Genomic DNA, 57,671 nt, shown 5'->3' with positions numbered 1-57,671 from the left:
CCGAACGCCGCACCGGCCGGCCCTCGCCGCCTGCCCTCGACCGAGCCCACCCACGCCCCGCCGGAGGCGGTCACCGGCCCGCTTCCGCCGGGCCGTGCCGATCCCAGCCGCGTCCACGACGGACGGGCCGGGCGTTTCGCCGGGCCGGGCCGTCCCCGGGTGGCCGACGCTCCGGTAGGACCACCGGCACCCGGTGCGCCGGACCCGACGCCACCGCGCGGCGGCCGACGTCTCCCACCCGACCAGGTCGCCGACCCGGCCGGCCTGCGGGGTCCCGAGCGGCCTGGACCGGACACCACCCCCGGCTCGGCGGCGCCGGGCATGACGCCCACCGCCGGTCGGCCGGGCGGCGCTCCGGCCGGCGGTCGGCGTGCGGGCCGTCGACGGGCCGCCGAGCCGGCGGAGGAGCGGCCGGTGGTGCCGCTGTCCGGCAACGCGCCACCGATCCCCGGTGTGCCGTCCGGCCAACCGGCTGCTGGGCCCGCGCACACCACACCCGTTCGCCGTGGCGAGTCGGGCGCACCGACCGGCGCCGACCGGGAACGTCGGACCGCACCCGGCCCGGTCGGGCCGGAGGGAGCCGCCGACGCCGCGTCGGGTCGTCGGACGCCACCCGAGCCGCAGCCGCCGTTCGGTCACCGCCCTGCCGACGGGCCGGCCGAGTCACTGCGGGGACGCCGCCCGGCCGACGCGGACGACAGTCCCACCCGGGGCCAGCGCACGGCGGACGACAATCCGACCCGGGGCCGGCGCGCCGCGGCCGAGGAGCCGTCCGGACGGCACGCGGTAGCGGGTGCCGGCACCGAGACGCCACCCGGCGGTGGGCGGCCGGTCGAGGGCCGACCTGGCCGGCCGGAACGGCCGTCCGACTGGCTCCGGCAGGCCGGGCGACCGCACCACACCGACCCGGCGTTGCCCACGATCAGCAAGCGACCCAGCGCACCGTCCGGCCGCGTGATCGGCACGCCCTCCGGCGGTACGCCGACGGTCGGCGATCGCCGTGGCACGGACGTCGGCGGCCCGCCCGGTCGGCCGAACGCGGGCGCCGCGCCGGCCGATGGACGCGGGGTCGAGTCGAGAGCGGAACGTCCGGGGGCCGGGCCCGCCCGCCGCGCCGACGGGCCACCGGCCGGGCCTGGCCGCCCCATTCCGCCGGCCGGCCCTGCCCCCGATGGACCTGAGCCAACCGGTCGGGCCGGCACCCTGCCCCGGATCGGTGCCACCGGCCCGGTCGCCCGGACCGACGGCCCGCCCCGTGGTGCGGCGCGTCCGGACGGCCCGCCTGAGCTTCCCCCGCGTGGTGCGGCGCGACCCGACGGGCCACCTGGAGTTCCGCCGCGTGGTGCGGCCCGACCGGACGGACCGCCGGTAGGCACGCCGCGTGGTGCGGCGCGGCCCGGTGGCGGGCCGGGAGTTCCGCCGCGTGGTGCGGCCCGACCCGACGGTCCGCCCGTGGGACCGCCGCGTGGTGCGGCCCGGCCCGACGCGACGGCCGGTCGCCCGAGCGTCCCGCCGCCGGGCCCCGCCCGTGGCGCGGTCCGGCCCGACGCCGGCCCGGTCCGGCCCGACGCCAGCCCGCACCGGCCCGACGCCGGCGCCGTCGGCGGTCGCCCCGCTGACCCCGTCCGAGGTGTCGGCGCGGGTCCGACCGGTTCGCCGGTCGCGGCTCGAGCCGGTGCCCCGGTGCGACCGGAGGACCGACTCGCCGGCCGGGCCACGCCACCGCACCGGCACCCGGCGCGCCCCGAACCCTCCGGGGTGCCACCGGTGCCCCCCGGGCGGGGTGGTGAGGCTCCGGCGGTGGCCCGCGCCGCGGCTGCCGTGGCACCGGTCGATCCGGCCGGGCATCCCGGCGCGGAGCCGATGGTCCGACGTGCCGAGGTGCCGGAGGTCGCCGACGTCGACCGGCCCGAGGGCGGCCAGGCGGGCGACGGTGAGCCGCGCCGGTCGGCGCCAGGCTCGCCGCGGCTGCGCGCCGCCGTCCTGGTGCTGGCCAGTGTCATCCTGCTCGGTGTTCTCCCCGCGTTCTTCGGGGTGCAGACCATGAACCGGGATCCGGTCTTCGCCTCGCTGGACGAACTGGAGGTGCCGTCCTGGGCCTCGGTCGAACCGGTCGATGACGTCAGCGGCAGCCAGTGGTGCCTGCTCGACTGCCGGTTGCGGGAACGCACTGCCACCTCCGATCGGTCAACGGACGAGACGGCTCAGGCGTACGAGGCTGCGCTTACCCGTGACGGTTGGCAGCGGTGGACGCCCAACTACTGCCCGGAGCAGGAGGAGAAGGGCAGCTACACCTGCTGGCGACGGGACGAACTCACGCTCGACCTCTGGGTACGGGATCGGACCTGCGTGCCGCCACCGGTGGACGGTGAACCCGCGGTGGTGCCGGCTCCCGACCCGTCCACCGCCGCGCAGGAGTGCCCCGGGTCGTTGGTGTCGGTGAAGGTGCGTAACGCGATCGACGACGAGCGGACGCGGCCACAGCCGAGCACCGATCCCTCGCTGACCGGTGAGGATCCCTTCCCGACAGTGACCGACGACCCGTTGAGTGACCTGACGCCGTCACCACCGTCCTGAGCCGATCGTCATCACGGACGGTAGGGTCAGGTGCTGGTGGTGACCGGTTGTCGGCCGGGCACTCGACGTTGACGTGGGCGAGACGGTCGTGCGGCTCGGGGCGCTGCGCCCCGACGGCACAGTTTGAGGAGGACTGGCGTGGGCTTTTTGGAGGTCGCGGCGCTGATCGCGGCGATCGCGTTCGCGATGCTGGTGCTGATCCTGACGCTGCCCATCCTGCGGTTGCGGCACACCGTGGACGCCACCACCCGTATGATCAACGACCTCAACGACCGGACGGGGCCCCTGCTCGGTGACGTCAACACCACGGTACGCAACGTCAACGTGACGTTGGAGCAGGTCCAGACCTCGCTCGACGGGGTGAACCTCCAACTGGCCAAGGTCGACACCATGACCAGCCACGCGCAGAACATCAGCGCCAACGTCGCCAACCTGGTCACCGTGGTCTCCGCAGCCGCGGCAAACCCGCTGGTCAAGGTGGCCGCCTTCGGGTACGGCGTGCGCAAGGCCGCCGCCACCCGCCGGCACGCCGAGACCGAACGTGAGGTGCGGGACACCATCAAGGCTCAGCGACGCGCCGCCCGGCGCGGGAACCGCTGACCCCGACGGCACCGGGAGGTACGAGCATGAGGCGCCTTTTCTGGCTGGGTATCGGGCTGGCCGTCGGTGTGGTGGTGGTGCGCAAGGCGACCCGCGCCGCGCACGCGTACACCCCGGCCGGCATCGCCGACAACCTCTCGCAATCCGCTGGCGGACTGGTCGAGGAACTGCGTAGCTTCGTGGCGGACGTACGCGCCGGGATGGCCGAGCGGGAGCACGAGATCCACGAGGCGTTCGCCCAGGGCGAGGCGTTCGACGACCAGTTCGCCGAGCTGCGGGAGGACCCGCGTGTCGGCGACCGAGAGATCTTTCCGGAGGAACACCAGCGATGAAGACGGCGGAGATCAAGCGGCGGTATCTCGCCCACTTCGAGGCGAACGGTCATACCGTGGTGCCGTCCGCTCCGCTGCCCGCCATCAGCGACCCGAACCTGCTGTTCGTCAACGCCGGCATGGTGCAGTTCGTCCCCTACTTCCTGGGCCAGCAGACGCCGCCGTACCGGCGCGCGGTGAGTGTGCAGAAGTGCATCCGTACGCCGGACATCGACGAGGTCGGCAAGACCAGCCGGCACGGGACGTTCTTCCAGATGAACGGGAACTTCTCCTTCGGCGACTACTTCAAGGACGGGGCGATCCCGCTCGCCTGGGACCTGGCCACGAAGTCGGTCGAGGCCGGTGGGTTCGGGCTGGATCCGGAGCGGATCTGGGCGACGGTGTACCTCGACGACGACGAGGCGTACGACATCTGGCGCCGTACCGGGGTGCCCGACGAGCGCATCGTGCGTCGGGGCAAGAAGGACAACTTCTGGTCCATGGGCATTCCCGGTCCGTGCGGCCCGTGTTCCGAGCTGTACTACGACCGGGGTCCGGCCTACGGCGCCGAGGGCGGTCCGGAGGTCGACGAGGACCGGTACCTGGAGTTCTGGAACCTCGTGTTCATGCAGTTCGAGCGGGGTCCGGGCACCGACAAGGAGAACTTCCCGATCCTGGGTGACCTGCCGGCGAAGAACATCGACACCGGCATGGGCCTGGAGCGGATGGCGTCGCTTCTTCAGGGTGTCGACAACCTCTACGAGATCGACGAGGTCCGCCCGATCCTGGACCGGGCGGCCGAGCTGACCGGCAAGCGGTACGGCGCGCACTCGGGTCACGCCGCCAACCAGTCACACCCGGACGACGTGCGGCTGCGGGTGATCGCCGACCACGTGCGTACCGCGCTGATGCTCATCGGTGACGGGGTGACCCCCTCCAACGAGGGCCGGGGCTACGTGCTGCGGCGGATCATGCGCCGGGCGATCCGGTCGGTGCGGCTGCTCGGCTGGCAGGAGCGGGCCCTGCCGGAGCTGCTGCCGGTGGCGCGGGACTGCATGGCCCCGTCGTACCCGGAGCTGGCGGCGGACTTCGACCGGATCTCGGCGTACGCGTACGCCGAGGAGGACGCGTTCCTGGCCACGTTGCGGGCCGGGACGACGATCCTGGACACCGCGATCACCGAGACGAGGTCGGCGGGCCGGCCGGCGCTCTCCGGAGACAAGGCGTTCCAGCTGCACGACACCTACGGCTTCCCGATCGACCTGACCCTGGAGATCGCCGCCGAGCAGGGGCTCACCGTCGACCAGGAGGGCTTCCGTCGGCTGATGGCCGACCAGCGGGCCCGCGCCAAGGCCGACGCGCAGGCGCGCAAGACCGGACACACCGACCTGTCGGCGTACCGGTCGGTGCTCGACGCCGGTGGGCCGGTGACCTTCACCGGCTACACGGAGGTGGCCCGCGAGTCGACGGTCCGGGCGGTGCTCGGCACCGAGGGTCCGCGCGCGGCGGCCGTCGAGGGCGACACCATCGAGCTGGTGCTCGACACCACCCCGTTCTACGCCGAGGGCGGTGGTCAACAGCCCGACCTCGGCATGATCACGGTGGGCGGCGGCCAGGTCGAGGTCCTCGACGTGCAGCAGCCGGTGCCGGGGCTGATCGTGCACCGGGCCCGGGTGCTGCGGGGCGAGGTGCGTGCCGGGGAGACCGGCTACGCGGAGATCGACACCAGCCGGCGGCGGGCGATCTCCCGGTCGCACACCGCCACCCACCTGGTGCACCAGACCATGCGCAACTTCCTCGGCGAGTCCGCCACCCAGGCCGGTTCACTGAACGCCCCGGGCCGACTGCGCTTCGACTTCAACACCGCCACCGGGGTGGCGCCGAGCGTGCTGCGCGACGTGGAGCAGCAGGTCAACGAGGTGCTCCTGGCCGACCTGGAGGTGCACGCGTTCGTCACCTCGCTGGAGGAGGCGCGGCGCATCGGTGCCATGGCGCTCTTCGGCGAGAAGTACGGCGAGCACGTCCGGGTGGTCGAGGTCGGTGACTACGCCCGCGAGCTGTGCGGCGGTACCCATGTGGCCCGCTCCGGCCAGCTCGGTCTGGTCAAGATCCTCTCCGAATCGTCAATCGGTTCCGGCGTACGTCGGGTCGAGGCGCTCGTCGGGATGGACGCGTTCAACTTCCTGGCCCGCGAGCACCTGCTGGTGTCCCGCCTCGCCGAGCTGTACCGCGTCCCCTCCGAGCAGGTCGCCGACCGGGTCGAGCAGACGGTCACCCAGCTGCGCGACGCGGAGAAGGAGCTGGAGAAGCTGCGCGCGCAGCTGGTGCTCGGTGGCGCGGCGGCGCTCGCCGCCCAGGCCAAGGACGTGCACGGGGTCGCCTACGTGGGCACCGAGGCGCCCGAGGGGGCGGCCGGCAACGACGTCCGCACCCTCGCCCAGGAGATCCGGGGCCGGATCGACGCGTCCCGGCCGGGAGTGGTCGCGGTGGCGGCTCGGGCCAACGGCAAGGCGTCGCTGGTGGTGGCGGTGAACCCGGCCGCCCGCAGTCGGGGCATCGCGGCGAACGAGTTGGTCAAGGCGGCGTTCTCCGGCCGGGGCGGCGGCAGCCCCGAGCTGGCGCAGGGCGGCGGGCTGCCCGAGTCGGAGGTGCCTCGACTGTTGCTCACGGTCGAGCGGGCGCTCGCCGACGCGTGAGTCGTCAGCGCAGATATTCAGGGCGGACCGGGTCGGTCCGCCCTGACGCGTTTGTCGGGGGAGGTGACGCGGCGTGAGCGACTCGCCCCGCGGGGTACGCCTGGGAGTGGACGTCGGGCAGGTCCGGATCGGGGTCTCCCGGTCCGATCCGCACGGAGTCCTGGCCACCCCGCTGGTTACCCTGGCACGGGAGCAGAATCCCAGGTCAGATGCGGTGCCGTCGGATGTCGCCGAACTCGCCGCGCTGGTCGCCGAGCACGAGGCCGTCGAGGTGGTGGTGGGCCTTCCGGTCAACCTCGCCGGCAAACATGGCCCGGCGGCGGAGCACGTGAAGGCGTACGCTCGTCAACTGGCCGGTGTGATAAATCCTGTCCCGGTGACGCTCACCGACGAGAGGATGTCCACGGTCGTGGCGAGCCGTAGGCTTGCCGAGCGCGGTGTCCGAGGAAAGCGACAACGGGCGGTGGTCGACCAGGCCGCCGCGGTGGAAATTCTGCAGAGCTGGCTGGATGCGCAGCGGAGGCGGACGCAATGATGGACGATCTGGACCTCGGGTTCGACGAGCAGGAGCGGGGGGAGAAGGGCAAGCACCGCCGGGGCCGCCGCAAGGGCGGCAAATCCGGTGGCGGGCGGGGCAAGACCGTCCTGGCCCTGCTGCTGGCCGTGGTGCTGCTCGGCACCATCGGCGGGGGTGCCTTCTACGGCTTCGACCGGATCCAGAGCCGCTTCGTCACCCCGGACTATGACGGTGGCGGCACCGAGGAAGTCACCGTCCAGATCCCGCAGGGCGCGTTCCTCGCGGACATGGCCGTGGCGCTCTACGACGCCGGTGTGATCAAGAGCACCAAGGCGTTCATCGAGGCGGCCGACGAGAACTCCCGCAGCCGCAACATCCAGCCCGGCACGTACAAGCTGCGCAAGCAGATGAGCGGCGAGCTGGCCCTGACCGCCATGCTCGACCCGAAGAACCGGGTGGTCAACGGGCTCACCATCCCCGAGGGGCGCACCGCGAAGAGCATCTTCAAGCTGCTCAGCGACCACACCGAGATCCCGGTCAAGGAGTTCGAGGCCGCCGCGAAGGACCCGGAGAAGCTCGGTGTACCGGACTGGTGGTTCAAGCGGGAGGACGGCAAGAAGCCCAAGAAGTCGATCGAGGGCTTCCTCTTCCCCGACACCTACGAGATCCCGCCGGACTCCACCGCCGAGACCATCCTCGGGCAGATGGTCGACCATTTCCTCACCGTCACCGGTGAGATGGAGTTCGCCGACCGGGTGCAGAAGGAGCGCGGCGGGATCAGCCCGTACGAGGCGCTGATCGTGGCGTCGCTCGCCCAGGCCGAGGCCGGCACCAAGAAGGATCTCGGGAAGGTCGCCCGGGTCGCCTACAACCGGGTCTACTCACAGACCTTCGACTGCGGCTGCCTGGAGATGGACGTCACGGTCAACTACTACCTGGAGCTGACCGGCCAGAAGACGAAGACGTCCGGCCAGATGACCCAGAGCGATCTGAACAACCCGGACAACCCGTACAACCGCAAGCTGCGGGGCATGATCCCCACGCCGATCAACAACCCCGGCAAGGATGCCCTTGAGGGGGCGATGGATCCGCCGAACGGGGACTGGCTCTTCTTCGTGGCCGTCGACAAGGAGGGCAACTCCGCCTTCGCGGAGACCTACGAGGACCACCTGAAGAACGAGGCCAAGGCCCGGGAGGCCGGGATCATCTGAGAGCCTCGGGGCGATCCGCCGGCGCGGGGTCTCGTCCGGTAGGCGGGTACGGCGGCCCCTTCCCGGCAAGATCTCCCGGAAGGGGCCGCACCGTCGGGCGGGGTCGCCGCGAACTCAGTGGCCCGTCCCCGTCCAGGTGTTCGTACGCGGATTGAGGAACTGCCACGTGGCGTTGGTCTTGTGTTGGCGCAAACCGAACGCCCGGTTCCATCCGTAGTAGAAGTAGCCGGTGTGGGTGCTCGTGTCGTGACTGGTGCTGCGGTTGACAGCTCCGTGGGCCTTGGTCCAGGTCTGCCGTCCGACGATGCCGTCGACTCCGATGGACTTGTTGCGCTGCCAGTTCCTGGTGTGGGTGTTGGTGTTCGGTCCGAAATCGCCGTCGATGAAGCTGCTACCGACGCTGCCGGTCAGGTCGTCGGCCCAGACGATGGCCTGCCAGAACCGCACGAGGTTGCCGCTGCGCAGACACGAACTGCTTGAGCACAGCACGTCATTGCCGGACCAGTTTCCAGTAGCGCTGTGTGCGCGTGCCGGAGCAGCGGCCGTCAGACCGATGCCGAACACCATGAGTAGAGAGATGAATGCGCGAGTGAGGCTCCTTGCCATGTGGCACCCCCGGTTTGGTCCCCGTAACTGACGGTGTCCAGCCTGGCACTGCCATCGATGGGCGTCAACATGATTGCCGTTGCGGCCTGAACCGATGTGGGGGCCGTGAGCGGTCAGGACAAATCGACCGTCCCCGTGGTGTCGGTGGCGTCGATGGTGAAGCGCGCGGTGCGGTCGCCGACGGAGACGGCGTAGTCGCCGAGGAAGCCCTCGACGGTGACGGTGCCGTCCGCTCCGGTACGCAGCACCGTCGGCGGCAGCCACCACTCGCCCTTGACGAGCGCTTCCAGCGCGTCGTACGCCGGCTTGCGGCTGCCGTCGGCGCGGACCAGCCCGGCGGGCGCGCCGAGCCAGGCGCCCCGGTCGGTGAGCCCCCAGTAGTTGACCGATTGGACCGCGGGGTGGGCGAGCAGTGACCGGTAGTGCCGGACGATCTCCTCGGCCTGCCGCGCCTCGCCCTCGGGCGTGCTGGGCCAGTGCGGAATCTGGTAGTCGTTGAGGTCCTCGATCTCGGGCGGCATGAGGTGCCCGGAGACCAGGGTGGTCTCGGTCAGGTGCAGCGGCAGCCCGTACCGGGCGAACCGGTCGAGCATCTGCTGCATGTACTCCTCGCCCCGGTAACCCTGGTGCATGTGGGTCTGCAAGCCGATCGCGTCGATGCGGACGCCGGCTTCGAGAACCCCTTCGATGAGACATTCGTACGCCGAGCTGAGGTCGAAGTCGTTGAGCACCAGGGTGGCCGCCGGGTTGGCCGCCCGGGCCTCCTCGAACGCCAACCGCACCAGGTGGATGCGCCCGCGCGCCCGAGCCAGCGGGGTGATCGCGTTGTCGCCGTTGTCGAAGACGGGCATGATGACCGCCTCGTTTATCGCGTCCCAGGTGTCGATGAGACCGGCGAACCCACCGGCCAGGCCGCGTACGCGGGCCCGCAGCAGCTGTTCGACCTCGTCAAGGTTCAGATCGAGCAGCCACGACGGCTGCACGGTGTGCCAGACCAGTGGGTGACCCTTGACGGTCACGCCCCGCTCGGCCAGCCACCGTGCGGTGGCGGTGAGACGTTCGGTGTCGGGCGCGCCGCGCCGTGGCTCGTAGCGACCCCAGTAGAACGGCAGGGTCGCGGTGTTGAACAGGTTCAGCCACAGCTCACCCAGCCGGTCCAGGTCCAGGTGGGCGGTCCCGCCGAAGCTCTCGACGTCCGCACCCTCCTGCGGGCCGCGGCCGCCGACCAGGTTGACGAAGTCGAAGCCGATGTTGCCGAAGGCGAAGGTGTGCCGATGTTGGGCGACCGTCACCGCCTGGTCGGTGAGCGGTTGCCGGTCGGCGCCCCGGACGCTGAGGGTGATCTCGCCCTTGCGGTGCCGCAGACTGCTGTCAGACATTGTTGGATGTTAGGCGACAGGTGTACCTGCTGCTGGTGAGGAGCGATGTTGGCTGAGTCAGGGAGCGCGGCGTCAGCACCTGCGGCTTCGGCACCCGGGGCGGCGGCAGATGGGGCGGCGGTGCATCGGGCCGCGGTGCTGGGCAAGCCGATCGCCCATTCGCTCTCCCCGGTGATCCACAATGCGGGTTACGCCGCCGCCGGGTTGACCGGGTGGTCGTACACCCGGATCGAGTGCGCGGCGGCGGAGCTGCCGGCCCTGGTCGCCGGCCTGGGCCCGGAGTGGGCCGGGCTGTCGGTGACCATGCCGGGCAAGGAGGCGGCGCTCGCGGTGGCCGCCGAGGTCTCGCCGGTCGCCGCCGCCGTGGGTGCGGCCAACACGTTGGTACGCCGCCCGGACGGCTCCTGGTACGCCGACAACACCGACGTCAGCGGCATGGTCGAGGTGCTGACCGAGGCGGGCGTACGCCCCGGTGCCACCGTCACCGTGCTCGGTGCGGGCGGTACCGCGCGGGCGGCCCTCGCGGCGGCGGCCCGGCTGCGCGCGGCCGGAGTGACCGTGCTCGCCCGCCGCCCGGCGGCGATCGCCGAACTGGAACCGGTCGCCGCAGCCCTCGGCGTGGCGATGACCAGCGCGCCATGGCCGCCGGCGTCTGCGTGGTCCGAGGCGTCGGGGCTGGCCGGGGTCGATGTGCTGATCTCCACCGTGCCGAAGGGGGCCGCCGACGAGCTGGCCGGCAGGGTGCCCTGGCAGGCGGCCACGGTGGTCTTCGACGCTATCTACGATCCGTGGCCGACCCCGTTGGCGGCTGCCGCCGAAGCCGCTGGCTGCCGGATCGTCTCCGGCCTCGACCTGCTGCTGGCCCAGGCGATCGGCCAGTTCGAGCAGTTCACCGGCACACCCGCCCCCCGCCCGGCAATGACCGCCGCCCTCACCGCCGCCCGGTCCGGCACCTGATCCTCCGTCGCCCGACTCCGCACCTCACCGCCAGCCTGGCTCGCCGGGGACTGTTCGCCGAGATCTTGGACAAAATCCGTTAGCGAAGAACGGGAACTGTCCAAGATCTCGTGTGATGGCGGCGGGGTTGCTAGGCGGGCCGGCGGCGGGTCCAGGCTATGAAGCGGGTGAAGAGGCTGGTGATCGCACCCGAGCCGCCGGCGGTCACCACCGGCCCCCGTTGGGCCGCCACTGCTGCCCCTGGGGCGAGCCAGCCGGGACGCCCCGGACGCGGCATCGGCAACGGCCGGGCCGGCTCCCGCATCCACTCCGGCAGTTGCGTGCCCCGCCGACGCTGCGGAAGGTGCGTCTCGTGCCGACCGTGCGGCAGGTGCATGCCGTGTCGATTGTGCGGCATTTGCGGGCCGGGGCGACCCTGCGGCAGATGTGCGCCGCGATGGGGCGGTGGCAGCGGCGAATGCGGCGGTGGTGACGAGTGCTGCGGCAGCACTGTCGCCGGGCACTGATACCAGGAAACACGGCTGGGCACATCGGCCTCCATTCGACGGGGGACGGGGCCGCCCGGAAACGGGGAAGTTCACGGGCGACCGAGTTGCGGAAACCACCCCGTCCCTATCTGGATAGGAGCCGCTTCGCTGTGTGACAGTCTGGTGAGGACGGCACCGCCGTCGATACGTGCGCACCGTGTTCACGCACGTCGTGAGGACAACCGGGCGGGGCTGGCGAATGGTGCCCGAGGAAGCGGGAATCTACCCACCCACCCACCCACCCACCCACCCCACCAACCGCCCCGTTGATCATGAGGTTAGCGGCGGATACGGAGATCAACTTTGCCGCTAACCTCATGATCAACGGGGTCGGCGGGGGTGGCGGGGGGCGGGGTGGGGCGGTGTGGGCGTAGGGGTGTCTTAGGGAAGTTTTAAGACGCGCTTAGGTCCTGCCGTCATCCGCACGCTCCGTTGTGTACGCGGATACGCTGCTCAGCGTTATCGTCGAAGACACGAGGAGTATCCGTGACCAGTCGCGGACTGCACCGCATGATCCCGCATCGCGGCCCCCGGCGTAAGGCCGTGGTGCTCGGCGTCATCGGCACCACTGTGGTGCTGGGGCTGGGCGCGACCATGGTGCCGCTGCTCGCCAACGATGACCTGTCGATTGCGGTGGTGGCCGACACGACCGCCACGGCGGTGCCGCAGGACGGCGACAACAGCGTCAAGACGACGCTTGCGACCTGCCCCGCACCCTGCGACGGCAACCCGCGCGGCGCCCGCGAGGCGGTGCTGACGTTCCTGGTCACCACGCTGCCGGCGAACGCGGTGAACGTACGGGCCACGCTGCGGGTACACGCCTGGCAGAAGTTCGACGCGGCGGTGAGCGCGCACGAGTCCCGGCTCGACGCCCGCGCGGCCCGTCCGATGCCGACGGCGCTGGGCACGGCGCTGGACACGGTCAGCGGCGTCGCCAAGGGATTCAACGAGTGGGACGTCTCGGGCCTGGTGAACGGTAACGGCATCTGGACCCTGTCGCTGGCGCAGGCCGGGTTGGACAGCCGCATCTACTGGGCTTCCGGCGAGAACCGCAACGCCGATCTGCGTCCCCGCCTTTCGATCAGCTATGACGGCGTGGGTGCCCGGCCGCCGTCGGCCTCGCCCAGCGTCGTGCCGACGCCGACGCCGACGGCCACCGCCAGCCGCCCCCCGGCCTCGCCGACCGCCTCGCCCAGCGTGAGCCCGTCGCCCGCCCGGCCCAGCCCCACCTCACCGCCGCCGCCGGATTCGGGCAAGTGCGGAACCGTCTCGGCGAAGCTGGTCCCCGGCTGTGGCGCCTGGTGGGGGATGTACTCGCCGACGAGTGCTGCCGCCGGATGGGATCACGGCAAGGCGGTCAGCGACGTGGAGAAGCAGGTCGGGCGGAAGTTCGACATCGTCCACCGTTACCACGACTTCTCGAACACCGGCAGCAACGGCGCCTTCCCCGACGAGTTCCAGCAGCAGCAGATGCGCGACGGGCGGCTCATGTTCTTCGCCTGGGAGAGCCGCGTCTTCTCCTCGGGGACCGTGCTGACCTGGAAGGACGTCTACAGCGGACGGTACGACGCCACAATCGACGCGGTCGCCGGGCGGATCCGGGCGATCGGCCAGCCGGTCTTCATCGGGTTCGACCACGAGCCGGAGGACGAGCCGGCCAAGGGTAGCGACGCGGACTTCGTCCGGGCCTGGCGGTACGTGCACGACCGGTTCGCCGACGCCAAGGCCGACAACGCCGTCTGGGTGTGGACGATGATGGGCTGGTCGGGCCACTACGACCGGTACGCCGGGCTCTATCCCGGTGACCGCTACGTCGACTGGGTGGCCTGGGACCCGTACAACTTCCACGTCTGCAACGGCAGCACGGTCTGGAAGAGCCCCAGCACCACGATCGGCTCCTTCTACCGCTGGCTCGACGAGAACGGCATCGGTGCGGGCAAGCCCCGGATGCTGGCCGAGTTCGGCACCAACATGAACGCCGCCGATCCGAACGCGAAGCGGCGCTGGTTCGAGGAATTCCCGGCGGCGCTGAAGGCCCACCCGAAGATCAAGGCGGCGATCTACTTCAACTCGGCGGGCATGACGAAGACCACGAACACCTGCAACATGATGATGAATCAGGATGCGGCGGCGGTGGCCGGATTCGCCGCCGCAGGACGGGACAGCTACCTGCGGCAGCCGACGGGAGGGAGCCGCTGAACCGAGGTGAGCTGAGCCGCGGAAGCGGGCCGCCGCAACGATTGTCGGAAATCCGACCGTCGTCGAGGTTGTCCGCTTCCTGATCCACCGTCCGCCCAATCGGCGGATGCCGCCCTCCAGCGTGGAGCGGGCACGCTACGTGCATTCTCGTCCACTCTGGAGGCGCAGCGTGCCCAGATACTCCTTGTCGTGGCGTTCCACCCGTCGGCCTCGATTGCGGGCCGCGGCCGTCGCGTTGGTGACCGTCGCGGCCGTACTGACCGTGCCTACCGCGGCAGCCGCGGCCGTGGTACCAGCACCCGAGCCGGCCACCCTGGTCTCGACCGATCCGGCCGACCAGACCCCGCACGCCCGCAACGGTGAGGCTCGCGCCTTCGCCGAGATCGGTGACACGGTCTATGTCGGGGGCAGTTTCACGCAGATCCGCCAGACGGCCAGTTCGGCCTGGATCGCCCGCAGCTATCTCTTCGCGTACGACCGGGCCACCGGGACGATCTCGACGGCTTTCCTGCCGGTGCTCGACGGTGCGGTCAACTCGCTCATCGCCGGCCCCGGTGGCACGCTGATCGTCGGCGGGGCCTTCAAGAACGTCAACGGCGTGTCCCGCAAGAACCTGGTGGCACTCGAACCGTCCACCGGCATGATCATCGACAGCTGGGCCGGTCGGTCCGACGGCGGCACCGTGCGTGACCTGGTGCTGCACGGCAACTGGCTCTACGTGGCCGGGGCCTTCAACTGGCTCAACGGCACCGCGCACTCCGGGCTCGGCCGGTTGGACGCGACGACCGGAGAGATCGATTCGACCTTCGACATCAACACCAGCGTCGGCCGGCACGGCACCAGCATGTACGCCTGGACCATCGACGTCTCCCCGGACGGCGGCACCCTCGTCGTTGGCGGCAACTTCCTCTACGTCAACGAGCTGCCGCGTAACCAGATGGCACTGATCGACCTCACGGGCACGCCGAGCGTCATCGACTGGAGCACCGAGCGGTTCGTGCCGCCGTGCGCCAACCCGACGACGTTCGTGCACTACGTGCAGGACGTTCGCTTCGGTGCCGACGGGACCTGGTTCGTCGCCGGCACCAACGGCGGTTCGGGCTGGCCGAACGCGTACTGCGACGCCCTGGTCCGCTTCGAGACCGCCCACCGGGGGCCCAACCAGGTCGCCACCTGGGTCAACTTCACCGGCAACGACACCATCACCTCGGTCGAGGTGGCCGACAACATCATCTACCTCGGCGGGCACTTCCGCTGGCTGAACAACCCGAACGCCAGCGACCGGGCCGGCAACGGCGCCATCGACCGGCTGGGCATCGGCGCGGTCACTCCGGCCACCGGCATGCCGGTGAACTGGAACCCGCGCCGCAGCGGCGGCTCCGACCTGCCCTCCGGCGCCAGCTCCTGGGGATCGTCGGTGCCGGTGCTGTGGCGGGGCAACGCCGGGCTCTACTTCGGACACAACTCCGATGGCATGGGCAACGAGTACCACGGCCGGCTCGGCGTGTTCCCGATCAGCGGTGGGCGCACGATCATCCCGAAGAACCCGCCCACGGGGAGCAGCGGTCACCTCCACCTGAACGTCGGCCCCGGTGAGGTGGCGAAGGTGCCGTTCGACGGCACCACCCTCGACGCCGCCAACGCCACCGTGGTCAGCCAGCCGAACTACACGGACGCCGGCGCGACCTGGCTGGTCGACGACCGGATCTACTGGTCCCATGTGGTCTCCGGCACACCGACCGGCAGCCGGATCGACGTCTCGCTGTTCAACGGCAACACGATCGGCGGGTCGTGGGAGGCATCCGGCTACAACGACTGGTACAACCCGGCCCTGCTGACCGGGGCGTTCTATCTCGACGGCCGGCTGTACTACACCCGCAGCGGTGCCAACAACCTCTACTACCGCTACTTCGAGATCGACGGCAACTACCTGGGTGCCACCGAGTTCGTCCTGCCCACCACGGGTGTGACCTGGTCGGCGGTACGCGGCATGGCCTGGGTGGACGGGAAGATCGTCTACGGGGCGACCAACGGCTCACTGCGCAGTGTGCCGTTCGACCCGACTCTGCCGCCGACCGCCGCGGTCGACGGCACCGCGTCGACGCTCATCGCGGAAGCGACGCCGGAGCTGACCTGGTCGACCGCGTCGATGTTCTTTTCGGCTCCCTAGCGTTCACCGTTCGTAACGAATCCTCGGTAGTTTGTTCACCTCGGGTCGGCGCGGGGCAACCCGCGCCGACCCGAGAAAGGTGGGGAGGCTCGTTGTCCGGCATCCGGCATGGACTCGTCGTACGTACCGTCTTCGCGGTCAAGCGTGGCTGGTACCGGCTGCGCTACCCGCGCCTGCGGCTGGGCGCGGGGGTGGAGATCCGGGGCCGGATCCGGCTGCGTCGCGGCGTACGGGTCAGCATCGGTGCGCACACCCGGTTGAACAAGCTGGTCCGTTTCGCCGGGCCCGGTGAGGTACGCGTCGGCGCCGACTGTCTGCTCAACGCGACCTGGATAGGCACCTGGACCTCGGTGACCATCGGCGACCGCTGCCTGCTGTCGGACTGCGAGTTGCTCGACAACGACTTCCACAACCTGGCCCCCGATCGCCGCCACGACCCGCCCACAGCGGCCACCCGAGCGCCGATCACCGTCGAGGACAACGTCTGGATCGGCGCACACGCGCTGGTCATGAAGGGTGTGCGGATCGGCCGGGACAGCGTCGTGGGTGCGGCGACGGTGGTCCGCACCGACGTCCCGCCCGGGGTCGTGGTGATCGGCAATCCACAACAGATAGCGAAGAAGTTCCATGACTGATGCCGCGCCCAGCGCCTGGACCGGCGACGGCCCAGCCGCCGCCACCTCCTCGTCCCGCAGCGTCACCATCACCGACATGGTGCGGGTGCCGCTGCACCGGATCCGGCTGGTCGCGGCGGTGGCCCTCGGTGGACTGCTCGCCGCGGTCGGCTACGTGCTGCTGGCACCGACCACGGTGACGGCGAGTGCGGTGGTGGCGGTCCGGCCGGTGGTCACCGATGCCTTCACGCCCAGTGGCGCCGCCGCCGACCGGGCGGTGAACATGAACGTGGAGAGCGGGATCGCCACCGGCACCGAGGTCGTCGGGAAGCTCGCCGCGAGGTTCGATTCGGACCAGCGCACGGTACGCGACGCCCTTGAGGTCGAGGTGCCCGCCGGTGGCCAGATCCTGCGCTTCACCTACCAGGCCGGCGACGCCGAACGGGCCGTGGCCGGCGCCAACCTGGCCGCGCAGAGCTACCTCGACATCCGGCGCGGGATGTACGAGAAGCAGCGCGAGGAGATGCTCAACTCGTACGACGAGAGCATCGAGAAGATCATCGCCCAGCGCAACACCGTGCAGCGCAGGATCAACAACGCCCGGGACGCCGCCGCCGCCGAAGCCGCCGTCGCCGAGCTCGGCGGCATCAACAACCAGCTCACCCAGCTCAGCTCCGCCCGTACGGAGATCGCCGCGGTCGACGTGAACCCGGGCTGGGTCACCCGCAGCGCCGAGCAGGCGTTGGCCACCACCGCCGGCAGCTCGTCGATGCTGCTCGCCGGTGGACTGCTCGGTGGGACCGTGATCGGGCTGGTGCTCGCCTTCCTGTGGGAGTCGGCGGACCGGCGCATCCGCAGCGTGGCCGATGCGCGGGACAGTACCGGCCTGCCGCTGCTCGGCACCGTCCGCCGCGCCCGGCTGCGCGGCCGGGCGGTCGACGCCGACATCCGCTACGTCGCGATGGCCGTGGCCGAGCGGGTACGCCAACCCGCCCGGGTCGCCGTGCTGACCGCCCGGGAGGACGCCACCGCGATCACCGCCGGGCTCGCGGTCGCCCTCGCCGTGGCCGGGCGGGAGGTGTTCGTCGCCGACGACAGCGGCCGGATCGACCGGCTGCGGGCCACGGTGCTCACCGACCGGGGCCGGTTGCCGGCCGCCATCGACCCGACCCGGCCCGCCGTGCCCAAGCCCCGCACCGCCGCCACGGACACCGACGACGGTCCGACCGAGGTCATCACCCGACGTCCCTCCCCGCATCCGGTCGGCGCCCGACCCTCGACCGACCCGGAGGCCACGCTCACCCTGCCCCGCGTCGCCAAGACCGCCAGCCGTAGCGAGAACGGACGGGCCACCGGCGACGAGCAGGTGGTGGTGGGCGCCGGCAGCGTGCGGTTCGGCACCTGGCGGCAGGGCGCCGACCAGCGTCTCGTGCTCTACAACGCCCCGCCCGCCGAGGCCGACGAGCGGGGCGTGGCGGTGGCCCGGCAGGGCACCGCCGTGGTCGTGGTCGAACGCGACCGCACCCGCCAGGCCGACCTGCGCCGGCTCGCCGAGCGGCTGCGGGCGGCCGGGGTCAACCCGCTCGGGTTCGTGCTGTGCCGCAGCGGGCGGAGCTGAGGCGTGCCGGTAACCCGCGCCCCGGCGACCACCGAGCCGCCCCTACCGGCCAGCGCCGCCACCCGACCCCCGCCCGCCGTGCCGCCCCGACTGCCGCTGTGGCCGTTGGCGGCGATGTTCGGGCTGGTCCCGCTCTGGTGGGTGGCCGGCGCCTTCTACCTCGGCTGGCCGCTGCTGGGTGCCCTGCTGTTCACGCTGCTGGCCACCCGGGGCCGGGTGCCGCTGCCGCCTGCCACGGGGATCTGGCTGCTGTTCCTGGTCCTCGCGGTGGCCAGCGCGACCCGGCTGGCGTCGCCGACCTCGCTGCCGACCTTCGTGCTGCGGCTGGCGTTCTACCTCACCGCGCTTGTCGTCGCGGTCTACGTCTACACCGTCGCCCGGGAGCGCCCCGACCAGGCCGCCGTGCTGGTGCCGCTGTGCGCGTTCTGGTTCGGACTGGTCGCCCTGGGGTGGCTCGGCGTGCTGGTGCCGCGCCTGGAACTGACCACCCCGGTCGAGGCGCTGCTGCCGCCCGGCGTGTCCGGGGTGCCGTTCATCAGCGACATGGTCCACCTGACCACCGCGGAGTACAGCGCCCGGTCGCTCAACCCGATCTACCGGCCGGCGGCCCCGTACGCGTACACAAACAACTACGGCAGCGCGTACGCGATGACGTTGCCCTGCGTGGTCGCGTACACCATGCTGCGCCGGCGCGGCCTGCTGCGCTGGGCGTTGCTGGCGTCGTTGCCGGTGTCACTGGTCCCGGCGTTCCTCACGCTCAACCGGGCGATGTTCCTCAGCCTCGGCGTCGGCCTGGCCGTGCTCGGGGTGCGGGCGGCGCTGCGCGGCAACACCCGGGTGGCCGCCTCCATCGGCGGGATGGTGGTGCTCGGCGGTATCGCCAGCCTGTTCATCCCGGTCGCCGACATGATCGGCAATCGGGTCGAATCCAGCGACACCAACACCGACCGGCTCTCGCTCTACGCCGAGGTGCTGCGCCGGGTGGGTGACTCGCCCTGGCTGGGCTACGGCGCACCGATGGAGGTGGACACCGTCTCCGCCGACGCGCCGATCGGCACCCAGGGGCAGTTGTGGATGGTGTTGTTCAGCCACGGCGTACCGGCTCTGCTGTGCTTCCTGGCCTGGTTCGTCGCCGCCGCGCTGATCTGCGCCCGGGCCACCTCGGCGGCCGGGCAGTGGCTCTCCGTCGTCCCGGTGATCTGCCTGGTGCAGGTGCCGTTCTACGGGATGGCCAACCAGAATCTCGCGGTGGCCTTCTTCGCGGTGGCCTTCGCGCTCGCGCTCTCCGAACGGGAACGCCGTACCCCGGGCGGGATGTCGCTGCGGACGGCGGTGATGCGGGCATGACGGCGACCACCAGCCCACCGACGGGAGAGGGCCCCGGGCGTACGCCGAGCACCCTCGCCCCCGCGGCGGCCGGCACGGCGGCGGTGGACGGCGCGGCCGAGACCCGGCGCAGCACCCGCAGCGGTGTGGCCGGGCTGCTCGGCGCGGCGACAAGCGGTCTGTTCGGCTTCGTGCTCGCGGTGGTCATCACCCGCGGTTACGGCACCACCGGAGCGGGCGCGTTCTTCGCCGCGATCGGCGTGGTGACCGTCGCCGCCGCGATCTGCACCCTCGGCGCGGAGACCGGCCTGATCTGGGCGCTGCCCCGCCGACGGGCCGGCGACGGTGCCCGGGTGCTGCCGGTCGCCCTGGCCCCACCGTTGCTGGTCGCCGTGCTGGTCGCGGTGGGTGGCGCGCTGGTCGCCGGGCCGCTCGCCGGCCGCCTGCTGGGGCCGGCGGGCGGGCCGCTGCTGGTGGTGACCTTCGCGGCGGTCCCCGTGGTGGTCGCGATGAACCTGCTGCTGGCCGTCGTGCGCTGCGTACGTCCGATGCGGTCCTACGTCTCGGTGCAGTTCCTGCTGCTGCCGATCGCCCGTCCGCTGCTGGTCGGCGCGGCGGTGCTCGCCGGTGGCGGGCTGCTGGCGGGGATGACCGGGTGGCTGGTGCCCGCCGCCGTGGCGCTGCTGGTGTGCCTGATCCTGGTGGCCGGGCCGCTCGGAATCGGCGCGGGCGCCCGGCTGCGCCCGCAGTCCGGCGACTGGTCCACGTTCTGGCGGTTCGCGCTGCCCCGCGCCGCCTCGGCGGCGATCGACGCGGGCAGCATGTGGATCGGCGTGCTGCTCACCTCGGCCCTGGCCGGCCCGGCCGACGCCGGTGTCTTCGGTGCCGTCGGCCGCTACGTCCTCGCCGGTCAACTCGCCATGCAGGGGCTGCGGGTGGCCGTCGCCCCGCAACTGTCGCGGCTGCTCGGCCGGGGTGAGCGGGCCGCCGCCGCGGCGGTGCACCGGCAGCTGACCGGCTGGGGGCTGGTGCTCTCCTGGCCGGTGTACCTGCTGCTCGCCGTCTTCGCACCGGCGTTCCTGGCGCTGTTCGGCCCGGAGTTCACCACCGGCGCCGCCGCGATGACGGTGCTCGCCGTGGCGATGCTTGTCAACACCGGGGTCGGCAACGTGCAGAGCCTGCTGCTGATGGGCGGGCGCAGCGGCCTGCACCTGGCCGCGGCGCTGGCCGGGCTGCTGGTCACCGTCGGCGGTGGGCTGGCGCTGATTCCCGCCCACGGGGCGACCGGCGCGGCGACGGCCTGGGCCGCCGGCATCGTGACGGAGAACCTCTGCGCGGCCACCTTCGCCCGGCTGGTGGTGCGCCAACCCCTGGTGGACGCCCGGATGCTGGCCGCGGCGGCGGTCACCGTGGCGGGAGTCGGGCTGGCGGCGGTGGCCGGCCTGGCGGTGGCCGGCAGAGGCATCGCCGGACTGGCGCTCGCGGTGGCCACGCTCGCCACCGTCTGCGTCGGCTTGTTGACGTTGCCCCGGGTGCGACGCGGCATCCGGGTGACCATGGTGCAGATCCGTGGCGGGTCGCCGGTCGGCGACCCGCCACGGACGTCGAAGGGCAGGTGAGTTCGTCGTGTCGTCCATTCGCGACCGGGTGAAGCAGTTGGTGCCGACCCAGGTGACGAACCGGGTACGGGAAAGCCTCGTCGACTACGGGGTACGCACCAGCGACCGCCGGCCGTTGCCGGACTTCCTCATCATCGGCACCAAGCGCGGCGGCACCACCTCGCTGTGGAACTACCTGATCCAGCATCCGCTGGTGCCCCGGCTCTTCCCCGCCTGGAACACGAAGTCCTCGCACTACTTCGAGGAGCACTGGAACCGCGGCGAGGCGTGGTACCGCTCGCACTTCCCGACCCTGCGGCAGCGGGAGACGCTGGAGAACCGCCACGGCGGTCCGGTCCGCGTCGGCGAGGCCGCCCCGCTGTACATGTTCCACCCGCTGGCCGCCGAGCGGGTGTCCGCGCTGATGCCTTCGGTGCGGCTGATCGTGCTGCTGCGCGACCCGGTGGAGCGGGCCTACTCGCACTGGAAGGAGCGGCGGACCAACGGCGTGGAGCCGCTCGACTTCGCCGCCGCGCTGGCCGCCGAGGCGGAGCGCACGGCAGGGGAGCGGGAACGGTTGATCGCCGAACCGAACTACTTCAGCGAGCCCTACGACTGGTACACCTACCGGGCGCGGGGCCGGTACCTGGAACACCTGCAACCGTGGCTGGAGCGCTTCGACCGCAGTCAGATCCTCTTCCTGCCCAGCGAGGAGCTGTACCGCGACGCGCGGGCGACCTACCGACGCACCCTGGACTTCCTCGGCCTGCCCCCGTTCGACCTGCCGAACTTCAAGGTCTACAACGACCGGCGGTCCGCGCCGCTGGAACCGGCGCTGCGCGCCGAACTGACCGCGTACTACCGCCCGCACAACGAGGAGTTGCGGCAGCGGCTGGGGTTGCGGCTCGACTGGCCGGACCGGGTCGCGTGACCGCCTCGGCCACCACCACGGGCGACCCCCGTAGCCGCGACGACGGGCTGGGCTGGGTCACCCGGGCGGTCTTCTCCGACGCCCGGGTCGCGGTGACCGTGGACGCCGAGCCGCCGACCGGACACACCGTCGTGGCCCGGTACGCGGTGGTGCCGTCGGTAGCCCGGGCCCGTTTCCTGCTGCCGTTGGGCTGCCCCCGGGTCGCGGCGGCGGCGTTGCTGTCGTACAACGCCCTGCGTCCGGCGAAGCTGCGGGCGGCGCGGGCGGTGCTCGGCGTGGCGGCTCGGGCCGGTGCGGTGGACCGCGCCCCCTTTCCGGTGCTGACCGTGGCGCTGCCGGCCGGACTCGACCCGGCGGAGGTGCTGCTCGCCGCGCGGATCGGTGCCGAACTCGGCGCGCCGGTACACGCGGCCTGCGGGGTACGCCCACCGGATCCGAACCACAAGCCGACGCTGCAACTGTTCGACGGCCGAGGTGAGCCGCGCGGGTACGCGAAGATCGGCTGGAACGATGCGACGCGCGCGCTTGTCACCGCCGAGGCCGCCGCGCTACGGGAGGTCGCCGGGCTGGCCGGGACGGCCGGACATCCCGGCACCACCCGCCTGCTCACCGAGTTCGCCTGGGCCGGGCAGGCGGTGGCGGTGGTCGAGCCGCTGCCGGCGCGGATCCGTGGGGTGTCCGTCGACACGCCGCCCGACCTGGCGGCGCTGCTCGCGGTGGCCCGGCGGGGTGGCCCACCGGCGTCGGCCCGGCCACTGGCCGGCTCACCGTTCCTGGACCGGCTTACCACACAGGCGCGGCGCGCCGCCGACACCGTCGGCGACCGTGCGTCGGCGGCGGTCGCCGACCTGGCCCGCCGGCACGGTGACGTCACCGTCGAGTTCGGCCACTGGCACGGCGACTGGGTGCCGTGGAACCTCGGCCGGCACGAGGGGGAACTCATCGCCTGGGACTGGGAGCACAGCGGGCCGGACGTACCCGTCGGCTTCGACCTGGCCCACGACGCGTTCCAGCGCGCGCTCGTGGTGCGGGGTGAACCGGCCGCCGAGGCGGCCCGGCAGGTCGACACCTGGCTGGTCCGGCATGGCGACGCGCTGGGGCTGGACCGGGCCCGGCAGCGGCTGGTGGCCGATGCCTACCTGGTGGAGATGTGGCTGCGGACCTGGCGGCTGGCGGACGCCGGTGCCGGCTGGAACCCGGCGCTGCATCCCGCCCTGCTGGACACCATTCAGAACCGACACAGCTGACCGACACGTCAAGCGGACTTGTGGGGAGTCGCGTGGACAACACAAACAATGGAGCGGACCAGCAGCCGGTGCTGCTGCTGGTCGGGTCGAGCGGAGGGCACCTGGCACAGTTGCTCGCCCTGCGGCCCTGGTACGAGACCTGGCGACGATGCTGGGTCACCTTCGACACGCCGGAGGCGCTGTCGCTGCTGGCCGGGGAGGACGTCGTTCCGGCGTACCATCCCACCACCCGTCACCTGGGCAACCTGCTGCGCAACACGTGGCTGGCCGTCCAGGTGCTGCGTCGGCGGCGGGTCGCCGCGGTGGTCACCACCGGCGCGGGCGTGGCGGTGCCGTTCGTCGTGTTCGCCCGGCTGCGCCGCATCCCGACCGTCTACATCGAGGTCTACGACCGGATCGACACACCGACGCTTACCGCCCGGCTGTGCCGCCCGTTCCTGTCGGCGATGCTCGTGCAGTGGGAGGAGCAGCGCCGCCAGTACCCGGAGGCCACCGTCGTGGGGACGCTGCTGTGAGCGGCGACGCGCCCGGCGACGGGCAGCGGGCCACGCCGGTGCGGCCCCGCCCGGCCCCCGAGGAGCCGACGGTACGCGTGCCGGAGCCCCGCGAACCGCGCACCGACGGCAGGCCACAGGTGCTGGTTGCCGTCGGCACCGACAAGCATCCGTTCGACCGGCTGGTCGACTGGCTGCGCCAGTGGCACGACGAGGTTGCCGGGGAGGTTCGGCTGACCGTGCAGCACGGCCACACCCGGGCCGACGACCTGCCCGAGGCGGTGCCGTTCCTTGGCCACGCCGAGTTGCAGGCGGCGATGGCCCGGGCCGACCTGGTCGTCTGTCACGGTGGACCGGCCACCATCCTGGAGGCCCGCCGGCACGGGCATCTGCCGATCGTGGTGCCCCGCGACCCGGCCCGTGGCGAGCATGTCGACGACCATCAGTTGCTGTTCGCCCGCCGGCTCGGCGCGGCCGGCCTGGTGGCGCTCTGCGAGTCCCAGCAGGAGCTGCGGGACACGCTGGCCGCTGGTCTCGCCGACCACTCACGGTTCACCGTCGCGGTGGACGCCGGTGCGGCCGACGGGCGGCGTGCCGCGGTGCGGCGGGTGGGAGTGATCGTCGAGGACCTGGTGGCCGCCGCCGCGCAGCGGCACCACCGACCCTGGTGGCGGCCGTGGCGCGGACCCGGCCCGAACGGAAGGCGGAAGCCGTGACCTCGTACCCGAGCGTGAGCGCTGTGGTGCCCACCCGCAACCGACCGGAGCTGCTGCGGGCCGCGGTACGGGCCATCGTCGCCCAGGACTACCCGGGGCCGGTCGAGGTGGTCGTCGTGTACGACCAGTCCGAACCGGACCCCACGCTGGCGGACCTGTCCGCCCCGGACCGGCCGGTGCGGGTGATCACCAACGCACGCACGCCGGGCCTGGCCGGCGCCCGCAACACGGGCACCCTGGCCGCCACCGGTGAGCTGGTCGCCTTCTGCGACGACGACGACGAGTGGCTGCCCGGCAAGCTGCGCGCCCAGACCGAGGCGCTGGCCAGGGTGCCCGGTGCCGAGTTCGTCAGCTGCGGCATCCGGGTCAGCTACGACGGGCACACCGTTGAGCGGGTGCTGGACCGCGACTCGATCAGCCTGGCCGAGCTGCTGCGCGACCGGATGACCGAGTTGCACCCGTCGACCTTCGTGATCCGGGCGGCGGCGTTGCGGGACGGGTTCGGTCTCGTCGACGAGGAGATCCCGGGCAGCTACGCCGAGGACTACGAGTTCCTGCTCCGGGCCGCCCGCAGCGCACCGCTGGTCAACCTGCGCACCCCGTACGTGGAGGTGCGATGGCACAAGCGGTCGTACTTCGCCCAGCGGTGGGACACCATCTCCGAGGCGCTGCAGTGGCTGCTGGACCGCTATCCCGAGTTCGCCAGCCAACCGGCGGGGCAGGCCCGGGTCACCGGGCAGATCGCCTTCGCCCACGCCGCGTCGGGAGACTCCCGGGGCGCGGTGCGCTGGGCCCGGCGGACCATCCGGCGCAACCCGCGGGAACCCCGCGCCTACCTGGCCCTGGCGGTCGCCGGGCGGGTGGTCCGCGCCGACACGGTGCTGCGTACCCTGCACCGGCGCGGCCGAGGCATCTGACCCGCCCGCCCCGCCGCGTCCGCAGGGCGGGACGCGGCGGGCGGCGCGGGGTGGCGGACACCGGGCGTGACAGACTCATGGCTGTGTTGCGCTGGTTGACCGCAGGGGAATCACACGGACCCGCTCTCGTCGCGTTGCTGGAGGGGGTGCCGGCCGGTGTCGAGGTGACCTCCACCGACATCGCCGGAGACCTGGCCCGCCGCCGACTCGGCTACGGCCGGGGTGCCCGGATGGCCTTCGAGCAGGACGAGATCGAGATCATCGGCGGCCTGCGGCACGGCGTCACGCTGGGCAGCCCGGTCGCCATCCGGGTCGGCAACTCCGAGTGGCCCAAGTGGCGCACCGTGATGGCCGCCGACCCGGTCGACCCCGACGAGCTGGCCCGGCAGGCCCGCAACGCGCCGCTGACCCGGCCCCGGCCCGGCCACGCCGACCTGGCCGGCATGCAGAAGTACGGCCACACCGACGCCCGGCCGATCCTGGAGCGGGCCAGCGCGCGGGAGACCGCCGCCCGGGTCGCCGTCGGTACGGTGGCCAAGGCGCTGGTGCAGCAGGCCCTCGGCATCGAGATCGTCTCGCACGTGGTGGAGCTGGGCCCGGTCGCCGTCAAACCGGGGCTGCGGCCCCGCCCGGAGGACGCCGAGCGCATCGACGCCGACCCGCTGCGCTGCCTCGACCCGGAGGCCAGCGCCCGGATGGTCGCCGAGGTCGACGCCGCGAAGAAGGCCGCCGACACCCTCGGCGGCGTGGTCGAGGTGCTGGCGTACGGCGTACCGCCCGGTCTGGGCAGCCACGTGCAGTGGGACCGCAAGCTCGACGCCCGGCTGGCCACGGCGCTGATGTCGATCCAGGCGATCAAGGGTGTGGAGATCGGCGACGGCTGGCAGCAGGCCCGGTCCCGGGGCTCCGAGGCGCACGACGAGATCATGCCCACCGTCACCGGCGTACGCCGGGTCACCGACCGGGCCGGCGGCCTGGAGGGCGGCATCACCACAGGTGAGCCGCTGCGGGTGAAGGCGGCGATGAAGCCGATCTCCTCGTTGAACCGTGCGCTGGCCACGGTGGACGTCACCACCGGTGAGCCGGCCACCGCCATCAACCAGCGCTCCGACGTCTGCGCGGTGCCGGCCGCCGCCGTGGTCGCCGAGGCGATGGTGGCGCTGGTGCTGGCGGAGGCGGCGGTGGAGAAGTTCGGCGGTGACTCGGTCGCCGAGATGCGCCGCAACCTGGCCGGTTACCTCGACGCGCTGGTGATCCGGTGACCGGTCCGACCCGGCCGGTCTGCGTGCTGGTCGGCGCGCCCGGCTCGGGCAAGACCACCGTCGGGCAGGGCCTGGCGGACGCGCTCGGCGTCGAGTTCCGGGACACCGACGCCGACATCGAGCGCCTGGCGGGCAAGCCGATCCCGGAGATCTTCGTCGACGAGGGGGAGGCGCACTTCCGTACCCTCGAGCGGGCGGCGCTGGCCGCGGCGCTGGCCTCCTGCTCCGGGGTGCTCGCCCTCGGCGGGGGCGCGGTGCTGGCCGAGGAGAACCGGGCCGCGCTTGTCGGTCACCGGGTGGTGCACCTCTCCGTCGAGCTGCCGGACGCGGTCAAGCGGGTGGGTCTCGGCGTCGGCCGGCCGCTGCTGGCGATCAACCCCCGGGCCACCCTCAAACACCTGATGGACCAGCGCCGACCGCTGTACGCCGAGGTCGCCACCGCCACCGTGGTCACCGACGGGCGCACCCCTGAGGAGATCGTCGCGGAGATCGTCGCCCTGCTGAAGCCGTAGCGCCGGGTTCCCGGGCGAGGCAGGGTGGCGGCGCGAGCCCGGCCCGGATCAGGAGCCGACGGTGACCGCGGTGCCGACCGTTCGGCGACGTCGCGGTCGGGGGCGCCAGGTGGCCAGCAGGGCGAGGGCGAGCAGGATCTCGGCGAGATCGCCGCCGTAGTACATCACCGTCGCGCCGACGCGCAGTTGCTCCGGGGTCGCCGGCACGTCGACCAGCAGACCCGCGTACATCAGCTGGGCGAGGCTGGCGTGCGCCACCACGGCCGCGCCGAGCACCACCAGCCGGACCGGTACCCGGGCCCGGTGCGGGTAGGGATCCGGGCCGGCGATCGACCAGGTGAACAGCAACCCGCTGAGCAGGAAGTGCAGGTTGACCAGGCCGTGCAGTGCGGGGTCGGTGAGGGTGGCCCGGTACAGCGGGGTGAGGTAGAGCACCCACAGCCCGCCGGCGGTGAGCAGCAGTCCGATGACCGGGTGGGTCAACGGTCGCAACGCCGGAGAACCCAAGATCCGCAGGGCCGCCCGCCCGGTCCGCCGGTCGACGCAGCGCAGGGCCAGGATGCCGGGGGCGCCGAGCACCAGCCCCAGCGGCGCCAGCATGCCGAGCAGCAGATGCTGCCACATGTGCGCGGCGAAGCCGTCCGCCGGAATGAGCAGGGCGATGGCGAGCAGGGCGCACCCGACGGCGAAGGCCGTCGTACGCCAGTGACTCCAGCCGGCCCGGTCGGGGGCCCGTTGCCGCAGCGCGGCGGCCAGGTAGAGCCAGCCGGCCAGCAGCGGTAAGAGCAGTGCCGGACCGACTGTGGTGGCGTGCTCGGTCCCGTGGGTCGAGATCAGGACCGGACTGACGACCAGCGGGGGACTCACCCCGGTCGGCCCCGGGTCGGCGTCCGCCGTTCGTCGGCACCGGCGTCCACGGCGGTGGCGCGGCGCTGCACGAGCCAGCCGACGACGATCAGCACCACGCCCAACGCGAGGAAGCCGAGGTCCCACCAGAGTTGGTGCTCGCCGGCGCGGACGTGGTGGATGCCCAGGATGTGGTGGTCGACGATGCCTTCGATCAGGTTGAACAGACCCCATCCGATCAACGCCCAGCCCCACAGCATGGGCGAGCGCCACAGTCGGCCCCGGGAGCGGGTCACCCGTGAGTAGAGCATCGCGAGCCCGGTCAGCACGGCCACCCAGGTCACCACGTGGAACAGGCCGTCCCAGACGGTGTTCATCTCCAGCCCCGCGACGGTGTCCACCGGGTACTCGCGTACCCCGATGTTGTCACTGCCGGTGCTGCTCAGCATGTGGTGCCACTGGAAGACCTGGTGCAGCAGGATGCCGTCGACGAAGGCGCCGAGGCCGAAGCCGAGGATGGTGGCGGGCAGCCGGATGTCGGCACCGTCGATCATCCGCCCGTTCATGTGGACTCCCTCTCGCCTGTGGCTCCCGGCTGCCCGTGCCCGTTACGCGGAGCGTTAAACGTTGTTCCACCCCTCGGGCAGCCGGTGGCGGCGCGGGTCGGATCGGCGGTGGGTGGGCTAGGCTCCCGGCGATGGACGAGGTGACCCGGATCCCGGTCGGTGGCGAGCGGCCGTACGACGTGCTGGTCGGGCGCAACCTGCTCGATGCGCTGCCTGGCCTGCTGCCCGACGCCACTCGGGCCGCGGTGCTGCACGCGCCGCCCCTGAAGGAGTCGGCCGACGCGGTCGGTGCCGCCCTGGCCGCGGCCGGTGTGACACCCCTGCCGATCGAGGTGCCCGACGCCGAGGCCGGCAAGCATGTCGATGTGGCGGCGCAGTGCTGGGACCGGCTCGGTGAGGCGGGCTTCACCCGTACCGACGCGGTGGTCGGCCTCGGCGGCGGTGCGGTCACCGACCTGGCCGGGTTCGTGGCGGCGTGCTGGCTGCGCGGGGTGCGCTGGGTGCCGGTGGCCACCTCGTTGCTCGGCATGGTCGACGCGGCGGTCGGTGGCAAGACCGGGATCAACACCGCCGCCGGCAAGAACCTCGTCGGTGCCTTCCACCCGCCGGTCGGCGTACTGGCCGACCTCGCCTCGCTGGACAGCCTCCCGCCGGCGGACCTGGCCGCCGGTCTGGCCGAGGTGGTCAAATGCGGGTTCATCGCCGATCCGGTCATCCTCGACCTGGTCGAGGCCGACCCGGCCGCCGCGACCGACCCCGCCGGGCCGGTCGTCCGAGCGTTGATCGAGCGGGCCATCCGGGTCAAGGCCGACGTGGTCGCGGGAGACCTGCGTGAGTCGGGCGTACGGGAGGTGCTCAACTACGGACACACCCTGGCCCACGCGATCGAGAAGGTCGAGGGTTACCGCTGGCGGCACGGTCACGCGGTGTCCGTCGGCCTGGTGTACGCGGCCGAGCTGGCCCGCCTCGCCGGCCGGTTGGACGCGGCCACCGCGTCGCGGCACCGTGCGGTGCTGACGGCGCTCGACCTGCCGACTGCTTACGACGCCGACACCTGGCCCCGCCTGCTGGCCACCATGCGGGTCGACAAGAAGGCCCGGGGCAGCCGGCTGCGCTTCGTGGTGCTGGACGGGTTGGCCCGACCGGCGATCCTCGACGGCCCGGACGACGACCTGTTGCACACTGCCTACGCCGCGGTGTCCCGATGACCATGCGGGTGTACGTGCTCAACGGGCCGAATCTGGGCCGGCTGGGCACCCGCCAGGTCGACGTCTACGGCGTGACCAGCTACGCCGACCTGGTGAAACTCTGCGAGACGACCGCTCGTGACCTGGGCCTGGACGTCGACGTGCGGCAGACCGACGCCGAGCACGAGCTGCTCGGCTGGCTACATGCCGCCGCCGACGAGGGTGCCGCCGTGGTGCTCAACCCGGCGGCCTGGTCGCACTACTCGATCGCCGTACGGGACGCCTGCGCGATGCTGCGCGGACCGCTTGTGGAGGTGCACATCTCCAACATCCACGCGCGGGAGGAGTTCCGCCACCACTCGGTCGTCTCCGCGGTGGCCAGCGGCGTGATCTGCGGCCTCGGCGTGGACGGCTACCGCCTGGCCCTGCACCACCTGGCCAACCGCCGCGACCAGCCTGCCTGAGCCAGCCCGCTTCGCGTCCGATCCGCCTGGCGTCTGATCTGCCTCGCGTCTGATCCGCCCGGCGTTCGATCCGCCTCGCGTTCGACAACGCGCCATCCGCTGCCGTTACGTTCGGTGTCGCCTACCGTGCGTGAAGGGCCGGCCCCCCGCCCCCACACCTCTTTCCATCCTTTGCTCTGCTTCAACCCACGCACTAGCAGCAGACCAGGGCCTTCGTGATGAGGATGCGCGGCGATGCGCGGCGAATTCGCTACAGAAAGTGACTGATGCGTGGGTTGAAGCAGAGCAAAGGGAGCACATGAGGGTGGGGGACCGGGCGGAGCGTTACTGACCGTGCCCGGCCCAGCAGGGCCCGGCGTGACAGGCACGCCCGCTCCGACGGCACCGAACCCGGGTGGGCGACCGACGGCGGTCGGCGGGTTGCGGAGCGGCTAGTAGACTTGCCAGGTCTGTCCGCCAAATGATGATCAAGGCAGGAAATGGCCACCACCAACGACCTGAAGAACGGCCTGGTACTCAACCTCGACGGAGAGCTCTGGTCCGTCGTCGAGTTCCAGCACGTCAAGCCCGGTAAGGGTGGTGCGTTTGTGCGTACCACGCTGAAGAACGTGCTCTCCGGCAAGGTGGTCGACAAGACCTTCAACGCGGGCACCAAGGTTGAGACCGCGACCGTCGACAAGCGCACGATGCAGTATCTCTACGCCGACGGCGAGGACTACGTCTTCATGGACATGGAGACGTTCGACCAGATCACGGTGATGGGCGGCACGGTCGGCGAGGCAGCCAACTACCTGCTGCCCGAGGCCGAGGCGATCGTGGCCACCCACGAGGGTGTGCCGCTCTACGTCGAGCTGCCGACCTCGGTCGTGCTGGAGGTCACCTACACCGAGCCGGGCCTGCAGGGCGACCGGTCCACCGGTGGCAACAAGCCGGCGACGGTGGAGACGGGCGCGACCGTTCAGGTGCCGCTCTTCGTCACCACCGGCGAGAAGATCAAGGTCGACACCCGCGACGGCCGTTACCTCGGCCGCGCCTGATGTCCGAGGGTCCGAAGCAGCAGATGCCGGCGCGCCGCAAGGCGCGCAAGCGGGCGTTGGACGTGCTCTTCGAGGCCGACCTGCGTGATCGTCCGCCGGTCGAGGTGCTGGCCGGCTATGTCGAGCGGATCGAGAAGCCGCGCCCCGACCACCTGGGGTACGCGGTCGGCCTGGTCGAGGGGGTGGCCGGGCACCTGGACCGGATCGACGAGCTGATCTCCAGCTACGCCGAGGGCTGGACGCTCGACCGGATGCCGGTGGTCGACCGCAACCTGGCCCGGATCGCGGTCTACGAGCTGTTGTATCTCGACGAGATCGACGACGCGGTGGCGATCAGCGAGGCGGTGGAACTGGCCCGGCAGATGTCGACCGACGACTCGCCCCGCTTCCTCAACGGCCTGCTCGGTCGGATCGCCGAGTACGCCACCCGTTGAGGTGGGCGGAGGTCACCGATGAGCGTCGCGCACCAGCGACGAAAGCGACGAAAGGGCCCGTGCCGTCCGGCACGGGCCCTTTCGTGTGGTCGAACTTCAGGAGGCGAAGAACGCCCGCGGGTCGGCGACCAGTACGCCGTGCTCGGTGAGCCGCTCGATCAGGCCGGACGGCGAGGCGTCGTAGACGATCGCGAGGGCGCGCAGGTCGTCGGCGCGGATCGACAGCACCCGGCCGTTGTAGTCACCGCGCTGCTGCTGGATGGCGCGCGCGTACCGGGCCACGTAGGCGAGATCCTCGCTGGCCTCGTCGTAGAGGCGCTCCAGGTCCAGAACGATCTTGCTGGTGGGTTCGTGTCGTACCCCGCTGCCGTCGGGCAGCAACTCCGAGACCGGCACGCGGTAGAACTCAGCCAGCTCGGCCAGACGGGACACCGTGACGGCCCGGTCGCCGCGCTCGTACGAGCCGACCACGACCGCCTTCCAACGCCCGTTCGACTTCTCCTCCACCCCCTGCAGGGACAGGCCCTGCTGCTGGCGGATGGAGCGCAGGCGGGCGCCCAGAGACTTGGCGTATTCAGAGGGCATTCGGACACTCCCAGTGCTGCTCGGGTTCTCCCAGCGATTCGCTACGGAGCGTGACGGTACGGGGATTCGTACACGTGGTCAAGTGGTCGCGATCTTCCCGTTGTGTACCCCGGGTGAGTTGTCCCGTTTCGCCTGGCTGACTGGCCAGTCAGCCAACGGCGGCGGGTGACGCCGTCGTAGCTGATGCCCGCGCGTCGAGGCGGCGACGACCACTGGTAACGTTGCCGAAGCCCCTGCGCCGGCCCTTCCCGGCCGGCCGGGAGGATCCGACGTCCTTTAACGACCCGTCCCGTGAGGCGGGGAAGGAGGTCCGCCGTGGCCTACCCATCGGCTGCTCCGTCGTCGCCGCCGCGACAACCCTCGGTGAAGGTGATTTTGACCAGCGCCGACCTGCAACGCGTCGTCGACCGCATCGCTCACCAGATCCTCGAGAAGACCCAGGGCGCCGCCGACACCGTGCTGCTCGGCATCCCCACCCGGGGTGCTCCCCTCGCCAGCCGCCTCGCCGCCCGGATCAGCGCCTTCGAGGACATTTCCGTGCCGGTCGGCGTGCTCGACATCACTCTCTACCGCGACGACCTGCGCCGAAACGCCACCCGGGCGGTCGGCCCCACCCAACTGCCGGCCGGTGGCATCGACGGCAAGCGGGTGGTCCTCGTCGACGACGTTCTCTTCTCCGGTCGGACTGTCCGGGCCGCTCTCGATGCGCTCGGTGACCTGGGGCGGCCCGCTTCGGTGCAACTCGCCGTGCTTGTCGACCGGGGGCACCGGCAGCTACCGATCCGTGCCGACTATGTCGGCAAGAACATCCCGACCGCCCTGGCCGAGAGTGTCAAGGTGACGCTGGCCGAGACCGACGGCGCGGACGAGGTTCGGCTCTACGGCGAGGAGGCCCGGTGAGCGCGAGGAGCGCGGCGCAGCGGAGCGTCGCGGTCGCGAACGGAAGGCGGCGCTACTCATGATCAGGCACCTGCTCTCCGGCGCCGACCTTGACGCCGACACCGCCACCCAGATCCTGGACACCGCCGCCGAGATGGCCGCGGTGGCCGGGCGTGAGGTCAAGAAGCTGCCCGCGTTGCGGGGCCGGACCGTGGTGAATCTCTTCTACGAGGACTCGACCCGCACCCGGATCTCCTTCGAGGCGGCGGCCAAACGGCTAAGCGCCGACGTGATCAACTTCTCGGCGAAGGGCTCCAGCGTCGCCAAGGGCGAGAGCCTCAAGGACACCGCGCTGACCCTGCAGGCGATGGGGGCCGACGCGGTGGTGGTTCGTCACCCCGCCTCGGGTGCCCCGCACCGCCTCGCCGACTGGGTCGACGGTTCGGTGGTCAACGCCGGCGACGGCACCCACGAGCATCCCACCCAGGCACTGCTCGACGCGTACACGATGCGGTCCCGGCTGGGACGGCTGGCCGGCCTGTCGGTGGCGGTGGTCGGTGACGTGCTGCACTCCCGGGTGGCCCGCTCCAACGTGCTGCTGCTGTCCACCCTCGGCGCCAAGGTGACCCTGGTCGGGCCACCCACGCTCATCCCGGTCGACATCGCCGCCGCCCTCGCGCCGGGCACCGACGTCTGCTACGACCTCGACGCGGTGCTGCCCTCGTCGGACGTGGTGATGATGCTGCGGGTGCAGCGGGAGCGGATGAACGACTCCTACTTCCCCTCCGCCCGCGAGTACGCCCGCCGCTACGGCCTGGACGGTCCGCGCATGAGCCGACTGCCGGAGCACGCCATCGTCATGCATCCCGGCCCGATGAACCGGGGCATGGAGATCACGCCGGAGGTCGCGGACTCGCCCCGCTCCACCATCGTCGAACAGGTCGCCAACGGTGTCTCCGTCCGGATGGCCGTCCTCTACCTGCTGCTCGGGGGGAACAACCGGTGAACTCGTACCTGATCAGGAACGTCAGCGTCCTCGGCGCCGCACCGACCGACCTGCTGATCCGCGACGGCGTCGTCGCCGAGACCGGCACGAGCCTGTCCGCGCCGGACGCCACGGTGATCGACGCCGACGGGCTGGTCGCCCTGCCCGGCCTGGTCGATCTGCACACCCACCTGCGGGAGCCCGGCCGGGAGGACGCCGAGACGGTCGAGACCGGCTCCCGGGCGGCGGCGCTCGGCGGCTACACCGCGGTCTGCGCGATGGCGAACACCTCGCCGGTGGCCGACACCGCCGGAGTGGTGGAGCAGGTGTGGCGGCTCGGCCGCGAGGCCGGGTTGGTCGACGTCCAGCCGATCGGTGCGGTCACCGTCGGTCTGGCCGGCGAGCGGCTGGCCGAACTCGGCGCGATGGCCGAGTCGGCGGCCCGGGTGCGGATCTTCTCCGACGACGGGCACTGTGTCGCCGACCCGCGGCTGATGCGCCGCGCGCTGGAGTACGTGAAGGCGTTCGACGGCATCATCGCCCAGCACGCCGAGGAACCCCGGCTCACCGAGGGCGCGCAGATGCACGAGGGTGAGGTCTCCACCCGGCTGGGCCTGACCGGCTGGCCGGCGGTCGCCGAGGAGGCGATCATCGCGCGGGACGTGCTGCTGGCCGAGCACGTCGGCAGCCGACTGCACATCTGCCACGTCTCCACCGCCGGCAGCGTCGAGGTGCTGCGGCACGCCAAGGCCCGGGGGGTACGCGTCACCGCCGAGGTGACCCCGCACCACCTGCTGCTCACCGACGCACTCGTGAGCGGGAGGAGTGAGCTTGCGAGCCCCAAGCTCGCGAACAACTGGAGCCCAGGCGGGGCGTACGACCCGGTCTTCAAAGTCAACCCGCCGCTGCGTACCGCCACCGACATCGCCGCGCTGCGTGCCGCGGTCGTCGACGGGGTGATCGACATCGTCGCCACCGACCACGCCCCGCACGCCGTGGAGGACAAGGAGTGCGAGTGGGCGTACGCCCGGCCGGGCATGCTCGGGCTGGAGACGGCGCTGTCCATCGCGCTCGACGTGCTGGGTCCGCAGTGGGACCTGATCGCCGAGCGGATGTCCCGTACGCCGGCCCGGATCGCCGGGCTGACCGAACACGGCCACGACCCGGCCCCCGGTGCGCCGGCCACCCTCACCCTGGTCGACCCGGCGGTCCGTCGGGTGATCGAGCCGGCGGAGCTGGCCAGCCGTAGCCGCAACACCCCGTACGCCCGGATGACGCTGCCGGGTCGCATCGTGGCGACCTTCCTGCGTGGCGAGGCGACGGTCCTGGACGGAAAGGTAGTCAAGTGATCCGAGCGAGCAGCGCAGCGCAGCGGAGCACCACAGTCCGGATCGGAGGCGCGGCATGAGTCGTAGGCGTCCGGCGATTCTCGTCCTGGAGGACGGGCGCACCTTCCACGGCGAGGCGTACGGCAGTGTCGGGGAGACCTTCGGCGAGGCGGTCTTCAACACCGGGATGACCGGTTACCAGGAGACGCTCACCGACCCGTCGTACCACCGTCAGGTGGTGGTGCAGACCGCTCCGCACATCGGCAACACCGGCATCAACGCCGAGGACGACGAGGCGCGCCGGATCTGGGTGGCCGGTTACGTGGTGCGTGACCCGGCCCGGGTGAGCTCCAGTTGGCGGGCCACCGGCGGGCTGGAGGACCGGCTGGCCACCGAGGGAGTGGTCGGCATCAGCGGCGTGGACACCCGGGCCCTGACCCGCCACCTGCGCGAACGTGGCGCGATGCGGGTGGGCGTCTCCAGTGTCGAGGACGACCCTCGGGCGCTGCTCGAACGGGTCCGCCAGTCGCCGCAGATGCTCGGCGCGGACCTCTCCGCCGAGGTGACCACCGCGACGCCGTACGTGGTCGACGCCGAGGGCGAGCACCGGTTCACGGTGGCCGCACTGGACCTGGGCATCAAGCGCAACGTGCCGCGCCGGCTCGCCGCGCGTGGCGTGACCACCCACGTGCTGCCGGCCCACTCGACCATCGAGGATCTGCTGGCCACCGGAGCCGACGCGGTCTTCTTCTCACCAGGGCCGGGTGACCCGGCGACCGCCGACGCTCCGGTCGCGCTGGCCCGCGAGGTGATGCGCCGCGAGGTGCCGCTGTTCGGCATCTGCTTCGGCAGCCAGATCCTCGGCCGGGCGCTCGGTTTCGGCACCTACAAGCTCGGCTACGGCCATCGGGGCATCAACCAGCCGGTGCTCGACCGGGTCACCGGCAAGGTCGAGGTGACCAGCCACAACCACGGCTTCGCGGTGGAGGTGCCCGGGGTACGACCGGGCGCGGTGGTCCCGGACCAGGTGATCGAGACCGAGTTCGGTGGCGTCCAGGTGTCGCACGTCTGCCTCAACGACAACGTGGTCGAGGGGCTGCGGGCGCGCGACGTGCCCGCCTTCACCGTTCAGTACCACCCGGAGGCGGCGGCCGGCCCGCACGACGCGGACTATCTCTTCGACCGCTTCGCCGAGCTGATCGACGGCCGGGCTCTCAGTGGGGGGCGTACCAATGCCTAAGCGGACCGATCTCAAGCACATCCTGGTGATCGGGTCGGGACCGATCGTCATCGGACAGGCCTGCGAGTTCGACTACTCGGGGACTCAGGCGTGCCGGGTGCTGCGCGCCGAGGGGATCCGGGTCAGCCTGGTCAACTCCAACCCGGCCACCATCATGACCGACCCGGAGTTCGCCGACGCCACCTACGTCGAGCCAATCACCCCGGAGTTCGTCGAACTGGTAATCGCCAAGGAGCGTCCGGACGCGGTGCTGCCCACGCTGGGTGGGCAGACCGCCCTGAACACCGCGGTGGCGTTGCACGAGGCCGGGGTGTTGGAGAAGTACGGCGTCGAGCTGATCGGCGCGAACATCGACGCGATCCGGCGCGGCGAGGACCGACAGCTGTTCAAGGAGATCGTGGCGAAGGCCGGCGTACGCCTCGGCGTGGCCGACCCGTCGGCGCTGGTGCCGCGTTCACGGGTCTGCCACTCGATGGACGAGGTCCGCGAGACGGTGACCGAGCTGGGCCTGCCGGTGGTGATCCGGCCGTCGTTCACCATGGGCGGTCTCGGTTCGGGCATGGCGCACACCGACGCCGACCTGGAACGCATCGCGGGTGCCGGGCTGGCCGCCAGTCCGGTGCACGAGGTGCTCATCGAGGAGAGCGTGCTCGGCTGGAAGGAGTACGAACTCGAACTCATGCGGGACCGCCACGACAACGTGGTGGTGGTCTGCTCGATCGAGAACGTCGACCCGATGGGCGTGCACACCGGTGACAGCGTGACCGTGGCGCCGGCCATGACGCTTACCGACCGGGAGTACCAGCACCTGCGGGATCTGGGCATCGCGGTGCTGCGTGAGGTCGGCGTGGACACCGGGGGCTGCAACATCCAGTTCGCGGTGAACCCGGTCGACGGCCGCATCGTGGTCATCGAGATGAACCCGCGGGTGTCCCGCTCGTCGGCGTTGGCGTCGAAGGCGACCGGCTTCCCGATCGCGAAGATCGCCGCGAAGCTGGCCATCGGCTACACCCTCGACGAGATCCCCAACGACATCACCCTCAAGACGCCGGCCGCGTTCGAGCCGACGCTTGACTACGTGGTGGTGAAGATCCCCCGGTTCGCGTTCGAGAAGTTCCCCGGCGCGGACCCGGAGCTGACCACCACGATGAAGTCGGTCGGCGAGGCGATGAGCCTCGGGCGTAACTTCACCGAGGCGCTGAACAAGGCGATGCGTTCGATGGAAACCAAGGCAGCCGGTTTCTGGAGCGTGCCGGACCCGCAGGGCGCGACGAAGGAGAACACCCTCGCCGCGCTGGGCATGCCGCACGACGGGCGGCTCTACACGGTGGAGCGGGCGTTGCGGCTCGGTGCCTCGATCGCCGAGGTCAGCGCCGCCTCCGGCGGCATCGACCCGTGGTTCCTGGACCAGATCGCCGCCCTGGTGGAGTTGCGTGCCGAGATCGTGGCGGCGCCGGTGCTGGACGCGGAGCTGCTGCGTCGGGCGAAGCGGGCCGGCCTGTCCGACCGGCAGCTGGCCGCGCTGCGTCCTGAACTGGCCGCCGAGGACGGGGTGCGTACGCTGCGGCACCGCCTCGGCATCCGGCCGGTCTACAAGACGGTGGACACCTGTGCCGCCGAGTTCGAGGCCACCACCCCGTACCACTACTCCTCCTACGACGAGGAGACCGAGGTGGCCGGCTCGGTGCGGCCTAAGGTGCTGATCCTGGGTTCCGGACCGAACCGGATCGGGCAGGGCATCGAGTTCGACTACTCCTGCGTGCACGCGGTGCAGGCGCTGCGCAGCGCGCCGTCCGGCCCGGCCGCTGCGACAGGTTCCGGCGCCGACGGCGCCGGCTACGAGACCGTCATGGTCAACTGCAACCCGGAGACGGTCTCCACCGACTACGACACCGCCGACCGGCTCTACTTCGAGCCGCTGACCTTCGAGGACGTGCTGGAGGTCTGGCACGCGGAGGACTCCTCCGGCCGGGCGGCCGGCGGGCCGGGCGTGGTCGGCGTGATCGTGCAGTTGGGTGGGCAGACCCCGCTCGGGCTGGCCCAGCGGCTCAAGGACGCCGGCGTGCCGGTGGTGGGTACCTCCCCCGAGTCGATCCACCTGGCCGAGGAGCGCGGCGCCTTCGGGTCGCTGTTGGCCCGGGCCGGCCTGCGCGCGCCGGCCCACGGCACCGCCGTCTCGTACGAGGATGCGAAGGAGATCGCCGACGAGATCGGCTACCCGGTGCTGGTCCGGCCGTCGTACGTGCTCGGCGGGCGCGGCATGGAGATCGTCTACGACGACTCGACGCTGCGTGACTACATCGGCCGGGCCACCGACATCTCGCCGGACCACCCGGTGCTTGTCGACCGGTTCCTCGACGACGCCATCGAGATCGACGTGGACGCGCTCTGCGACGCCGACGGCGAGGTCTACCTCGGCGGGATCATGGAGCACATCGAGGAGGCGGGCATCCACTCCGGTGACTCCTCCTGCGCCCTTCCTCCGATCACCCTGGCCAGTTCGCACGTGGCCCAGGTCCGCCGGTACACCGAGGCCATCGCGCGGGGCGTCGGCGTACGCGGACTGCTCAACGTGCAGTACGCGCTGAAGGACGACGCGCTGTACGTGCTGGAGGCCAACCCGCGCGCCTCGCGTACCGTGCCGTTCGTCTCGAAGGCCACGGCGGTGCCGCTGGCGAAGGCGGCGGCCCGGATCGCGCTCGGCGCGACCCTGGCCGAGTTGCGTGCCGAGGGCATGTTGCCGGCGACCGGGGACGGTGGTTCGCTGCCGCCGGACGCCCCGATCGCGGTGAAGGAGGCGGTGCTGCCGTTCAAGCGGTTCCGTACCCCGGCCGGCAAGGGCGTGGACTCGCTGCTCGGCCCGGAGATGAAGTCGACCGGTGAGGTGATGGGGATCGACACCGCCTTCGGGCACGCCTTCGCCAAGTCGCAGTCGGCGGCGTACGGGTCGCTGCCGACCGAGGGCAGGATCTTCGTCTCGGTGGCCAACCGCGACAAGCGCGGCATGATCTTCCCGATCAAGCGACTTGCCGATCTCGGCTTCGACATCGTCGCGACAAGCGGTACCGCCGAGGTGCTGCGCCGGCACGGCATCGCCTGCGAGCAGGTCCCGAAGCACTACGAGGCCGATTCCGAGGACGACGCGGTGTCGCTGATCCTCGGTGGCCACGTCGCCCTTGTGATCAACACGCCACAGGGTTCCGGTGCCAGCGCCCGCTCGGACGGTTACGAGATCCGCAGCGCGGCGGTCACGGCCGACATCCCCTGCGTCACCACCGTCCCCGGCGCGGCCGCCGCGGTCATGGGCATCGAGGCGAGGATCCGCGGCGACATGCAGGTACGCCCCCTCCAGGCACTCCACGCCACCCTCCGGCCCGCCCGGTGACCCCCATCCACCCCACCCCACCCGCCAGGCTCGCGTTGATCATGAGGTTGGCGGCAGTAGCGAAGATCGACATCGCCGCCAACCTCATGATCAACAAAGTGGTGCGGGGGCTTGGGGCCGTGCCGTGTGGTGGGGGAGGGGCGGCGTGATCTTCGAGCGGACCGTGAGGCGGGGGTTGTTCCGGGTCGGGGGTGGGGACGCGGAGGCGGCGCACGAGTTCACCCTTCGGCGGCTGGCTGCGCTGTCCCGGACGCCGGTGGCGTTGGCGGCGTTGCGGGCCCGGTACGCGGTGGCGGCGCCGCGCACGGTGTTCGGGGTGCGCTTTCCCAACCCGGTCGGGCTCGCCGCAGGCATGGACAAGGACGGGGTGGCGCTGCCGGCGTGGCCGGCACTGGGCTTCGGTTTCGTCGAGGTCGGCACGGTGACGGCGCGTCCGCAGCCGGGCAATCCCCGGCCTCGGCTGTTCCGGCTGGTCGACAGCGAGGCCGTGATCAACAGAATGGGCTTCAACAACTCGGGGGCGCAGGCGCTGGCGGACCGGCTGGCGGCGCTGCCGCGACCGCTCGGCGTACCGCTGGGAATCTCGTTGGGCAAGTCGAAGGTGACGGCGCTTGAGGACGCGGTGGAGGACTACCGCGAGTCGTACCGCGCGTTGCATGACCACGGTGACTACTTCGCGGTCAACGTCTCCTCACCGAACACCCCCGGGCTGCGCGCGTTGCAGGACCGGGGGCACCTGGACGCGCTGCTGGCGGCGTTGGTGGGGGAGAAGCCGGTGCTGGTGAAGATCGCACCGGACCTCACCGAGCCGGCCATCGCCGAGTTGCTGGAGGTGTGCCTGGCCCGTGGTGCCGCCGGAGTGATCGCCACGAACACGACCCTCGGCCGGGACGGGTTGGCCCCGGCCGACCGGGGACGCTCCGGCGAGGCCGGTGGACTGTCCGGCCGTCCCCTGGCCGACCGGGCACGGCAGGTGGTCGCCTTCGTCCACGCCGAGACGGGTGGGCGACTGCCGGTCATCGGCGTCGGCGGCATCGTCGATCCCGACGACGCGGCCCGGATGTTCGACGCCGGTGCCAGCCTGGTGCAGCTCTACACCGGGTTCATCTACCGTGGCCCGGCGCTGCCCCGTGCCGTCGCCCGCGCGACCCGCGCCGCATCGCCCCGATGACACCCACCCCCCTCGCCCGCGATCTTGCGATTTCCGTCGGGGCGGATGGGGTGTATGGGACACAACGGCGACCGAAAGTGCAAGATCGCGGGGAGGTGGGGGAGGGGTGACCCCGGAGGAGGTTCTCGCGGCCGACGCGGCGCATGTGTGGCATCCGTACGCCGCGCTGCCGCCGGCGGTGGCGCCGTACCTGGTGGAGAGTGCGGCGGGGGTGCGGCTGCGGCTGGCCGACGGCCGTGAGCTGGTCGACGGGATGTCCTCCTGGTGGGCGGCGATCCACGGCTACCGGCATCCGGTGCTGGACGCGGCGGTCGTCGACCAGCTGGGCCGGATGAGTCACGTCATGTTCGGCGGGCTGACCCACGCGCCGGCCGTGGAGCTGGCCCGCACCCTGGTCGAGGTGACGCCCGACGGGCTGGAGCACGTGTTCCTGGCCGACTCGGGTTCGGTAAGTGTCGAGGTCGCGGTGAAGATGTGCCTGCAGTACCAGCGGGCCACCGGCCGACCGCAGCGGCACCGGCTGGGCACCTGGCGGGGCGGGTACCACGGCGACACGTTCCATCCGATGAGCGTCTGCGACCCCGAGGGCGGCATGCACCACCTCTGGGGGGACGTGCTGCCGCGACAGGTCTTCGCCCCGATGCCGCCCGGTGGCTTCGACAGCCCGCCTGATCCGGCGTACGAGGCGGCGCTGACCGATTCCGTGGAGCGGCACGCCCACGAGCTGGCCGCAGTGATCGTGGAGCCGGTGGTGCAGGGCGCGGGCGGGATGCGTTTCCACCATCCGCACTATCTGCGGGTACTGCGTGAGGTGACCCGCGCGCACGGAGTGCTGCTGATCTTCGACGAGATCGCGACCGGCTTCGGCCGTACCGGGACGATGTTCGCCGCCGAGCACGCCGGGGTCACCCCGGACGTGCTCTGCGTCGGCAAGGCGCTCACCGGCGGCTACCTCACCCTGGCCGCGGCCCTGTGCACAGCGGAGGTCGCGCGGGGCATCCGGGCCGGCGGTGTCCTCGCGCACGGCCCGACGTTCATGGGCAACCCGCTCGCCTGCGCGGTCGCCAACGCGTCGCTGGGCCTGCTGCGGGCCGGGGACTGGGCCGGGCAGGTGGCGCGGCTCCAGCGGGGGCTGCGGTCCGGGCTGGAGCCGCTGCGCGGCGCGCCGGGTGTGGCGGACGTGCGGGTGCTCGGCGGAATCGGCGTGGTCCAGCTGGACCACGAGGTGGATCTCGGCGCGGCCACGGCCGCCGCCGTGGCGCAGGGGGTGTGGCTGCGCCCGTTCCGGGATCTGGTCTACACGATGCCGCCGTACGTCACCACGGACGCCGAACTGGCGGTGGTGATGACGGGTATCGCGGCAGCGGTCGCGGCGGGCTGAGTAGGCGGGCCTCGACGCTCGCCTCGATTTGAGTAGGCGTGCTCGGCAGGCGTCGCGAATTGGAGTAGCCCGGCGGCGTCCCCGCCCGAGCCTGCTGAGTAGGCGCGGGCGGTGGAAACCCGGGGACGAGAGGAAGGTACTGGCGACATGGAGAGTTTCGGCGCCCGGCTGCACCGGGCCATGGACGAGCGCGGACCGCTCTGCGTAGGGATCGACCCGCATCCGGCGTTGCTGGCCCGGTGGGGCCTTGACGACGATGTGGCCGGCCTCGACCGCTTCGCCCGGACCGTCGTGGACGTGCTCGGTGACCGGGTTGCGGTGGTCAAGCCCCAGTCGGCGTTCTTCGAGCGATTCGGGTCTCAAGGGGTGGCGGTCCTTGAGTCAACTATCCGACAGTTACGAAATCTCGGCTCGCTCGTTCTCCTCGACGCCAAGCGCGGCGACATCGGCTCGACGGTTCGCGCGTACGCGTCGGCCTACCTTGATCCATCCAGCCCCATGTATGTCGATGCGGTGACCGCGAGCCCCTTCCTGGGGGTCGGCTCGCTGGCCCCGATGTTCGAGCTGGCTGCCCAGCACGGCGGTGGCGTGTTCGTCCTGGCGCTCACCTCCAACCCCGAGGGCGCCTCGGTGCAACGCGCCCGCGGCGCCGACGGACGCAGCGTCGCGCAGACGGTTCTCGACGAGATTTCCCAGCTCAACGCGGGTGCGGAGCCGATCGGGAGCATCGGTGCCGTGATTGGCGCGACGGTCGGGGAGACGGGCTGTGACCTGTCGGCGGTGAACGGCCCGCTGCTCGCCCCCGGGCTCGGAGCGCAGGGTGCCAAGGCAGCGGATCTGCGGGTCGTCTTCGGCTCCGCGTTGCCTTCCGTGCTGCCCGCGTACTCCCGTGAGGTGCTGGGCGCCGGGCCCGATCCGGAGGCGTTGCGGGCCGCCGCGGACCGCGTCGTGGCCGAGTGTCGGGCGGTTCTGGCGATGTCATGACTGACTGATGGCTCGGTCACTTTGTGGTGATCATTGCGCGCCCACGTTGCCGAAAGCTCCGTTGACCGCTAGTTTTCCCCGCGCTGGGAACCCCTTGGTTCACAGCGACACCACGTTTCACAGATGCGGCGGTGCGTCCCGCCCGTCGCGATAGGGACCTGAGGAGAACTGGTGCCGCTCCCGTCACTGACCCCCGAGCAGCGCGCAGCCGCGCTGGAGAAGGCTGCGGAGATCCGCAAAGCCCGTGCCGAGCTGAAGGAGCAGCTCAAGCAGGGCAAGACCACCCTCGGCGCCGTTCTTGAGCGGGCCGAGTCCGACGATGTCGTCGGTAAGCTCAAGGTGTCGGCCGTGCTGCAGGCCATGCCGGGCATCGGCAAGATCCGGGCTACTCAAATCATGGAGAAGCTCAAGATCGCCGACAGCCGCCGCCTGCGTGGCCTCGGCGAGCAGCAGCGCAAGGCCCTGCTTGGGGAGTTCGCCGCCAACTGAGCACGACTGCGGGTAGAAACAAGCAGTGAGCTTGGATGACGAGGCGCGCCCGGCGGCTCGGCTCACTGTCCTGGCTGGCCCATCCGGTGCCGGCAGGGAGAGTGTCGTCGAGCTGATCCGGGCGCGTTCTCCGTCAGTGTGGACGCCGGTCGCAGTCACCACCCGGCCTCGCCGGGGCAACGAACTGGACGGCGTCCACCGACACTTCGTCACGTCGGAGGAGTTCGACCGCCGGCTCGCCGCCGGCGAACTGCTGGAGTGGAGTCGGCTCGGCGCCCACCGACGCGGCACGGAGATCACCCCGCTGCGCCGCCGGCTCGCCGCCGGACAGCCGGTGCTGCTCGCGTTGGACCTCGACGGGGCGTTGCTGGTCCGGGCGGGGTGGCCGGGGGCGAGACTCGTCCTGCTCCATCCGCCCGGTCGACTGCCGGCCCCACCCACCGTGGCGGTCTTCGACCTCAGCGTGTCGCACGACCGCATCGAGCGCGTCGTGGACCAACTGGTAGGATTCATCGGTTCTTCCTTCCTGGCTCCGGCCCGGCCGCGTCCGCGCGGTTGAGCGCCGGCGCCGCGCTCAGGCGCGGTCCGTGCGAAAGACGCAGAGGTTTATCCGTGGGATCCATCGCCAACCCCGAAGGCATCACCAACCCGCCGATCGACGAGCTCCTGGAAAAGACGACGTCGAAGTACGCGCTGGTCATCTTCGCGGCCAAGCGCGCCCGCCAGGTCAACGCCTACTACAGCCAGCTCGGTGAGGGCCTGCTGGAGTACGTCGGCCCGCTGGTCGAGACCACTCCCCAGGAGAAGCCACTCTCCATCGCGATGCGCGAGATCAACGCGGGCCTGCTCACCGCTGAGCCGACCGACCAGCCGTAACCCCCCGCGCGTCGATGAGCGCCCGGATCATCCTCGGCGTCGGCGGCGGGATCGCCGCCTACAAGGCGTGCGAGTTGCTGCGCCTGTTCACCGAGTCGGGCCACCAGGTGCGGGTGGTGCCAACCGCCGCCGCGTTGCGCTTCGTCGGCGCACCGACCTGGGCGGCGCTCTCCGGGCAGCCGGTCGCCGAGGACGTCTGGTCCGACGTGCACGAGGTGCCGCACGTACGGCTCGGCCAGCAGGCCGACCTGGTGGTGGTCGCGCCCACCACCGCCGACCTGCTGGCCCGTGCCGCCCACGGCCTCGCCGACGACCTACTCAGCAACACCCTGCTCACCGCTCGCTGCCCGGTGCTGTTGGCGCCGGCCATGCACACCGAGATGTGGGAGCACCCGGCCACCGTCGCCAACGTCGCGACGCTGCGGGACCGGGGCGTCCGGGTCATCGAGCCGGCGGTGGGGCGACTCACCGGGGTCGACACCGGCAAGGGCCGGCTGCCGGAGCCGACCGAGATCTTCGGCGTGGCCCGCCGAATCCTGGCCCGCGGCGTCGACGCGCCGGCCGACCTGACCGGCCGTCGGGTGGTGGTCACCGCCGGTGGCACCCGGGAACCGCTCGACCCGGTGCGCTTCCTGGGCAACCGGTCCTCCGGCAAGCAGGGCTACGCGTTCGCCCGTGCCGCCCTCGCCCGGGGCGCCCGGGTCACGCTGATCGCGGCCAACGTCTCACTGCCCGATCCGGCCGGTGCCGACCTGATCCGGGTAGGCACCACCGGGGAGCTGCGCGAAGCCACGCTGAAGGCGGCGGTGGACGCCGACGCGGTGGTGATGGCGGCGGCTCCGGCCGATTTCCGACCCGCGACGTACGCGCCTGGCAAAATCAAGAAGTCGGACGACGGCACGGCACCCATCATCGAACTCGTGACCAACCCGGACATCGCCGCCGAGCTGGGTAAGCGTCGTCGTCCGGAGCAGGTGCTGGTGGTGTTCGCCGCCGAGACCGGCGACGCCGAGGCCAACGGACGGGCCAAGCTGGCCCGTAAGCGGGCCGACCTCATCGTCATCAACGAGGTCGGGCCGGACAAGGTCTTCGGGGCCGAGACCAACGCGGCCACGGTCATCAGCGTGGACGGCTCGGTCACCCGGATACCCGAGCGGTCCAAGGAGGATCTCGCCGACGGAGTGTGGGACCTGGTGGTCGCCCGATTGGCCGGATAACTCCTCCTGAAGGTTGGACGCAAGACGCCCGTGGACGATGCTGTCGACGGTTAGTGACTACACTGCCGCGGAACGACGTCCAAGAACTTAGGAGTGCCGTGACACGCCGCCTTTTCACGTCCGAATCGGTCACGGAAGGCCACCCGGACAAGATCGCCGACCAGATCAGTGACGGCATCCTCGATGCCCTGTTGACGCAGGATCCACACAGCCGAGTGGCCGTGGAAACCCTGATCACCACCGGTCAGGTGCACGTCGCCGGTGAGGTGACGACCAAGGCGTACGCCGACATCCCGACGATCGTGCGCGAGACGATCCTGGGCATCGGTTACGACTCGTCGAAGAAGGGGTTCGACGGGGCGTCATGCGGGGTCAGTGTCTCGATCGGCTCCCAGTCGCCGGACATCGCGCAGGGCGTGGACAACGCGTTCGAGCTGCGTACCGGGACGTCGGAGAGCGCGTTGGACGCGCAGGGCGCCGGTGACCAGGGCATGATGTTCGGCTTCGCCTGCTCGGAGACGCCCGAGCTGATGCCGCTGCCGATCGCGTTGGCGCACCGGCTGGCCCGCCGGCTCTCCGCGGTACGCAAGGACGGCACGGTGCCCTACCTGCGCCCCGACGGCAAGACCCAGGTCACCATCGAGTACGACGGACTGCGTCCGGTACGCCTGAACACGGTGGTGGTGTCCAGCCAGCACGCCGCGGACATCTCGCTGGAGTCGCTGCTCACCCCGGACGTGCGTGACCACGTCATCGCCCCGGAGCTGGAGAGCCTGGGTCTGGACACCGAGGGCTACCGGCTGCTTGTCAATCCGACCGGCCGGTTCGAGATCGGTGGCCCGATGGGCGACGCGGGCCTGACCGGCCGGAAGATCATCGTGGACACCTACGGCGGCTACGCCCGCCACGGTGGTGGGGCCTTCTCCGGCAAGGACCCGTCGAAGGTCGACCGGTCGGCCGCGTACGCGATGCGCTGGGTGGCCAAGAACGTGGTCGCCGCCGGCCTCGCCGAGCGGTGCGAGGTACAGGTGGCGTACGCGATCGGCAAGGCGCACCCGGTGAGCCTGTTCATCGAGACGTTCGGCACCGAGACGGTGCCGGTGGCCTCGATCGAGAAGGCGGTCACTGAAATCTTCGACCTGCGTCCGGCTGCCATCATCCGGGATCTGCACCTGCTGCGGCCGATCTACGCCCAGACCGCCGCCTACGGCCACTTCGGCCGCGAGCTGCCCGACCTGACCTGGGAGTCCACCGACCGCGCCGCCGACCTCAAGTCGGCCGCGGGAGCCTGACAACCACCCGGCGTGACGACCGGCGGCCCGCTGACGGGTCGCCGGTCGCTCGTGTCTGCGTGGATGTGCCGCTGGCCCACCTGGACCGTCCCTTCGACTACCTGGTTCCGCAGGCCCTCTCCGCCGAGGCCGTGCCGGGCGTACGGGTGAAGGTGCGCTTCGCCGGCCAACTGGTCGACGGTTGGCTGCTGGAGCGGGCCGAACGATCCGACCACCCGCGGCTCGCGTACCTCGAAAAAGTGGTCTCCCCGATGCCGGTGCTCGCCCCGGAGGTGGCTCGGCTGGCCCGGGTCGTCGCCGACCGGTACGCCGGCAGCCTCGCCGACGTGCTGCGGCTGGCGGTTCCACCACGGCACGCCCGGGTGGAGAAGGAAGCGATCGCCCAGGCCCCGCCAGCCGACCCAGCGCCGGCAGACCCGGCACCGGCAGACCCGGCGCCGGCCGGCCCAGCACTGGCTGACCCGGTGACATCGGGGGCGCGGGCCGATCCAGCGGCGGCCGTGGCTGCTCCGTCGGTGCCGGAGCCGGAAGGATGGCGCGACTACCCGGCCGGGCCGGCGCTGCTGCGGGCGCTGGCCGACGGGCGCTCTCCCCGGGCCGTGTGGTCGGCGTTGCCGGGGGAGGACTGGGCGGCCCGCTACGCCACCGCCGTCGCCGCCACCGTGGCCGCTGGCCGGGGCGCGCTGGTGGTGGTGGCCGACGGACGTGACCTGGATCGGCTCGACGCCGCACTGACCGCGCGGCTCGGTGCGGGCCGGCACGTCTGCCTGTCGGCCGCCCTCGGTCCGGCGCGGCGCTACCGCGCGTTCCTGACCGCCCGCCGCGGCGACGTCCCGGTGGTGATCGGCACCCGGGCGGCCATGTTCGCCCCGGTCGACCGGCTGGGACTGGTGGCCATCTGGGACGACGGTGACGATCTGCACGCCGAGCCGCGAGCCCCCTACCCGCACGCCCGTGAGGTGCTGCTCACCCGGGCCCAGTTGGCGGAGGCGGGCGTGCTGGTCGGCGGCTTCGCCCGTACCGCCGAGGCGCAGTTGCTGGTGGAGACCGGCTGGGCCCGCGAGGTGATCGCCGACCGGGCGGTGCTGCGGGCGCGTACCCCCGCGATCGTGCCGACCGGCGACGACCCGCAGCTTGCCCGCGACCCCGGTGCGGCGACCGCCCGGCTGCCCAGCCTGGCCTGGACCGCCGCCCGGGAGGCGCTGCGCGCGGACGCTCCGGTCCTGGTCCAGGTGCCCCGGCGCGGCTACCTGCCCTCGGTGGCCTGCGCCGACTGCCGTACCCCGGCCCGCTGTCCGCACTGCGCCGGCCCGCTCGCGTTGCCGTCGGCCGGCGGGTCGCCGGCCTGCCGCTGGTGCGCCCGGATCGCCGCCGCGTACGCCTGTCCCCCGTGCGGCGGGCGGCGACTGCGGGCCTCGGTCACGGGTGCCCGGCGGACCGCCGAGGAGCTGGGTCGGGCCTTCCCGGGGGTGCCGGTGCGCACCTCCGGTCGGGAGGAGGTGCTGGCCGACGTCCCCGGCGGTGCTGGCCTGGTGATCGCGACCCCGGGTGCCGAGCCGGTGGCGGCCGGCGGCTTCGGTGCGGTGCTGCTGCTGGACACCTGGGCGATGCTGACCCGCGCCGACCTGCGGGCCGGGGAGGAGGCGTTGCGTCGCTGGACGGCCGCCGCGGCACTGGCCCGGCCGGCCTCCGACGGGGGTCGGGTGGTGGTCGTCGCCGACGGCGCGCTCGCACCGGTGCAGGCGTTGCTGCGCTGGGACGCCGGCTGGTTCGCGGCCCGGGAACTGGCCGAACGGCGGGAGCTGGGCTTTCCGCCGGCGATGCGGATGGCCAGCGTGACGGGCCTGCCGGCGGCGGTCGCCGACCTGTTGGCGCAGGCGCGCCTGCCCGACGGGGCCGAGCTGCTCGGTCCGGTGCCGGCCGACGGCGAGCGGGAGCGGATGCTGGTGCGGGTGCCGAGGGCTCGTGCCGCCGCCATGGCCGGTGCGCTGCACGAGGCGGCCGGGGTGCGCAGCGCTCGCAAGGCGACCGAGCCGGTACGCCTCCAGGTCGATCCGCTCGCGCTGTTCTGACCCGCACGGGCTGTGCTGACCGCAGCGGTGACGCTGGGTGCCGACCCGTGTCCCAATCGGTGCGATATGTTACCTGATCATGACTGTCTGTATCGACTCGCCCGCTCAGGGTCGCGTCCCGAAGTCAGGCCCGCGCGAGGTGGTAGCATCGCCCGTCATGCCGGTGCGTACGGCGACTCCAGGTCGAGCTGGAGGTGTCCGAGGGCGGCGCGACGACGGCGGAACCGCGTCGGCCCGGCGCGGGAAATCGATGATCTCAACCGGCCGGTGATCAGGGGTGGACAAGTCGTGACCGTTCGTCAGTCGATCGTCTTCAACGGTGACCTGGGCAGCGGCAAGAGCACGGTCTCCGTCGAGATCGCCAAGCGGCTCGGCCTGCGCCGGGTCAGCGTCGGTGACCTCTACCGGCAGATGGCCCAGGAGCGGCAGATGACCGCGCTCCAGCTGAACCTGCACGCCGAGCTGGACCAGGCCGTCGACGGCTATGTCGACCAGCTTCAGCGCGACATCGCCGCCTCCGGTGAGAGCCTGGTCATGGACTCCCGGCTGGCCTGGCACTTCTTCACCGACGCCCTCAAGGTGCACATGATCACCGAGCCGGGGGAGGCCGCCCGCCGCGTCCTGCTGCGCCCCTCCGGGCCGGCCGAGAGCTACACCTCACTTGACGAGGCGAAGGCCAAGCTCAGGGAGCGCAGCGAGAGCGAGCGCGGCCGGTTCCTGATCCGCTACGGCGTGGACAAGGCCAGGCTGCGCAACTACGACCTGATCTGCGACACCACCCGGGCACCCGCCGACGAGGTGATCGAGCGAATCGTCGACGCGTACGAGGGACGACTCGCGCCGGAGGTGCTGCGCGGCACCCCGCCGCTGCTCCTGCTCGACCCCGGTCGGGTCTACCCGACCGAGGACATCGCCGGACTGCGCGGAATGTGGGACTCGACCTTCGCCGGCGAGGTCGCCGCCGCCGGTGAGACCGGTCTGGAGCCACTGGAGATCGGGTACACCGGCGAGTACTTCTTCGTGGTCAACGGGCACCGCCGACTCAGCGCCGCACTGCGCAACGGTTTCCGGCTGGTGCCGGGCCGGCTGGTCGCCGAGGTCGAGGAGCCGGTGGTCGGCGGGGTGAGCGCGATGGACTACTTCGCCGCCCAGGCCCGCCCCAGCCTGATCCACGACTGGGAGGCGGCCCACGACATCCACCTGCCGCTGCCCGAGCAGGCCCTGCTCGCCGGCGACGCGGTGCTGGCCGGCGAGAGCCCCGCCGGCTGAGCCTCCCCCGCAAGCTGAACCCGTCGGGCCGCTGACTGAGCGGCGCCGGGTGCCGGCTGAGCCCGTCGGGCCGTCAGTTGATCCGCGCCGGGCCGCTGGCTGGGCCGGGTGGGGTGTCGGCCGCGATGGCACGGCCCGGGCATGATGGAGCCTCCGGGACACCGAGGAGGCCGGATGGAACCAGCCGAGGCGCTCGCCACGCTGATGTCGCCAGAGGGGCGGGTCGACCCGTATCCGGCGTACGAGCGGCTGCGTGCCCACGGGCCGATCGTGCAGGCCAATCCTGGCGTGTTCGCGGTCACCGGCTACGCGGAGGCTGACGAACTCCTGCGCGACGCCCGAGTCCGGGTGCTCGACGAGCATCTGCGCGACGATCTCCTGCCGAACTGGCGTAACAGCCCGGCCGTGTCCTCGATCGCCCGGTCCATGCTGCGGACCAACCCGCCCGACCACAGCCGGATGCGCCGGCTGGCCGCCGGAGCCTTCACCCCACGCCGGATCGGCGCCATGCGTGAGGTGGTCGCGGCGCAGACCGACGAGCTGATCGACGCGATGGCGACGGCCGGCCGGAGCGGTGCTCCGGTGGACTTCATGGCCGAGTTCGCCTACCCGCTACCGGTCGCGGTGATCTGCGAACTGCTCGGCGTGCCCGCCGCCGACCGCCCGCTGTTCCGGCGTTGGACGGCCGACCTGACCGGGGTCCTGGAGCCCGAGATCACCCCGGCGGAGCTGGCCGTGGCCGATGCCGGCGCCGCCGAGCTGCGGGACTACTTCGCCGAACTGGTGGCCGCCCGTCGCCGGCGGCCGGCCGACGACCTGACCACCGCCCTGGTGCAGGCGCACGACACCGGTGATCGGCTCTCCGGCGAGGAACTGCTGGCGAACCTGGTGATCCTGCTCGTCGCGGGCTTCGAGACCACCACCAACCTGCTCGGCAACGGGCTGGCGGTGCTGCTGGCCCACCCTCGGGCCGCCGACGTGCTGCGTCAGCACCCGCAGCACGCCCCGGCGTACGTGGACGAACTGCTCCGCTTCGACTCACCGGTGCAACTGACCACCCGCGCCAGCGGCGAAACGGTGCGGCTCGACGGGGTCGAGGTGCCGGCCGGCAGTTGGATCCTGCTGCTGCTCGGCGCGGCCAACCGCGACCCCCGGCGGTACCCGCGGCCGGAGCGGTTCGACCCGTGGCGGGCGCAACTGAACCCGCTCTCCTTCGGCGCCGGGCCGCACTACTGCCTGGGAGCGGGGCTGGCCCGGCTGGAGGCGCAGGTCGCCTTCCCGGCGCTGCTGCGCCGGCTCCCCGGGCTGGCGTCGGCCGGGCAGCCCCGGCGTCGGATCCGGCTGACCCTGCGCGGATACGACCACCTGCCGGTCACCGTGGGTGAGCCGCTCCCGGCCACGGATGGTGGTGCGCCGGCCGGCACGGCCACCGGCAGTCCGTAGACTGGTACGGCACTCCCGTCCCGCCGTGAAGGAGCCAACCCGCGTGACCGTCCAGCCCATCCGTCTGTTCGGGGATCCGGTGCTGCGCACGCCGGCCGATCCGGTGGTCGACTTCGACGTCGAGCTGCGCAAGCTCGTCGAGGACCTGACCGACACCATGCGTGAGCAGGGCGGTGCCGGTCTCGCCGCACCGCAACTGGGCGTGGGCCTGCGGGTGTTCACCTTCGACGTCGACGACGTGCTCGGCCACCTGGTGAACCCGGTGCTGGAGTTTCCCGACGAGGAGGAACAGGACGGCCCGGAGGGCTGCCTGTCCATCCCCGGGCTCTACTTCGACACCAAGCGCCGGCAGAACGTCATCGCCAAGGGCTTCAACGGTTACGGCGACCCGATGCAGATCGTCGGAACCGGGTTGATGTCACGCTGCGTGCAGCACGAGACCGACCACCTCGACGGGGTGCTCTTCCTCGACCGGCTGGACCCGGCCGGCCGCAAGGAGGCGATGAAGGCGATCCGCCAGGCCGAGTGGTACGACGCCGCCGCCCCGCCCACCGTCAAGGTCAGCCCACACGTCGCCGGCAGCCCCTTCGGTCTGGGGCGGTGACCGGATGCGTGTGATCTTCGCCGGTACGCCGGCCGTCGCCGTTCCGGCCCTGGCCGCCGTGGCCGCCTCCCGGCACGAGCTGATCGCCGTGGTCACCCGCCCGGACGCGCCCGCTGGACGCGGCCGGGGCCTGGTCCGCTCGCCGGTCGGCGCCTGGGCCGACGAGCGGGGGATCGAGGTGCTGACCCCGGCGCGTCCGCGTGAGCCGGAGTTCCTGGACCGGCTGCGCGAGTTGGCTCCGGACTGCGTGCCGGTGGTCGCCTACGGCGCGCTGGTGCCGCCGGTCGCGCTGGAGATTCCCCGGCACGGCTGGGTGAACCTGCACTTCTCGTTGCTGCCGGCGTGGCGGGGTGCCGCACCTGTGCAGCACGCCGTGCTGCACGGCGACGAGCTGACCGGGGCCAGCGTCTTCCAACTGGAGGAGGGACTGGACACCGGCCCGGTCTACGGCACCCTCACCGACGAGATCCGGCCCGCGGACACCTCCGGCGACCTGCTGGAGCGGTTGGCGCACACCGGCGCCGGGTTGCTGGTGGCGGTGTTGGACGCGGTGGAGGACGGCACCGCCCGGGCCGAGCCGCAGCCCGCCGACGGCGTCTCGCTGGCCCCGAAGTTGACTGTCGAGGACGCCCGGGTGCGCTGGAGCGACCCCGCTTTCGCGGTGGACCGGCGCATCCGTGCCTGCACCCCGGCTCCTGGCCCGTGGACGACCTTCCGGGACGAGCGGGTGAAGCTCGGCCCGGTCACCCCGGCACCGGACGCGCCCGACCTCAAGCCCGGTGAGCTGCTCGTGGAAAAGGCGCGGGTGCTGGCCGGCACGGCGACCGTGCCGGTCCGTCTCGGCGAGGTACGCGCGGCCGGCAAGCGGGCCATGCCGGCGACCGACTGGGCGCGCGGCGTCCGGGTCGGTGCCGGGGAGGAGTTCGCGTGAGGGAGACCGCTGCCCGGGGCGGCGCGGAACGTCGCGGGTCCCGTCCCGGACGACCGATTGTCGACCGGCCCCGTTACGCGGCGTACGAGGCGGTCGCGGCGGTGCACCGCGATGACGCGTACGCCAATCTGGTGCTGCCGGCGATCCTGACCGATGCCGGACTGTTCGGCCGGGACGCCGCCTTCGCCACCGAACTCACCTACGGCACCCTGCGCCACCTCGGCACCCTCGACGCGATCCTGACCGCTGCGGCCGGGCGGGACGTGCAGCGGATCGACCCGCCGGTCCGCGACGCGCTGCGCATCGGCGCGTACCAGTTGCTGCACACCCGGGTCCCGGCGCACGCGGCGGTCTCCTCCACTGTCGACCTGGTCCGGGTGGTCGGCCAGGGTGCCACCGGCTTCGCCAACGCGGTGCTGCGCGAGGTCGCCGCCCGCGATGTCGACGAGTGGGTGTCCCGACTCGCGCCGCCGATCGAGAGCGACCCGGTCGGCCATCTCGCGCTGGCCTACAGTCATCCACAGTGGATCGTGCGGGCCTTCAACGAGGCGCTCGGTGGTGACTTCGGCGAGACCACCCGCCTGCTGATCGAGGACAATGAGCGCCCTCCGGTGCACCTGTGTGCCCGGCCCGGCCTGATCGACCCGGTCGACCTCGCCGACGAGGTGGGCGGGGCGCCCGGTGCCTTCTCGCCGTACGCGGTCTACCTGGCCGGTGGCGCACCGGGCGAGTTGGCGGCGGTGGCCGACGGCCGGGCCCACGTCCAGGACGAGGGCTCCCAGTTGGTGGCGAACGCGCTCGCGATGGCACCGGTCGACGGCCCGGACGGTCGGTGGCTCGACCTGTGTGCCGGGCCGGGCGGCAAGTCGGGCCTGCTCGGGGCCCTCGCCGCGCAGCGGGACGCGCGGCTGACCGCCGTGGAGGTGGCCGAGCATCGGGCCCGGCTGGTCGCGGGTGCCACTCAGGGGCTGCCGGTGACCGTGCTGCACACCGACGGTCGGCTGGTGGGTACCGAGTCGAAACTGCCGGAGGAACACTTCGATCGGGTGCTTGTCGACGCGCCGTGCACCGGGCTCGGTTCGCTGCGTCGTCGCCCGGAGTCGCGTTGGCGGCGTCAGCCGTCCGACCTGTCTGCCCTGACCCGGTTGCAGCGCGAGTTGCTCGCCGCCGGGCTGCGGGCGGTCCGTCCGGGCGGGGTGGTGGCCTACGTGACCTGTTCGCCGCACACGGTGGAGACGCACGTGACGGTGACCGAGGCTGCCCGCCGCAGCGGCGTGCCGGTGGACTTCGTCGACGCCCGTACGGTGCTGCCGGCCGGGATGCCGGGGCTGGGCGACGGACCGACAGTGCAGTTGTGGCCGCACCGGCACGGCACAGACGCCATGTTCCTCGCCCTGCTCCGCCGCACCTGACCGACGGTTGGGAAGGACGCTCCACTCCGCCTCGTGGTACAGCTGGTGCGGCCATAGCAGCACGACGTCGATCCATCTGCCGTGCTGCTACAGCGCGGAGCGGCGCAGGTAGTCAATCAACTCTGCCGCCACCTGCTCCGGCTCGGACAGGCAGCGCCAGGCGGGCACCCGGCGGACAGGTGTGGAACCACGTGTGACATCGAGCCGAGCGAGCACCCGGCGCAGCCCTCGGCCGTCGGGGTCGCCCATGGGATCGTCGACGACGACGGCCAGTTCGACGTTCCCGCGCCCCACCACAAGGTCGACGGCCTGCCCGGCCACGGCAACGTCGCGCCGCACGGTGAGACCGGTGCCCCGAAGTGCAAGGTGCAATCGATCCGCCGGCGCTGTCGCGGCATCCGGTTGGGTGTCGGCGACCGCATGGACAAACGCCAAGGCGGTCAGCAGGCCGCGTTGGCCCGACCACCACGATCGATCACCGACCACGACGAGCTGAGATTTTGCCCGGGTGATGGCGACGTTCCACAGGTTCGTCTGGTGTACCAGCCAGCCCCGGGTGCGGTCCGGGATGCCGTGCGCTCCGACCGCTGAGACGACCATGATGTCTCGTTCGCTGCCCTGAAACTTGTGGATCGTCGCGCAGAGCAGGTTGTCGGTGAGGCCGGCACTGCGTAGGGCCGCGGCCAGGCGACGCTGGTGCGCGGCAAGCGGCGTGACCACCCCGATCGAGACATCGGGGTACGCGGCCCGCAGGTCTGCCACCTCGGCGACGACCGCGTCGATCTCGATCTGATTGAAACCGGAGCCGGTTGCGCCCCGGCTGAACTGCCCGGGCACGGCGCGCCAACGGACCGCGGGATCGGCTGGAGCGGCCAACCGGTTCGGATCTGTCAGCACGGTGAGCCGACCCTGATAGACCTCGCGGTTCGGCACTTCCACGATGTCCGGGTGGCATCGGTAGTGCTCGTCGAGGAGATGCGCCGCGCCCGCAGCGGTGGCGAACGCGTCGTATGCGGAATGGGCCGTATGAGTCAGTCGGCGGGTGGTGAGCCATCCGGTACTCAGTTCCGCTCGGGCACGTTCGGTGACGTCGTCGCTCTCCGGCAGGTCCACGACGGGTGCGAGCTGACGCGGGTCGCCGATGAGCAGGGCCCGTTTGGCGCGATAGAGCATGGGCAGGATCGCGGGAATTGTGCACTGTGCCGCCTCGTCGATCACCACGAGGTCGTACATCGCCGGGCTTCTCCTCAAACGCCGAGCGGACAGGGCGGTCACTGCCCAGCCGGGCAGCACTCGGAGTAACTCCGGGAAGTAGGCCCAGCTGTCCGACTGTGGCTTGGCCATCTCGTCGGCTCGGTCCTGTAGCAGGCGTGATCCCGCCGCCACCCGCCGGGCAATCTGGGCCTGTAGCAGATCGATGCTGAGCGCGGGCCGCTCGGTGCTGATCAGATCGACCAGTCGCCGCCAGGCAACGTCGGCGTCGGGCAGCTCTGCGAGGTGTCGCAGGCAGTCCCGCCAACGCAGCTCGATCACCGCCCGCTCGGCGAGAGCCTCGATGGCGTCTCGATCCGCAACCTGATACGACCGCAGCCGCCACCGGTACCACCAACCGAACCACCTGCTGGCGAGAGCCCGCTCGGTCAGCTGGACGAGATGCGCCAGCGCCGCGTCGTCGGTGGGCAGCGGTGCCGCACCGACGCCTGGGTCGACCGCCCGCTCCACGGCCAGCTCAGCGAGGTCACGTTCGAGCAGCCGCCGCTCGTCCAGCGCCGTACGGAGGCTCGCGACCTCTTCGCCCAGCAGTCGCAGCTCATGCTGGGGTGTCCGGTCCTCGGGCATGTTGGGCCACTCCGCCGATGGATACGCCGCCAGGATGTCGGCGAGGTGCTTCGGTTCCTGCATACGGTGGTCCTTGTTGCCCGTCCGCAGCAGCAGGCCCGGGCCGATCAGGTCGGTCACCCGGCCGAGCACGGAGTCGACGGCCTGGTTGCTGGTCGAGCCGATGAGTACGCTCTGGCCGGCAGCGGTGGCGGTGGCTAGCAAGGCCGTGACGAGTTGACTCTTACCGGTGCCCGGCGGCCCTTGGGCCACGGTCAACGGCTGTGACATCGCCGCCTGGATGATCTCTTCCTGCGCCTCGTTCGTCGCGCTCATAGCCACCGTCGTGACCTTGGCCGCAGCTGCCTCGTCCGGGCGGACCGCCAGCGCAGCCAGCGCCGTCCGCTCGATGAGTTGAGGGTTCTTGATCATGCCCCGTAGGTCGTCGACGAGCTGCCGCTGTGGCGACTCGGCGGCGTCGACGGTGTACAGGATCGCGGCGTTCTGCACCCCGTTCAACGGCCCTGGCCGGATGGTGCCGCCGAGCCTGGCCGGGTCCAACTCCGTCACCGGGCTCAACCCGAACGTCTTCACGAGCACGTCGACGGTGGCGGCGAGGGAGGCGGGGTCGCCCGGCGCGAATGCCTGTTCGACGCGGAGCCGCAGTTCGTCAGCCTCCACCTCGGAGAGCTGAAACAGGTCGACGAGCGCGGCGCTGGGGCGGGGCGGAAAGGAAGGGTGTAGGACGTCATCCTCACCAACGGTGACATCACAGACCAGCAGCGGAGCGA

The 57,671-nt window shown here is 71.8% G+C and carries 50 protein-coding genes (1 of these 50 only partly in view); 43 read left to right on the top strand and 7 right to left on the bottom strand.

From position 1 onward, the window contains the following. The first annotated feature begins 1,863 nt into the window (after nt 1-1,863). The 6 genes from AB0J93_RS06455 to mltG all read left to right on the top strand — a co-directional run bounded on the left by AB0J93_RS06455 (nt 1,864) and on the right by mltG (nt 7,912). Nucleotides 1,864-2,577 carry a hypothetical protein gene (locus tag AB0J93_RS06455; protein WP_363919440.1) on the top strand — a complete coding sequence of 238 codons (714 nt, stop codon included), beginning with the start codon at nt 1,864-1,866 and terminating at the stop codon, nt 2,575-2,577. Between the two features lie 138 nt (nt 2,578-2,715). Then, nucleotides 2,716-3,177, top strand: coding sequence for a DUF948 domain-containing protein (locus AB0J93_RS06450; RefSeq protein ID WP_099846515.1), 462 nt, complete (start codon nt 2,716-2,718; stop codon nt 3,175-3,177). A gap of 26 nt (nt 3,178-3,203) precedes the next feature. After that, entirely contained in the window at nt 3,204-3,509 is a 306-nt protein-coding gene (locus AB0J93_RS06445) for a hypothetical protein (protein WP_093404399.1), read from the top strand. Further along, nucleotides 3,506-6,184: an alanine--tRNA ligase gene (gene alaS, locus AB0J93_RS06440; protein ID WP_363918768.1), complete on the top strand. Its 2,679-nt coding sequence runs from the start codon at nt 3,506-3,508 to the stop codon at nt 6,182-6,184. Before AB0J93_RS06445 ends, alaS begins: the two co-directional genes overlap by 4 nt. A gap of 73 nt (nt 6,185-6,257) precedes the next feature. Continuing rightward, nucleotides 6,258-6,719, top strand: coding sequence for a Holliday junction resolvase RuvX (gene ruvX, locus AB0J93_RS06435; RefSeq protein ID WP_363918766.1), 462 nt, complete (start codon nt 6,258-6,260; stop codon nt 6,717-6,719). Beyond that, on the top strand, nt 6,716-7,912 hold the full coding sequence (gene mltG / locus AB0J93_RS06430) for an endolytic transglycosylase MltG (protein ID WP_363918764.1): 1,197 nt from the start codon (nt 6,716-6,718) through the stop codon (nt 7,910-7,912). Before ruvX ends, mltG begins: the two co-directional genes overlap by 4 nt. A gap of 114 nt (nt 7,913-8,026) precedes the next feature. On the opposite strand, the gene AB0J93_RS06425 is transcribed toward mltG, so the two are convergent. Both AB0J93_RS06425 and AB0J93_RS06420 read right to left on the bottom strand, forming a co-directional pair. Further along, nucleotides 8,027-8,359, bottom strand: coding sequence for a peptidoglycan-binding protein (locus AB0J93_RS06425; protein WP_363918762.1), 333 nt, complete (start codon nt 8,357-8,359; stop codon nt 8,027-8,029). Nucleotides 8,360-8,631: 272 nt separating this feature from the next. Further along, nucleotides 8,632-9,897 (bottom strand): endo-1,4-beta-xylanase, encoded by a 1,266-nt coding sequence (locus tag AB0J93_RS06420; RefSeq protein ID WP_363918760.1) that lies wholly within the window; start codon nt 9,895-9,897, stop codon nt 8,632-8,634. Nucleotides 9,898-10,017: 120 nt separating this feature from the next. Between AB0J93_RS06420 and AB0J93_RS06415 the strand changes: the two genes are divergently transcribed. Beyond that, nucleotides 10,018-10,854, top strand: coding sequence for a shikimate dehydrogenase (locus AB0J93_RS06415; RefSeq protein ID WP_363918758.1), 837 nt, complete (start codon nt 10,018-10,020; stop codon nt 10,852-10,854). A 130-nt stretch (nt 10,855-10,984) separates the two neighbouring features. Here the strand turns inward: AB0J93_RS06415 and AB0J93_RS06410 are convergent, their stop codons facing one another. Beyond that, nucleotides 10,985-11,230, bottom strand: a complete 246-nt coding sequence (locus AB0J93_RS06410) for a hypothetical protein (protein WP_363918756.1) — start codon at nt 11,228-11,230, stop codon at nt 10,985-10,987. Between the two features lie 637 nt (nt 11,231-11,867). On the opposite strand from AB0J93_RS06410, the gene AB0J93_RS06405 reads away from it, so the two are divergent. The 13 genes from AB0J93_RS06405 (at nt 11,868) to AB0J93_RS06345 (ending at nt 26,985) form a co-directional block, all read left to right on the top strand. Continuing rightward, nucleotides 11,868-13,580 (top strand): glycosyl hydrolase, encoded by a 1,713-nt coding sequence (locus AB0J93_RS06405; RefSeq protein WP_363918754.1) that lies wholly within the window; start codon nt 11,868-11,870, stop codon nt 13,578-13,580. A gap of 214 nt (nt 13,581-13,794) precedes the next feature. Continuing rightward, on the top strand, nt 13,795-15,750 hold the full coding sequence (locus AB0J93_RS06400; protein ID WP_363919438.1) for a hypothetical protein: 1,956 nt from the start codon (nt 13,795-13,797) through the stop codon (nt 15,748-15,750). Between the two features lie 92 nt (nt 15,751-15,842). Then, nucleotides 15,843-16,385, top strand: coding sequence for an acyltransferase (locus tag AB0J93_RS06395; RefSeq protein ID WP_363918752.1), 543 nt, complete (start codon nt 15,843-15,845; stop codon nt 16,383-16,385). Continuing rightward, nucleotides 16,378-17,982 (top strand): lipopolysaccharide biosynthesis protein, encoded by a 1,605-nt coding sequence (locus AB0J93_RS06390; RefSeq protein WP_363918750.1) that lies wholly within the window; start codon nt 16,378-16,380, stop codon nt 17,980-17,982. Before AB0J93_RS06395 ends, AB0J93_RS06390 begins: the two co-directional genes overlap by 8 nt. Before the next feature lie 114 nt (nt 17,983-18,096). Then, entirely contained in the window at nt 18,097-19,329 is a 1,233-nt protein-coding gene (locus AB0J93_RS06385; RefSeq protein ID WP_363919436.1) for an O-antigen ligase family protein, read from the top strand. After that, nucleotides 19,326-20,927, top strand: a complete 1,602-nt coding sequence (locus tag AB0J93_RS06380; RefSeq protein ID WP_363918748.1) for a lipopolysaccharide biosynthesis protein — start codon at nt 19,326-19,328, stop codon at nt 20,925-20,927. Before AB0J93_RS06385 ends, AB0J93_RS06380 begins: the two co-directional genes overlap by 4 nt. Nucleotides 20,928-20,934: 7 nt before the next feature. Beyond that, complete coding sequence (locus AB0J93_RS06375; protein WP_363918746.1) at nt 20,935-21,837, top strand: sulfotransferase domain-containing protein; 903 nt, start codon at nt 20,935-20,937, stop codon at nt 21,835-21,837. Further along, a complete protein-coding gene (locus AB0J93_RS06370) occupies nt 21,834-23,084 on the top strand; it encodes a hypothetical protein (protein ID WP_363918744.1) in 1,251 nt (416 codons plus the stop codon). Before AB0J93_RS06375 ends, AB0J93_RS06370 begins: the two co-directional genes overlap by 4 nt. A gap of 32 nt (nt 23,085-23,116) precedes the next feature. Next, complete coding sequence (locus tag AB0J93_RS06365) at nt 23,117-23,599, top strand: UDP-N-acetylglucosamine--LPS N-acetylglucosamine transferase (protein WP_363918742.1); 483 nt, start codon at nt 23,117-23,119, stop codon at nt 23,597-23,599. Between the two features lie 77 nt (nt 23,600-23,676). Next, nucleotides 23,677-24,294 (top strand): glycosyltransferase, encoded by a 618-nt coding sequence (locus tag AB0J93_RS06360; RefSeq protein WP_363919434.1) that lies wholly within the window; start codon nt 23,677-23,679, stop codon nt 24,292-24,294. After that, nucleotides 24,291-25,211, top strand: a complete 921-nt coding sequence (locus AB0J93_RS06355) for a glycosyltransferase family A protein (RefSeq protein ID WP_363918740.1) — start codon at nt 24,291-24,293, stop codon at nt 25,209-25,211. Before AB0J93_RS06360 ends, AB0J93_RS06355 begins: the two co-directional genes overlap by 4 nt. Nucleotides 25,212-25,294: 83 nt before the next feature. Then, nucleotides 25,295-26,473, top strand: a complete 1,179-nt coding sequence (aroC, locus tag AB0J93_RS06350; RefSeq protein WP_363919432.1) for a chorismate synthase — start codon at nt 25,295-25,297, stop codon at nt 26,471-26,473. Beyond that, nucleotides 26,470-26,985, top strand: coding sequence for a shikimate kinase (locus AB0J93_RS06345; protein ID WP_363918738.1), 516 nt, complete (start codon nt 26,470-26,472; stop codon nt 26,983-26,985). Before aroC ends, AB0J93_RS06345 begins: the two co-directional genes overlap by 4 nt. Nucleotides 26,986-27,033: 48 nt before the next feature. On the opposite strand, the gene AB0J93_RS06340 is transcribed toward AB0J93_RS06345, so the two are convergent. After that, the gene (locus AB0J93_RS06340) at nt 27,034-27,852 is read right to left on the bottom strand and encodes a cytochrome c oxidase assembly protein (protein WP_363918736.1); all 819 of its coding nucleotides are present in this window, start codon (nt 27,850-27,852) and stop codon (nt 27,034-27,036) included. Beyond that, the gene (locus AB0J93_RS06335) at nt 27,849-28,397 is read right to left on the bottom strand and encodes a DUF2243 domain-containing protein (RefSeq protein WP_363918734.1); all 549 of its coding nucleotides are present in this window, start codon (nt 28,395-28,397) and stop codon (nt 27,849-27,851) included. The genes AB0J93_RS06340 and AB0J93_RS06335 overlap by 4 nt, the downstream gene beginning before the upstream one ends. 131 nt (nt 28,398-28,528) lie before the next feature. Between AB0J93_RS06335 and aroB the strand changes: the two genes are divergently transcribed. The 4 genes from aroB to nusB all read left to right on the top strand — a co-directional run bounded on the left by aroB (nt 28,529) and on the right by nusB (nt 31,519). After that, a complete protein-coding gene (gene aroB, locus AB0J93_RS06330; protein ID WP_363918732.1) occupies nt 28,529-29,605 on the top strand; it encodes a 3-dehydroquinate synthase in 1,077 nt (358 codons plus the stop codon). Between the two features lie 2 nt (nt 29,606-29,607). After that, nucleotides 29,608-30,048 (top strand): type II 3-dehydroquinate dehydratase, encoded by a 441-nt coding sequence (aroQ, locus tag AB0J93_RS06325; RefSeq protein WP_363919430.1) that lies wholly within the window; start codon nt 29,608-29,610, stop codon nt 30,046-30,048. A 479-nt stretch (nt 30,049-30,527) separates the two neighbouring features. Beyond that, nucleotides 30,528-31,085 carry an elongation factor P gene (gene efp / locus AB0J93_RS06320; RefSeq protein WP_093404355.1) on the top strand — a complete coding sequence of 186 codons (558 nt, stop codon included), beginning with the start codon at nt 30,528-30,530 and terminating at the stop codon, nt 31,083-31,085. Between the two features lie 23 nt (nt 31,086-31,108). Beyond that, entirely contained in the window at nt 31,109-31,519 is a 411-nt protein-coding gene (nusB, locus tag AB0J93_RS06315; protein ID WP_170863437.1) for a transcription antitermination factor NusB, read from the top strand. 96 nt (nt 31,520-31,615) lie between these two features. On the opposite strand, the gene AB0J93_RS06310 is transcribed toward nusB, so the two are convergent. Next, on the bottom strand, nt 31,616-32,104 hold the full coding sequence (locus AB0J93_RS06310) for a transcriptional regulator (RefSeq protein ID WP_007458348.1): 489 nt from the start codon (nt 32,102-32,104) through the stop codon (nt 31,616-31,618). Between the two features lie 315 nt (nt 32,105-32,419). Here AB0J93_RS06310 and pyrR point away from each other — a divergent pair, with 315 nt between their 5' ends. From pyrR to AB0J93_RS06215, 19 genes are all read left to right on the top strand, one after another. Beyond that, complete coding sequence (gene pyrR / locus AB0J93_RS06305) at nt 32,420-33,004, top strand: bifunctional pyr operon transcriptional regulator/uracil phosphoribosyltransferase PyrR (RefSeq protein WP_363918730.1); 585 nt, start codon at nt 32,420-32,422, stop codon at nt 33,002-33,004. 58 nt (nt 33,005-33,062) lie between these two features. Further along, a complete protein-coding gene (locus AB0J93_RS06300) occupies nt 33,063-33,989 on the top strand; it encodes an aspartate carbamoyltransferase catalytic subunit (protein WP_363918728.1) in 927 nt (308 codons plus the stop codon). After that, nucleotides 33,986-35,317, top strand: coding sequence for a dihydroorotase (locus tag AB0J93_RS06295; RefSeq protein WP_363918726.1), 1,332 nt, complete (start codon nt 33,986-33,988; stop codon nt 35,315-35,317). Before AB0J93_RS06300 ends, AB0J93_RS06295 begins: the two co-directional genes overlap by 4 nt. 55 nt (nt 35,318-35,372) lie before the next feature. Beyond that, nucleotides 35,373-36,536: a glutamine-hydrolyzing carbamoyl-phosphate synthase small subunit gene (gene carA / locus AB0J93_RS06290; RefSeq protein ID WP_363918724.1), complete on the top strand. Its 1,164-nt coding sequence runs from the start codon at nt 35,373-35,375 to the stop codon at nt 36,534-36,536. Continuing rightward, entirely contained in the window at nt 36,529-39,921 is a 3,393-nt protein-coding gene (carB, locus tag AB0J93_RS06285; RefSeq protein WP_363918722.1) for a carbamoyl-phosphate synthase large subunit, read from the top strand. The genes carA and carB overlap by 8 nt, the downstream gene beginning before the upstream one ends. Nucleotides 39,922-40,066: 145 nt before the next feature. Continuing rightward, the gene (locus AB0J93_RS06280; RefSeq protein ID WP_363918720.1) at nt 40,067-41,092 is read left to right on the top strand and encodes a quinone-dependent dihydroorotate dehydrogenase; all 1,026 of its coding nucleotides are present in this window, start codon (nt 40,067-40,069) and stop codon (nt 41,090-41,092) included. A 106-nt stretch (nt 41,093-41,198) separates the two neighbouring features. Further along, complete coding sequence (locus tag AB0J93_RS06275; RefSeq protein ID WP_363918718.1) at nt 41,199-42,473, top strand: adenosylmethionine--8-amino-7-oxononanoate transaminase; 1,275 nt, start codon at nt 41,199-41,201, stop codon at nt 42,471-42,473. Between the two features lie 147 nt (nt 42,474-42,620). Then, the gene (gene pyrF, locus AB0J93_RS06270) at nt 42,621-43,457 is read left to right on the top strand and encodes an orotidine-5'-phosphate decarboxylase (protein WP_363918716.1); all 837 of its coding nucleotides are present in this window, start codon (nt 42,621-42,623) and stop codon (nt 43,455-43,457) included. A 171-nt stretch (nt 43,458-43,628) separates the two neighbouring features. Further along, nucleotides 43,629-43,946 (top strand): integration host factor, actinobacterial type, encoded by a 318-nt coding sequence (gene mihF / locus AB0J93_RS06265; protein WP_007458370.1) that lies wholly within the window; start codon nt 43,629-43,631, stop codon nt 43,944-43,946. A 25-nt stretch (nt 43,947-43,971) separates the two neighbouring features. Continuing rightward, nucleotides 43,972-44,505: a guanylate kinase gene (locus AB0J93_RS06260; RefSeq protein ID WP_363918714.1), complete on the top strand. Its 534-nt coding sequence runs from the start codon at nt 43,972-43,974 to the stop codon at nt 44,503-44,505. Between the two features lie 53 nt (nt 44,506-44,558). After that, entirely contained in the window at nt 44,559-44,822 is a 264-nt protein-coding gene (gene rpoZ, locus AB0J93_RS06255; RefSeq protein ID WP_007075826.1) for a DNA-directed RNA polymerase subunit omega, read from the top strand. A 14-nt stretch (nt 44,823-44,836) separates the two neighbouring features. Further along, the gene (coaBC, locus tag AB0J93_RS06250; protein ID WP_363918712.1) at nt 44,837-46,039 is read left to right on the top strand and encodes a bifunctional phosphopantothenoylcysteine decarboxylase/phosphopantothenate--cysteine ligase CoaBC; all 1,203 of its coding nucleotides are present in this window, start codon (nt 44,837-44,839) and stop codon (nt 46,037-46,039) included. Between the two features lie 98 nt (nt 46,040-46,137). Beyond that, nucleotides 46,138-47,331: a methionine adenosyltransferase gene (gene metK, locus AB0J93_RS06245; protein ID WP_363918710.1), complete on the top strand. Its 1,194-nt coding sequence runs from the start codon at nt 46,138-46,140 to the stop codon at nt 47,329-47,331. Between the two features lie 59 nt (nt 47,332-47,390). Beyond that, nucleotides 47,391-49,403 (top strand): primosomal protein N', encoded by a 2,013-nt coding sequence (locus tag AB0J93_RS06240; RefSeq protein WP_363918708.1) that lies wholly within the window; start codon nt 47,391-47,393, stop codon nt 49,401-49,403. 288 nt (nt 49,404-49,691) lie between these two features. Then, nucleotides 49,692-50,672, top strand: coding sequence for an AAA family ATPase (locus AB0J93_RS06235; protein ID WP_363918706.1), 981 nt, complete (start codon nt 49,692-49,694; stop codon nt 50,670-50,672). 174 nt (nt 50,673-50,846) lie between these two features. After that, entirely contained in the window at nt 50,847-52,115 is a 1,269-nt protein-coding gene (locus tag AB0J93_RS06230) for a cytochrome P450 (protein WP_363918704.1), read from the top strand. Between the two features lie 43 nt (nt 52,116-52,158). Beyond that, a complete protein-coding gene (gene def, locus AB0J93_RS06225; protein ID WP_363918702.1) occupies nt 52,159-52,719 on the top strand; it encodes a peptide deformylase in 561 nt (186 codons plus the stop codon). 4 nt (nt 52,720-52,723) lie between these two features. Continuing rightward, the gene (gene fmt, locus AB0J93_RS06220; RefSeq protein WP_363918700.1) at nt 52,724-53,650 is read left to right on the top strand and encodes a methionyl-tRNA formyltransferase; all 927 of its coding nucleotides are present in this window, start codon (nt 52,724-52,726) and stop codon (nt 53,648-53,650) included. After that, nucleotides 53,647-55,062, top strand: coding sequence for a transcription antitermination factor NusB (locus AB0J93_RS06215; RefSeq protein ID WP_363918698.1), 1,416 nt, complete (start codon nt 53,647-53,649; stop codon nt 55,060-55,062). The genes fmt and AB0J93_RS06215 overlap by 4 nt, the downstream gene beginning before the upstream one ends. 87 nt (nt 55,063-55,149) lie before the next feature. Here the strand turns inward: AB0J93_RS06215 and AB0J93_RS06210 are convergent, their stop codons facing one another. Beyond that, nucleotides 55,150-57,671, bottom strand: partial view of an AAA domain-containing protein gene (locus AB0J93_RS06210; protein ID WP_363918696.1) — the 3' portion only. 1,060 nt of this gene lie beyond the right edge of the window; the window shows 2,522 of its 3,582 coding nt (coding positions 1,061-3,582); its start codon lies beyond the right edge, outside the window; its stop codon occupies nt 55,150-55,152.

The sequence above is a fragment of the Micromonospora sp. NPDC049374 genome, assembly GCF_040677165.1.
Lineage (GTDB): Bacteria > Actinomycetota > Actinomycetes > Mycobacteriales > Micromonosporaceae > Micromonospora.
This window is presented reverse-complemented; position numbering and strand designations above follow the sequence as displayed.

What these genes read in the sequence shown, in the direction of transcription:
- AB0J93_RS06455 (WP_363919440.1), top strand. Translation starts at nt 1,864, where the DNA reads ATGGTCCGACGTGCCGAGGTGCCGGAGGTCGCCGACGTCGACCGGCCC.
- AB0J93_RS06445 (WP_093404399.1), top strand. Translation starts at nt 3,204, where the DNA reads ATGAGGCGCCTTTTCTGGCTGGGTATCGGGCTGGCCGTCGGTGTGGTG.
- alaS (WP_363918768.1), top strand. Translation starts at nt 3,506, where the DNA reads ATGAAGACGGCGGAGATCAAGCGGCGGTATCTCGCCCACTTCGAGGCG.
- mltG (WP_363918764.1), top strand. Translation starts at nt 6,716, where the DNA reads ATGATGGACGATCTGGACCTCGGGTTCGACGAGCAGGAGCGGGGGGAG.
- AB0J93_RS06420 (WP_363918760.1), bottom strand. Translation starts at nt 9,897, where the DNA reads ATGTCTGACAGCAGTCTGCGGCACCGCAAGGGCGAGATCACCCTCAGC.
- AB0J93_RS06410 (WP_363918756.1), bottom strand. Translation starts at nt 11,230, where the DNA reads ATGCACCTGCCGCACGGTCGGCACGAGACGCACCTTCCGCAGCGTCGG.
- AB0J93_RS06390 (WP_363918750.1), top strand. Translation starts at nt 16,378, where the DNA reads ATGACTGATGCCGCGCCCAGCGCCTGGACCGGCGACGGCCCAGCCGCC.
- AB0J93_RS06385 (WP_363919436.1), top strand. Translation starts at nt 18,097, where the DNA reads ATGTTCGGGCTGGTCCCGCTCTGGTGGGTGGCCGGCGCCTTCTACCTC.
- AB0J93_RS06380 (WP_363918748.1), top strand. Translation starts at nt 19,326, where the DNA reads ATGACGGCGACCACCAGCCCACCGACGGGAGAGGGCCCCGGGCGTACG.
- AB0J93_RS06335 (WP_363918734.1), bottom strand. Translation starts at nt 28,397, where the DNA reads ATGAACGGGCGGATGATCGACGGTGCCGACATCCGGCTGCCCGCCACC.
- aroB (WP_363918732.1), top strand. Translation starts at nt 28,529, where the DNA reads ATGGACGAGGTGACCCGGATCCCGGTCGGTGGCGAGCGGCCGTACGAC.
- aroQ (WP_363919430.1), top strand. Translation starts at nt 29,608, where the DNA reads ATGCGGGTGTACGTGCTCAACGGGCCGAATCTGGGCCGGCTGGGCACC.
- efp (WP_093404355.1), top strand. Translation starts at nt 30,528, where the DNA reads ATGGCCACCACCAACGACCTGAAGAACGGCCTGGTACTCAACCTCGAC.
- nusB (WP_170863437.1), top strand. Translation starts at nt 31,109, where the DNA reads ATGCCGGCGCGCCGCAAGGCGCGCAAGCGGGCGTTGGACGTGCTCTTC.
- AB0J93_RS06310 (WP_007458348.1), bottom strand. Translation starts at nt 32,104, where the DNA reads ATGCCCTCTGAATACGCCAAGTCTCTGGGCGCCCGCCTGCGCTCCATC.
- AB0J93_RS06300 (WP_363918728.1), top strand. Translation starts at nt 33,063, where the DNA reads ATGATCAGGCACCTGCTCTCCGGCGCCGACCTTGACGCCGACACCGCC.
- carA (WP_363918724.1), top strand. Translation starts at nt 35,373, where the DNA reads ATGAGTCGTAGGCGTCCGGCGATTCTCGTCCTGGAGGACGGGCGCACC.
- carB (WP_363918722.1), top strand. Translation starts at nt 36,529, where the DNA reads ATGCCTAAGCGGACCGATCTCAAGCACATCCTGGTGATCGGGTCGGGA.
- pyrF (WP_363918716.1), top strand. Translation starts at nt 42,621, where the DNA reads ATGGAGAGTTTCGGCGCCCGGCTGCACCGGGCCATGGACGAGCGCGGA.
- coaBC (WP_363918712.1), top strand. Translation starts at nt 44,837, where the DNA reads ATGAGCGCCCGGATCATCCTCGGCGTCGGCGGCGGGATCGCCGCCTAC.
- AB0J93_RS06230 (WP_363918704.1), top strand. Translation starts at nt 50,847, where the DNA reads ATGGAACCAGCCGAGGCGCTCGCCACGCTGATGTCGCCAGAGGGGCGG.
- fmt (WP_363918700.1), top strand. Translation starts at nt 52,724, where the DNA reads ATGCGTGTGATCTTCGCCGGTACGCCGGCCGTCGCCGTTCCGGCCCTG.